The 55,338-nt window shown below is 42.1% G+C and carries 65 protein-coding genes and 1 tRNA gene (2 of these 66 cut by a window edge); 35 read left to right on the top strand and 31 right to left on the bottom strand.

The features are described 5' to 3' along the window. Both PAP_RS06485 and PAP_RS06480 read left to right on the top strand, forming a co-directional pair. Positions 1-331, top strand: partial view of a molybdopterin molybdotransferase MoeA gene (locus tag PAP_RS06485; protein WP_048165239.1) — the end only. Its footprint begins 860 nt before the window's first position; the window shows 331 of its 1,191 coding nt (coding positions 861-1,191); the start codon falls outside the window, past its left edge; it ends in the stop codon at positions 329-331. Between the two features lie 117 nt (positions 332-448). Continuing rightward, positions 449-1,594, top strand: a complete 1,146-nt coding sequence (locus PAP_RS06480; protein ID WP_048165238.1) for a hypothetical protein — start codon at positions 449-451, stop codon at positions 1,592-1,594. Between the two features lie 68 nt (positions 1,595-1,662). Here the strand turns inward: PAP_RS06480 and PAP_RS06475 are convergent, their stop codons facing one another. Then, positions 1,663-1,989 (bottom strand): hypothetical protein, encoded by a 327-nt coding sequence (locus tag PAP_RS06475; protein WP_048165237.1) that lies wholly within the window; start codon positions 1,987-1,989, stop codon positions 1,663-1,665. Between the two features lie 102 nt (positions 1,990-2,091). On the opposite strand from PAP_RS06475, the gene PAP_RS06470 reads away from it, so the two are divergent. The 4 genes from PAP_RS06470 to PAP_RS06455 all read left to right on the top strand — a co-directional run bounded on the left by PAP_RS06470 (position 2,092) and on the right by PAP_RS06455 (position 5,385). Beyond that, positions 2,092-2,541 (top strand): hypothetical protein, encoded by a 450-nt coding sequence (locus PAP_RS06470; protein WP_048165236.1) that lies wholly within the window; start codon positions 2,092-2,094, stop codon positions 2,539-2,541. A gap of 176 nt (positions 2,542-2,717) precedes the next feature. Beyond that, complete coding sequence (locus PAP_RS06465; RefSeq protein ID WP_048165235.1) at positions 2,718-3,518, top strand: hypothetical protein; 801 nt, start codon at positions 2,718-2,720, stop codon at positions 3,516-3,518. 107 nt (positions 3,519-3,625) lie between these two features. Beyond that, positions 3,626-4,708: a radical SAM protein gene (locus PAP_RS06460; protein WP_048165234.1), complete on the top strand. Its 1,083-nt coding sequence runs from the start codon at positions 3,626-3,628 to the stop codon at positions 4,706-4,708. 53 nt (positions 4,709-4,761) lie between these two features. Beyond that, a complete protein-coding gene (locus tag PAP_RS06455; RefSeq protein ID WP_048165233.1) occupies positions 4,762-5,385 on the top strand; it encodes a TIGR00296 family protein in 624 nt (207 codons plus the stop codon). On the opposite strand, the gene PAP_RS06450 is transcribed toward PAP_RS06455, so the two are convergent. Both PAP_RS06450 and PAP_RS06445 read right to left on the bottom strand, forming a co-directional pair. Further along, positions 5,382-7,676, bottom strand: coding sequence for a DEAD/DEAH box helicase (locus tag PAP_RS06450; protein ID WP_048165232.1), 2,295 nt, complete (start codon positions 7,674-7,676; stop codon positions 5,382-5,384). The genes PAP_RS06455 and PAP_RS06450 overlap by 4 nt on opposite strands. Positions 7,677-7,717: 41 nt before the next feature. Then, a complete protein-coding gene (locus PAP_RS06445; RefSeq protein WP_048165231.1) occupies positions 7,718-8,431 on the bottom strand; it encodes an RAD55 family ATPase in 714 nt (237 codons plus the stop codon). Positions 8,432-8,558: 127 nt separating this feature from the next. Here PAP_RS06445 and PAP_RS06440 point away from each other — a divergent pair, with 127 nt between their 5' ends. From PAP_RS06440 to PAP_RS06425, 4 genes are all read left to right on the top strand, one after another. Then, positions 8,559-9,167, top strand: a complete 609-nt coding sequence (locus PAP_RS06440) for a NifB/NifX family molybdenum-iron cluster-binding protein (RefSeq protein WP_048165230.1) — start codon at positions 8,559-8,561, stop codon at positions 9,165-9,167. Between the two features lie 68 nt (positions 9,168-9,235). After that, complete coding sequence (locus PAP_RS06435; RefSeq protein ID WP_048165978.1) at positions 9,236-9,571, top strand: NifB/NifX family molybdenum-iron cluster-binding protein; 336 nt, start codon at positions 9,236-9,238, stop codon at positions 9,569-9,571. A 109-nt stretch (positions 9,572-9,680) separates the two neighbouring features. After that, entirely contained in the window at positions 9,681-10,583 is a 903-nt protein-coding gene (locus PAP_RS06430) for a hypothetical protein (protein WP_048165229.1), read from the top strand. 54 nt (positions 10,584-10,637) lie between these two features. Further along, positions 10,638-11,375: a class I SAM-dependent methyltransferase gene (locus tag PAP_RS06425; RefSeq protein WP_048165228.1), complete on the top strand. Its 738-nt coding sequence runs from the start codon at positions 10,638-10,640 to the stop codon at positions 11,373-11,375. A 6-nt stretch (positions 11,376-11,381) separates the two neighbouring features. Here the strand turns inward: PAP_RS06425 and PAP_RS06420 are convergent, their stop codons facing one another. From PAP_RS06420 to PAP_RS06410, 3 genes are all read right to left on the bottom strand, one after another. Then, complete coding sequence (locus tag PAP_RS06420; RefSeq protein ID WP_048165227.1) at positions 11,382-11,585, bottom strand: helix-turn-helix transcriptional regulator; 204 nt, start codon at positions 11,583-11,585, stop codon at positions 11,382-11,384. A 5-nt stretch (positions 11,586-11,590) separates the two neighbouring features. Then, a complete protein-coding gene (locus PAP_RS06415; protein WP_144368000.1) occupies positions 11,591-12,013 on the bottom strand; it encodes a hypothetical protein in 423 nt (140 codons plus the stop codon). 99 nt (positions 12,014-12,112) lie between these two features. After that, complete coding sequence (locus PAP_RS06410; RefSeq protein WP_158442500.1) at positions 12,113-12,754, bottom strand: Yip1 family protein; 642 nt, start codon at positions 12,752-12,754, stop codon at positions 12,113-12,115. A gap of 146 nt (positions 12,755-12,900) precedes the next feature. Between PAP_RS06410 and PAP_RS06405 the strand changes: the two genes are divergently transcribed. Both PAP_RS06405 and PAP_RS06400 read left to right on the top strand, forming a co-directional pair. Then, positions 12,901-13,200 (top strand): antibiotic biosynthesis monooxygenase, encoded by a 300-nt coding sequence (locus PAP_RS06405; RefSeq protein ID WP_236627017.1) that lies wholly within the window; start codon positions 12,901-12,903, stop codon positions 13,198-13,200. A 44-nt stretch (positions 13,201-13,244) separates the two neighbouring features. After that, entirely contained in the window at positions 13,245-13,805 is a 561-nt protein-coding gene (locus PAP_RS06400; RefSeq protein ID WP_048165223.1) for a DUF998 domain-containing protein, read from the top strand. On the opposite strand, the gene PAP_RS06395 is transcribed toward PAP_RS06400, so the two are convergent. From PAP_RS06395 to PAP_RS06380, 5 genes are all read right to left on the bottom strand, one after another. After that, positions 13,802-14,224, bottom strand: coding sequence for a PPC domain-containing DNA-binding protein (locus tag PAP_RS06395; RefSeq protein ID WP_048165222.1), 423 nt, complete (start codon positions 14,222-14,224; stop codon positions 13,802-13,804). The genes PAP_RS06400 and PAP_RS06395 overlap by 4 nt on opposite strands. 116 nt (positions 14,225-14,340) lie before the next feature. Continuing rightward, on the bottom strand, positions 14,341-14,772 hold the full coding sequence (locus PAP_RS06390; RefSeq protein ID WP_144367999.1) for a chromate resistance protein ChrB domain-containing protein: 432 nt from the start codon (positions 14,770-14,772) through the stop codon (positions 14,341-14,343). A 151-nt stretch (positions 14,773-14,923) separates the two neighbouring features. Further along, positions 14,924-15,379 carry a 6-pyruvoyl trahydropterin synthase family protein gene (locus PAP_RS06385; RefSeq protein WP_048165220.1) on the bottom strand — a complete coding sequence of 152 codons (456 nt, stop codon included), beginning with the start codon at positions 15,377-15,379 and terminating at the stop codon, positions 14,924-14,926. 58 nt (positions 15,380-15,437) lie between these two features. Continuing rightward, the gene (locus PAP_RS10330) at positions 15,438-15,587 is read right to left on the bottom strand and encodes a hypothetical protein (protein WP_169738671.1); all 150 of its coding nucleotides are present in this window, start codon (positions 15,585-15,587) and stop codon (positions 15,438-15,440) included. Further along, the gene (locus PAP_RS06380; RefSeq protein ID WP_052649096.1) at positions 15,550-15,897 is read right to left on the bottom strand and encodes a hypothetical protein; all 348 of its coding nucleotides are present in this window, start codon (positions 15,895-15,897) and stop codon (positions 15,550-15,552) included. The genes PAP_RS10330 and PAP_RS06380 overlap by 38 nt, the downstream gene beginning before the upstream one ends. A gap of 119 nt (positions 15,898-16,016) precedes the next feature. Between PAP_RS06380 and PAP_RS06375 the strand changes: the two genes are divergently transcribed. Continuing rightward, on the top strand, positions 16,017-16,562 hold the full coding sequence (locus tag PAP_RS06375) for a histidine phosphatase family protein (RefSeq protein ID WP_048165219.1): 546 nt from the start codon (positions 16,017-16,019) through the stop codon (positions 16,560-16,562). A 119-nt stretch (positions 16,563-16,681) separates the two neighbouring features. Beyond that, the gene (locus tag PAP_RS06370) at positions 16,682-17,029 is read left to right on the top strand and encodes a DUF134 domain-containing protein (protein ID WP_048165218.1); all 348 of its coding nucleotides are present in this window, start codon (positions 16,682-16,684) and stop codon (positions 17,027-17,029) included. On the opposite strand, the gene PAP_RS06365 is transcribed toward PAP_RS06370, so the two are convergent. The 7 genes from PAP_RS06365 to purB form a co-directional block, all read right to left on the bottom strand. After that, complete coding sequence (locus PAP_RS06365) at positions 17,018-18,118, bottom strand: radical SAM protein (protein WP_048165976.1); 1,101 nt, start codon at positions 18,116-18,118, stop codon at positions 17,018-17,020. The two genes, PAP_RS06370 and PAP_RS06365, sit on opposite strands and share 12 nt — an antisense overlap. A gap of 35 nt (positions 18,119-18,153) precedes the next feature. Then, a complete protein-coding gene (locus PAP_RS06360; RefSeq protein WP_048165217.1) occupies positions 18,154-18,951 on the bottom strand; it encodes a hypothetical protein in 798 nt (265 codons plus the stop codon). A 57-nt stretch (positions 18,952-19,008) separates the two neighbouring features. Continuing rightward, positions 19,009-19,896 (bottom strand): nucleotide-binding protein, encoded by an 888-nt coding sequence (locus PAP_RS06355; RefSeq protein WP_048165216.1) that lies wholly within the window; start codon positions 19,894-19,896, stop codon positions 19,009-19,011. Between the two features lie 4 nt (positions 19,897-19,900). Beyond that, the gene (locus PAP_RS06350; RefSeq protein WP_048165975.1) at positions 19,901-20,764 is read right to left on the bottom strand and encodes a nucleotide-binding protein; all 864 of its coding nucleotides are present in this window, start codon (positions 20,762-20,764) and stop codon (positions 19,901-19,903) included. Positions 20,765-20,798: 34 nt separating this feature from the next. Continuing rightward, complete coding sequence (locus PAP_RS06345; RefSeq protein WP_048165215.1) at positions 20,799-21,827, bottom strand: toprim domain-containing protein; 1,029 nt, start codon at positions 21,825-21,827, stop codon at positions 20,799-20,801. A 1,531-nt stretch (positions 21,828-23,358) separates the two neighbouring features. Then, entirely contained in the window at positions 23,359-24,660 is a 1,302-nt protein-coding gene (locus PAP_RS06340; RefSeq protein WP_236626973.1) for a sodium-dependent transporter, read from the bottom strand. A gap of 259 nt (positions 24,661-24,919) precedes the next feature. After that, the gene (gene purB / locus PAP_RS06335; RefSeq protein WP_048165213.1) at positions 24,920-26,275 is read right to left on the bottom strand and encodes an adenylosuccinate lyase; all 1,356 of its coding nucleotides are present in this window, start codon (positions 26,273-26,275) and stop codon (positions 24,920-24,922) included. 205 nt (positions 26,276-26,480) lie between these two features. On the opposite strand from purB, the gene albA reads away from it, so the two are divergent. The 6 genes from albA to PAP_RS06305 all read left to right on the top strand — a co-directional run bounded on the left by albA (position 26,481) and on the right by PAP_RS06305 (position 30,654). After that, positions 26,481-26,756, top strand: coding sequence for a DNA-binding protein Alba (gene albA / locus PAP_RS06330; RefSeq protein WP_048165212.1), 276 nt, complete (start codon positions 26,481-26,483; stop codon positions 26,754-26,756). A gap of 140 nt (positions 26,757-26,896) precedes the next feature. Beyond that, the gene (locus PAP_RS06325; protein ID WP_048165211.1) at positions 26,897-27,565 is read left to right on the top strand and encodes an ArsR/SmtB family transcription factor; all 669 of its coding nucleotides are present in this window, start codon (positions 26,897-26,899) and stop codon (positions 27,563-27,565) included. A gap of 62 nt (positions 27,566-27,627) precedes the next feature. After that, positions 27,628-28,170, top strand: a complete 543-nt coding sequence (locus tag PAP_RS06320) for a CBS domain-containing protein (protein WP_048165210.1) — start codon at positions 27,628-27,630, stop codon at positions 28,168-28,170. 111 nt (positions 28,171-28,281) lie between these two features. Then, positions 28,282-28,884, top strand: coding sequence for an archaeal proteasome endopeptidase complex subunit beta (psmB, locus tag PAP_RS06315; RefSeq protein WP_048165209.1), 603 nt, complete (start codon positions 28,282-28,284; stop codon positions 28,882-28,884). 170 nt (positions 28,885-29,054) lie between these two features. Continuing rightward, positions 29,055-30,209 (top strand): eCIS core domain-containing protein, encoded by a 1,155-nt coding sequence (locus PAP_RS06310; protein WP_052649094.1) that lies wholly within the window; start codon positions 29,055-29,057, stop codon positions 30,207-30,209. Further along, entirely contained in the window at positions 30,187-30,654 is a 468-nt protein-coding gene (locus PAP_RS06305) for a protein-tyrosine phosphatase family protein (protein WP_048165208.1), read from the top strand. The genes PAP_RS06310 and PAP_RS06305 overlap by 23 nt, the downstream gene beginning before the upstream one ends. A gap of 5 nt (positions 30,655-30,659) precedes the next feature. Here PAP_RS06305 and PAP_RS06300 read toward each other — a convergent pair whose 3' ends face one another. Together PAP_RS06300 and PAP_RS06295 are read right to left on the bottom strand one after the other, a co-directional pair. Beyond that, on the bottom strand, positions 30,660-31,232 hold the full coding sequence (locus tag PAP_RS06300; protein ID WP_048165207.1) for a nitroreductase family protein: 573 nt from the start codon (positions 31,230-31,232) through the stop codon (positions 30,660-30,662). A gap of 10 nt (positions 31,233-31,242) precedes the next feature. Then, positions 31,243-31,989 carry an MBL fold metallo-hydrolase gene (locus tag PAP_RS06295; RefSeq protein ID WP_048165206.1) on the bottom strand — a complete coding sequence of 249 codons (747 nt, stop codon included), beginning with the start codon at positions 31,987-31,989 and terminating at the stop codon, positions 31,243-31,245. 126 nt (positions 31,990-32,115) lie between these two features. Here PAP_RS06295 and PAP_RS06290 point away from each other — a divergent pair, with 126 nt between their 5' ends. Continuing rightward, positions 32,116-32,589, top strand: a complete 474-nt coding sequence (locus PAP_RS06290; protein ID WP_394296779.1) for a Mut7-C RNAse domain-containing protein — start codon at positions 32,116-32,118, stop codon at positions 32,587-32,589. A gap of 3 nt (positions 32,590-32,592) precedes the next feature. Here the strand turns inward: PAP_RS06290 and PAP_RS06285 are convergent, their stop codons facing one another. Genes PAP_RS06285 through PAP_RS06265 form a run of 5 tightly spaced genes read right to left on the bottom strand, consistent with a single transcriptional unit; the run spans position 32,593 to position 38,047 of the window. Further along, positions 32,593-33,588, bottom strand: coding sequence for an ABC transporter ATP-binding protein (locus tag PAP_RS06285; protein ID WP_048165204.1), 996 nt, complete (start codon positions 33,586-33,588; stop codon positions 32,593-32,595). Beyond that, entirely contained in the window at positions 33,581-34,537 is a 957-nt protein-coding gene (locus tag PAP_RS06280; RefSeq protein ID WP_236627016.1) for an ABC transporter ATP-binding protein, read from the bottom strand. The genes PAP_RS06285 and PAP_RS06280 overlap by 8 nt, the downstream gene beginning before the upstream one ends. Positions 34,538-34,542: 5 nt before the next feature. Continuing rightward, positions 34,543-35,391: an ABC transporter permease gene (locus tag PAP_RS06275; protein WP_048165202.1), complete on the bottom strand. Its 849-nt coding sequence runs from the start codon at positions 35,389-35,391 to the stop codon at positions 34,543-34,545. Between the two features lie 10 nt (positions 35,392-35,401). Next, a complete protein-coding gene (locus tag PAP_RS06270; RefSeq protein ID WP_048165201.1) occupies positions 35,402-36,421 on the bottom strand; it encodes an ABC transporter permease in 1,020 nt (339 codons plus the stop codon). A 39-nt stretch (positions 36,422-36,460) separates the two neighbouring features. Then, positions 36,461-38,047 (bottom strand): ABC transporter substrate-binding protein, encoded by a 1,587-nt coding sequence (locus tag PAP_RS06265; RefSeq protein WP_048165200.1) that lies wholly within the window; start codon positions 38,045-38,047, stop codon positions 36,461-36,463. Positions 38,048-38,297: 250 nt separating this feature from the next. Here PAP_RS06265 and PAP_RS06260 point away from each other — a divergent pair, with 250 nt between their 5' ends. Both PAP_RS06260 and PAP_RS06255 read left to right on the top strand, forming a co-directional pair. Next, complete coding sequence (locus PAP_RS06260) at positions 38,298-38,993, top strand: 6-hydroxymethylpterin diphosphokinase MptE-like protein (protein ID WP_048165199.1); 696 nt, start codon at positions 38,298-38,300, stop codon at positions 38,991-38,993. A gap of 376 nt (positions 38,994-39,369) precedes the next feature. After that, positions 39,370-39,702 (top strand): hypothetical protein, encoded by a 333-nt coding sequence (locus PAP_RS06255; protein WP_048165198.1) that lies wholly within the window; start codon positions 39,370-39,372, stop codon positions 39,700-39,702. Here PAP_RS06255 and PAP_RS06250 read toward each other — a convergent pair. Beyond that, positions 39,680-40,513, bottom strand: a complete 834-nt coding sequence (locus PAP_RS06250) for a hypothetical protein (protein WP_048165197.1) — start codon at positions 40,511-40,513, stop codon at positions 39,680-39,682. The genes PAP_RS06255 and PAP_RS06250 overlap by 23 nt on opposite strands. A 70-nt stretch (positions 40,514-40,583) precedes the next feature. Between PAP_RS06250 and PAP_RS06245 the strand changes: the two genes are divergently transcribed. Beyond that, positions 40,584-40,805 (top strand): LSm family protein, encoded by a 222-nt coding sequence (locus PAP_RS06245; protein ID WP_048165196.1) that lies wholly within the window; start codon positions 40,584-40,586, stop codon positions 40,803-40,805. Between the two features lie 66 nt (positions 40,806-40,871). Here PAP_RS06245 and PAP_RS06240 read toward each other — a convergent pair. Next, positions 40,872-40,958 (bottom strand) — tRNA-Ser (locus tag PAP_RS06240). A gap of 235 nt (positions 40,959-41,193) precedes the next feature. Here PAP_RS06240 and PAP_RS06235 point away from each other — a divergent pair. The 5 genes from PAP_RS06235 (at position 41,194) to hypD (ending at position 45,363) form a co-directional block, all read left to right on the top strand. Beyond that, positions 41,194-42,000 (top strand): hypothetical protein, encoded by an 807-nt coding sequence (locus PAP_RS06235; protein WP_048165195.1) that lies wholly within the window; start codon positions 41,194-41,196, stop codon positions 41,998-42,000. Positions 42,001-42,273: 273 nt separating this feature from the next. After that, positions 42,274-42,585: a hypothetical protein gene (locus PAP_RS06230; RefSeq protein ID WP_048165194.1), complete on the top strand. Its 312-nt coding sequence runs from the start codon at positions 42,274-42,276 to the stop codon at positions 42,583-42,585. Between the two features lie 139 nt (positions 42,586-42,724). Next, on the top strand, positions 42,725-43,903 hold the full coding sequence (locus PAP_RS06225) for a CBS domain-containing protein (RefSeq protein ID WP_048165193.1): 1,179 nt from the start codon (positions 42,725-42,727) through the stop codon (positions 43,901-43,903). A gap of 120 nt (positions 43,904-44,023) precedes the next feature. Next, a complete protein-coding gene (locus PAP_RS06220) occupies positions 44,024-44,248 on the top strand; it encodes a HypC/HybG/HupF family hydrogenase formation chaperone (protein ID WP_048165192.1) in 225 nt (74 codons plus the stop codon). 2 nt (positions 44,249-44,250) lie between these two features. Further along, on the top strand, positions 44,251-45,363 hold the full coding sequence (hypD, locus tag PAP_RS06215; protein WP_048165191.1) for a hydrogenase formation protein HypD: 1,113 nt from the start codon (positions 44,251-44,253) through the stop codon (positions 45,361-45,363). A gap of 7 nt (positions 45,364-45,370) precedes the next feature. Here hypD and PAP_RS06210 read toward each other — a convergent pair whose 3' ends face one another. The 4 genes from PAP_RS06210 to PAP_RS06195 are packed head-to-tail and all read right to left on the bottom strand — an operon-like array spanning position 45,371 to position 49,092. After that, positions 45,371-46,474 (bottom strand): DUF835 domain-containing protein, encoded by a 1,104-nt coding sequence (locus PAP_RS06210; protein ID WP_048165190.1) that lies wholly within the window; start codon positions 46,472-46,474, stop codon positions 45,371-45,373. Positions 46,475-46,476: 2 nt separating this feature from the next. Next, the gene (glmU, locus tag PAP_RS06205) at positions 46,477-47,733 is read right to left on the bottom strand and encodes a bifunctional sugar-1-phosphate nucleotidylyltransferase/acetyltransferase (RefSeq protein WP_048165189.1); all 1,257 of its coding nucleotides are present in this window, start codon (positions 47,731-47,733) and stop codon (positions 46,477-46,479) included. Beyond that, the gene (locus PAP_RS06200; RefSeq protein WP_048165188.1) at positions 47,730-48,542 is read right to left on the bottom strand and encodes an undecaprenyl-diphosphate phosphatase; all 813 of its coding nucleotides are present in this window, start codon (positions 48,540-48,542) and stop codon (positions 47,730-47,732) included. Before PAP_RS06200 ends, glmU begins: the two co-directional genes overlap by 4 nt. Before the next feature lie 49 nt (positions 48,543-48,591). Then, positions 48,592-49,092 carry a hypothetical protein gene (locus PAP_RS06195; protein ID WP_048165187.1) on the bottom strand — a complete coding sequence of 167 codons (501 nt, stop codon included), beginning with the start codon at positions 49,090-49,092 and terminating at the stop codon, positions 48,592-48,594. A gap of 190 nt (positions 49,093-49,282) precedes the next feature. On the opposite strand from PAP_RS06195, the gene PAP_RS06190 reads away from it, so the two are divergent. The 6 genes from PAP_RS06190 to PAP_RS06165 form a co-directional block, all read left to right on the top strand. Continuing rightward, positions 49,283-52,027, top strand: coding sequence for a DEAD/DEAH box helicase (locus PAP_RS06190; RefSeq protein WP_048165186.1), 2,745 nt, complete (start codon positions 49,283-49,285; stop codon positions 52,025-52,027). Positions 52,028-52,080: 53 nt separating this feature from the next. Then, positions 52,081-52,599 (top strand): NTPase, encoded by a 519-nt coding sequence (locus PAP_RS06185; RefSeq protein ID WP_048165973.1) that lies wholly within the window; start codon positions 52,081-52,083, stop codon positions 52,597-52,599. A gap of 52 nt (positions 52,600-52,651) precedes the next feature. After that, positions 52,652-52,957, top strand: a complete 306-nt coding sequence (locus PAP_RS06180) for an MTH1187 family thiamine-binding protein (RefSeq protein WP_048165185.1) — start codon at positions 52,652-52,654, stop codon at positions 52,955-52,957. Between the two features lie 14 nt (positions 52,958-52,971). Next, positions 52,972-54,123 carry a DUF373 family protein gene (locus PAP_RS06175; protein ID WP_084177541.1) on the top strand — a complete coding sequence of 384 codons (1,152 nt, stop codon included), beginning with the start codon at positions 52,972-52,974 and terminating at the stop codon, positions 54,121-54,123. Further along, entirely contained in the window at positions 54,092-55,165 is a 1,074-nt protein-coding gene (locus tag PAP_RS06170) for a coiled-coil domain-containing protein (RefSeq protein WP_048165183.1), read from the top strand. Before PAP_RS06175 ends, PAP_RS06170 begins: the two co-directional genes overlap by 32 nt. 109 nt (positions 55,166-55,274) lie before the next feature. Then, positions 55,275-55,338: the 5' end (the start) of a TIM barrel protein gene (locus PAP_RS06165; protein ID WP_201769551.1), read on the top strand. Its footprint extends 785 nt past the window's final position; only the first 64 of its 849 coding nucleotides appear in the window; it begins with the start codon at positions 55,275-55,277; the stop codon falls past the right edge of the window.

The raw sequence follows: 55,338 nt of genomic DNA, 5'->3' as shown, positions 1-55,338 counted from the left end.
AGGCTACGGAGAGAGAGTTTTTGTTATGAGTGGCTATCCCTCAGCTGTCTTTGCCCAGTTCCACCTCTTCGTCAAGTATGCACTCGCAAAGCTTGTGGGAGCGAACTACAAGCCCGTAACGATAAAGGCCAAGCTTAAGAATAAGGTCGCCTCTTCCTTAGGCCGCCATGAATTCGTTAAAGTATACTATGAGAACGGTGAGGTGCTCCCAATAAAGAAGAAGGGAAGTGGAATAATAAGCGCACTTGTGGAGAGCAATGCTTATCTGATAATTCCGGAAGACAGCGAAGGGCACAGGGAGGGAGAGGAGGTAGAGGTGGTGTTTTATTAACTTTATTTTTAGTTATTTACTTTCATCATATATTTATATAGTAGTGTTTAGTGTATAATATTTTTTCGAAAGTAAATCTTTTAAGATACTTCATATTAATTATAGAGGGAATAATCAATGGATATCATAGAGATACTCCTGTCAAATACCACAGTTTTAGAGAGCTTACTTAATAAAAGCCCACTGTTTAGGATATTCCAAGAATCCCTTAATACTCATCCCACCCTAGTGGATGTGCTGATATTCTTATTTATACTGGTATTATTAAAGCCCGCATTTGAAGCTATTCTCTACTTCATTTTGTGGTCTAAAGAAGCAGTCAGGATTTTACGTTCCATCTTTTCTGTCATATTCTTAAAATTTCCTAAAGAATTACCAATGGGGAATGTAAACGTCCGGATTGCACAGATTATTCAAAAAAATATAGCAGTTCAAAAGGTGCTTAAGTATCTAGATTACAAAATAAGTGCCACGTTCTTTTTAAGAAACACATCACAGGATAATATTTGCAACCTTCTCCTATTTTTTGTTGGTATTACCCTTCCAATATGGATCACAAAAGTCTTACAATATCCTATTAATGTTTTAGCCTCTTTCATTATTTGGATCATATCTTTCATGCTATTCAAATTTAGCTTTAAAGGTAAAGGATACCTTCCTAGTTTCACATTTGCATATTCTGTCTTTGGTATGTATACATTTCTTCCCATCTATATTTTTTCTTACATCTGGCCGGATAAAAAGTACCCCCTATGGCTATTCATATTCTTTTTAGTCATAAGTGTTATAACAACACGATTTATAGACAGATTGTATGTTGAATCTTGGATTAATATGCGCATGAAATTATGGGAGGAGTATCCAAGTTCACTGGTTTTTAAAAAACATCAAAAAACAAAATTTAAACAGGAGGATGAACCTCTGTTAAGTAGTACCAGATTATCCAGATATGTATACAAGCTTCACATGAATATCATAAACATTAATATAATTTTAGCTAAACGATTTAATAATATGGCCTTGTTATTTCTCAAAACCCCCATTTCGTTACATGTTTCTGACATAGAATATTTCCGCAAAGATTTCCCATATCTCCGTATCCACACGAACAATAGCAAAGAATTCTATGGTAAACTTTGGGATTTATTTGATCCAGTATTTTTACATTTAAAATGTAAAGAACAAGATGAGGATGGTGTTATACGAACTAGGCATATCTATATTCCCTGGGAAGACATTAAGTACATAGAAATTTATGAATGATACAGAGAATATTCCCGTAGAAATGGTACTAGCTACTCACTTATTTTGCTGTTGATTAACAAAATAATTTAGCTTTTCAACCGATTCAACGCCTTCACAAATCGCTCCACAACCTCACTAGGTGCAAAAACCTTTGGACTTCTCTTCAAACGTGGCGGCTTTCCATCCATATACTCCTCAAGGATTTCCACGGCTTCCTCAAAAGCCTCTCTAAAGTTTCTTACAGGTTCAAAAGGCTCATCGATGTAGTACCACTCCTCGCTTTTTGAATCATAAACGAGGATAGATGGATAGAGCTCATCGTCTTTACAGGGACACTCAGAGTCAACGCTCACTTCAATCAAAAATTCTCCCGTGGTTAAGACGCCCGTCTCTTTAAGGCGTTTCTTCCACATGGATCTCACATAATCATGAAAAAATTTTCATGGATTTAAATTTAATCCCCAATCCAAAAGCTTAAAGGGTACTGTAAGTGGAATAATAAACGAGGGATGTAAATGCTAAACTTATATGGTATAGCACAGAGAGAGCTGGCAAAAGATTTAATATTTGAGATAGATGGCGAAAGCGTTGTTTTATCCATTAAAGGGGCTATGATAGCAGTCTCAAACTCAAAAAACTACAATTTCTCATTCATTGAAATAAGTGAAAATGAGTTTGTTATGGTCGTTCAAATGGGAGGTTATGTGCTCTACATAGGCATGGAGAGCGATGAGGAAATAGATGAAGATGCGTATCCAGAGCTTTTTAAGGCCTTAATGGTTCAGCTGTTGCCAGTTTTAGAAATTTTAATTCAAGAAGCCAATAAAATGGAATACAAAACAAAGAGGAGGGCAGATATACTCCTTGATGACGACATGAGCAGCGATATGAAGGAGTTCTTTTATCAAACACTGATCAAACATATTAAAAATATTCCAATTTATGAACAAACTGAAGTAGCATAATTGTAAAATTTACAATCTCTACTGGATTTTTTCCAATTGTTTAAGTGTTTTGTTGTAAAATTTCTCTAATATTGCCAATCTATTTAAAATTTACTTAAAATTTTGGGCAAAATTTATATACAGATTGGAATCTATACAATGGTGAGAGGGCGAGGTCATTCTATGGAGGTGAGATTATGACTGAAGACGTCATGATCATCGTTAATCCTGAGTATCATAATATACTACGTTTCGAATTTGTTGATAGGATAATTCAGGGATTGGAGCCCCTTGGAATAGAGCCCGTTAGGATCTTTGTAAAAGCCGAAGAACATTTCTTAAGAGACGGGAGAAAGGTTTTAGTGCCTTTAACATACCTCGCAGTTGATGATTCAAAAAGCTACCTTATTTACGATCAGGATATTATTGTTGAATCAATAGTTCACAAAGCTCTTGAGAATTTAAATGATGCCCTCAAAAAGAGGGGGATCTTAGCGTACATCCCTGAGGAGGGTCTAAAAATAGATTTCACAACCTCCGAAGAATATATCAACGAAAACAAAGCCAGCATAATTGTTGATGGCCCAGACGAATATGTTAAAGAGCTCGAAAGATTCGGGAAAGGAATTGTGATTCAGTTTAAGGACAAAGGAGTAAAGATTGAAAGCTTTGTTATATCTGCACAAGAATTTTACACTGGGCTTGGGCAAAGGAAAGGATTAAAATTGGATTTTGCCTTAACACTAAAGAGGGAAGGCCTGCAATACTCAAAAGAGACAATAGAGGAATTTTTGCTGGGAGCAGCTGACAGGTATGCATCATTTTTGCTTAATTCCCTAAATCTAGCAAAAATCACATATGGGAGCATACACATAATTATGCCCGGAGAAAAAAAGGCTCCATCAATTGTGCTGAACCAGATAGATAAAATTTTAGAAGAAGTCGAAGAGATAACAAATGATGAAAGGATTCAAGAGCTTGTAACAATATTAAAATAATCAACAGGAGATTTGAATCGAGCTTGCTAAACTCAACTTAAATCCGTTTACAATCATGTCCAGTCAGGTTTATAAAAGAGTTCCCCTTCTTTTCTTTTGGTGAGCTAATGAGAGAGAGCGAGTATTACTCATATTTCGTGGGCGAGCTTCCAAAAGGGTGCCAGCTCTGTGTAAAAGGGGCTAAGTTAGTGCTCTTTACCACTGGTATATGCCCAAGAGACTGTTTTTACTGCCCTCTAAGCCCATGGCGTAGAGAAGATGTTATTTATGCTAACGAAAGGCCTGTAAAAGACGAGCTCGATATTTTGGAAGAGGCTAAAATCCAAGAAGCCTTAGGAGCGGGAGTTACAGGGGGAGACCCACTCGCGAGGCTTGAACGGACGGTTAGGTATATCCAGCTTTTAAAAGAGAACTTTGGAGAGAACTTTCACATTCATCTCTACACTACGGGGGCATTAGCAACTAGAGAAGCCTTGGAAAAACTATACGATGCTGGTCTTGATGAGATTCGCTTTCACCCGGACATATTCAGTCCTAACTCAAAGCTCTTCCAAAAGGAGATAGAAAACATAAAAAATGCTAAGGACTTTGATTGGGATTTTGGAGGAGAAGTTCCCGTAATCCCCGGAGGGGAGGAAAGGATAAGGTGGTACGCCGAGTTCTTGGATAATCTTGGAGCGAAGTTTTTAAATCTAAATGAGCTTGAGTTCAGCGAGACGAACTTAAGAGCGCTGATTGATAAAGGATTCAAACCGGTGAGCGATGAAAGCTCCGCTATAAAAGGAAGCTTAGATTTGGGACTCGAGCTTTTAAGGTGGGGTGAGGAGAGCACTTCGTTGAGCTACCACTTATGCACGGCTAAGCTTAAGGATGCTGTCCAATTAAGGAACAGGTTAAAGAGGATGGCAAAAAACGTTGCTAAACCTTATCACGAGATTACAGAAGACGGAACGCTTCGCTTTGGGATAGCAGAGTATGAAGATTTGGAAGAGCTTTATAGTCTGCTCGTGGAAGAGGCAAGCGTTCCAAAGGAGTGGCTCTATATCAATGAGAAGAAAAAGCGCATAGAGATGCCCGAAGAGGTAGCGATTGAGCTTGCCGATGCAGTAGAGGGAGATGTGAAGTTCTACATCATTGAGGAGTACCCCACATGGGATAGAATCGAAGTGGGAAGGATTCCTCTACCCTAGAGGGTAACGGTGATGTTAAATATTTTGAGCGCATACGTATCGTGGGTGGTGAGATGTACAAGATTAAAGATGAGCACGGTGAATTTTTAGTTAAGCTAGCTAGAAAAACGATTGAGGAGTATTTAAAAAGTGGAAAAGAGCCCGAACCGCCCGAAGACACTCCAGAAGAGCTTTGGGAGAAGATGGGAGTATTTGTCACGCTCAACCGCTACAAGTCCCCACCCCAAAGTGCTCTTAGAGGATGCATAGGGTTTCCTCTCCCAATATATCCCCTTGTCAAAGCGACGATAAAAGCAGCTATCTATGCGGCCGTTGACGACCCAAGATTCCCGCCTGTAAAGCCTGAGGAGCTCGATTCGCTGACGATAGAGGTGAGTGTTTTAACACCCCCCGAAATAATAGAGGGCAAGCCTTCGGAAAGGCCAAAGAAGATTAAAGTAGGAAGAGACGGACTAATTGTAGAAAGAGGCATTTATAGCGGTCTTTTACTCCCCCAAGTTCCAATAGAATGGGGATGGGACGAGGAAGAGTTTTTAGCCGAGACATGCTGGAAGGCTGGCCTTCCTCCGGACTGCTGGCTCGATGAGGAGACCAAAGTTTACCGCTTCACAGCAGAGATCTTTGGAGAGGAGCATCCAAAGGGGCCTATTAAAAGAAAGCCTCTAACCAAAGCTTAGCTTTCTTCATTCTCCTCATCCACATAGGGCACGGTTATAACCTTTCTTATTTCTCTCGCCTTCTTTTCACCAATGCCTTCCACTTCCATGAGCTCTTCTTCGGTGGCGGTAAACACGCGCTCTACGCTTCCAAAGTGCTTTAGAAGGCGCTTCGCCAGCGTAGCAGAAACGTTTGGTAAACCTTCCACAATCAGCCTTTGCCTCTCCGCTAAAGTTAGAGCTTTCTTCTCGCCCCTAAGAGAAACCTCTTTCTTCCTTTCCTCCTGCTCTCTCCTAGCTATGAGGTAGATAAACTGGGCCGTCTCCTTAGCATCGTTTGAAAAGAGTATTGGAACACCCCAATCGAGCGCAACTGCCGCCAAAGCCCCCCTAATAGCGTTTGGATGAACGTTTCTAATCCCGTAAAGCTGGCCTTCGACGATAACTATCGGCCTCAGATAAGCATCCTTCAAACGCCCCATCTGCTCAAATAGGCGCCCATCGATAAGTGATTGAATAAAATCGTTTGCCGATTTCCTCTCCACCGCAACGTCTTCACTCACAACGTAATCTCCAACATCGAGGGTTTTAACCTGAATCTCCGCTCCGAGCTCCTTGAGATATTTTGGTACTTGGCTCTTAAGCTCACGCGAATCAACGTAAACAACTATTCCCTTAGGCTTCTTAACAAAAATGGGCTTAACAGGAAGTGCCTCTTCTTTAGGAGGCTCTTTCTCATGTTTTGCCTCCTCCTTTGCTTTTGTTCCCATAAATCCTAAAAGCGAGGCTTGCTTCTCCCTCTTAACCATCTCACTCACCTTTTTAAGCGTAACAAACATAGCCTTCTCCTTTCTCCGAGAGCTCCAATAATAAGCCTCATCTCTCGTCCCACGAGCCATTAGAACTACCACGCGCCCGGGTCTGTGCCTTCCTGTTCTTCCTCTCCTTTGGATGCTCCTAATTGCAGATGGAACTGGCTCATAAAAGACGACCAAATCAACTTCGGGGACGTCTAACCCCTCTTCACCGACGCTCGTCGCTACGAGCACGTTAAAGACTCCCTGCGAAAAGAGCTCAAGGACCTCTTTTTGCTTCTTTTGACTCATTCCTTTATCCTTTTCCCTGCTTGCCTGTCCAACAAAGCGAACCGCTTTAATGCCGAGCTTGTTTATCTCGCTTGCAAGCTTCTTTGAAGTCTCACGATAGTTTGTGAAGACAATTATCTTTGAGTTGGGCTTTTTCTCCACCTGCTTCTTAATGAGCTCAAAAAGCTTGTCCATCTTTGGGTGGTCTAAGCCAAGCTCATTCGCCTGCATTAAAAGGGAAATGGCCTTTCTCATCCTTGGATCCTGTATCAATTCTTTAGCTGATTTTGTCTTTCCTCTCTTGCCTTCATTATAGAGCTTTCCTAAGTAGCTCCTCAATGCAGATAAGCCCTGCGTTTCAAGGAGCTCTATTGCGTGGTGGAGCTTCATAGCCTTAGCTTGATACAGCATGAGACGTCCAAGGGCATAGTTTCCCCTTGCCACTTCAGCGTTTATTATCCTTCCAGCGTTTAGAACGTCCTTCTTCGGCAAATCAGGGGAATAGCTATCAATTATCCCCGCTTCCTTTAGGGGCTTAAGCGAATCTTTAAGCATCTCTCTCAACAGCTTCCTAACCTCTTTGTAAAGCTCGGGGAGCTCTACCTTAATCCATTCGAGCTTTACTCCCTGGACATAGGGCTTAACATCGGGCGAACTTTCGGTTCTAATCTCTACATGCTCTATGTGGAGATTCCGTATAATCTCTCTAATTTTCTCCTCATTGCTTCCTGGAGATGCCGTTAGACCCAAAATTAGAGGATGCTTTGCCTGTCTCGCATACTCTTTTGCTATGTAAACATAAGCATAGCTTCCCACAGCCCTATGGGCTTCATCAAAGACGAGAAGAACAACATCTTCCAAGCTAATTCTCCCCACAACTAAATCGTTCTCTATCGTTTGGGGCGTTGCTGTAATAATAATACTCTTTTTCCAAACTTCCGCCCTTTTTTCCGGGGAGAGCTCCCCCGTGAGCGTATTTATCTTTTCCTCAGGAATGTCAAAAAGCCTAGCAAAGCTCTCTCTATGCTGAAGAGCTAGGGGTTTCGTAGGAGCAAGCATTAGTATCTTCCCGCCATACTTAGAGAGGCGATAGTCGGCTATAAGCATGGCTATGAATGTCTTTCCCAAACCTGTCGGCAGAACAACTAAACAGTTCTTCTCTTTGCATCTCGCAAATATGACCTCTTGATAAACGCGTGGTGTGATTAAATCTCTCCTTAAATACATAGGCATCTTCAGGTATTCTCTACCTCTTCATTTATAAACGTTTAATACATCTCCTTGTCATAATAAATCATAATACCCCCATCGGCGATTTCATAAGGCATCTTCTTTCTCAAATGGGCCGTACCTCTCATTTTATGCACTAAAATGTAACGTCTCAGTCCAATACTCCTTTCGGCCATTTCAAGTTCTATTGTACCATCACAGCAGTTATCCTCGCAGAACATCGTTAGTCTCGATCTGTCCCAATATCGCATTGTGGTGATTATTGTGGTAATTTCTTTAGATTTGAGGAACAGATAAAGTCTAAACATCTCCTTTTGTATAGATGTCTTTTCAATTAACGGGAATAGGAAGTAAATGTCATCAATAACAAGGCGGTCAGGCTTGAACTTAGAAAATACCTCATTCAAGAGGATTATCAAGCCCTCAATAGGTGAGGATAACATGTCGTTCTTCAGTAAAAACTCGTTAATCTTATCTGTTCCAATTATTTGAAGACTTTTAGACTCGCTTATTCGCCTATTATAAAAACTGGATAAATATTCAATTATCTCCTTCTTCCTGCCTTCCAAACTAACAAAGAGGCTTTTCTCCCTGAATTTTTTAACTCCATTATAGACAAACTGCCAAGATAATATAGTTTTCCCTGCGGTCTCTTGCCCAACAATTAAAACTATATTACCCTTCGGAATTCCACCATTGAGCAATACATCATCAAGCGGTTCTATTCCAAACTTGGCCCTCATGCTCTTCATACATAGTTCTAATCTCCGAGACCCATATTTAATGATTTTTCTTGACTCTCACTCTAGAGTTAGGTCAGCCGAAAACTTTATAAATTTTTGTGCATATGCTCATAATAGAAATGAGGAGGTGGTGAATGTGAGGATTGCAATTCCAAGTTCAAACAGAGGAGGTTTGGAGGATGCTGTTGCACCTGTCTTTGCAAGGGCACCAACATTCACAATCGTCGATGTAGAAAACGACGAGATAACAAACGTTAAAACACTCCAAAACCAAGCGGTATATGCTGGAGGAGGAGCCGGTCCAATGGCTGTGCAAATGCTCATAAACGAAGGCGTTGATACAGTAATAGTACCACAAATTGGCCCAAATGCAGTGGGGGCACTCCAAGCAGCTGGAATTAAATACTACACTTTTGCACCCGGAACACCAATAAAAGAGGCTGTTGAGCACATTATTAAAGGAGAAGCCCCACAAGCTTCCGTTACTCCCGCATATCCAATGCCACCAGCTCCAATATATGCACCACAACAGCAAACAGCCCAATCTTCCCCCTATTATCCCCCAGCCCCGGCATATGGATTTGGTCCGAGATGGGGTTACGGAAGAGGCCTTGGTAGGGGTATAGGCTTTGGCCGTGGTGGCGGTAGAGGAGGAAGAGGTTGGGGGGCTCGCTTAGGCTATTGCCCCGCAACAGGAATGCCCAATAGGAGAAACTGGCTTGCGAGATTTTTTGGCTGGTGGTGAGTTTTCTTTTTTGTGCATATGCAAAACTTTTTAAATTAGATCCCTCCAATTTTTTAGGAGGTGAAAAGATGCACATAGTGGTCGCTACTACAAGGGGCGGTTTGGATGACTTTGTAAGTCAGCACTTTGGGAGGGCTCAGACTTTTACAGTAGTTGACGTTGACGAAAGTGGAAACATCACAGACGTTAGAGTAGTTCCAAATCCTGCTCACAGTGCTCCAAGGGCTGCAGGGATTCAAGCTGCACAGTTCTGCATAGATAACGGTGCAAACGCTGTAATAGCTGGAACTTTCGGCCCTAATGCATCTCAAGTGCTTCAAACAGCGGGAATAAAGTTTATCTCTGTTCCTCCAATGATGACAGTTGAACAAGCAATTAAAACGTTCCTTCATGAAGAGCTTTAACCAGTTGATTCTAAGTAGCCGATAAACTCGCTCTTTGTCCTCTTTGATTTTCTGCTTAAGGGAAAACTGTTTATACTTCATATGTCGTATGAAAATTTGGTGAAACTTTATGAAGTACAGCAAGCTTGCTGTAAAAATTCTGGAGTATGAAGAAAAGGAGATATACTATGATCCTGCCTATCACGGTAGAACACTGAAGATTTTTGGCATTGATGATGACCCCACCAAAATCATAGACTATATTGGAGACAAGTTCTTGGAGAAGGGTTATGGTCTGATCTTCTTTGATACAAGGGGAAAACACCCCAAAGAGAAGTTTGATACTGTAATAAAGATAGAGGACAATAAAGAAACAGGTTTGGACCCTATAAAGATGGTAGCTAAAGGGCTGATAAAGGATTTCTACACTGCGGCAACAATAATTCAAACAATTTATGGACTGGATCGGTCGCTCACGAATAAGCTTTACTCAGATATACTGGAGGGTAAGATTAAAAGCACCCCAGAGGTTGCCGCATCCAAGGCGCATTATGGAGAGGTAATACGGGAGAGCTACACTCTTCTGGATGAGGTCTTCTTTAAAGGTGAACCTCCGGAGCTTGGAAAGAGCATTTTGGTGGACTTTGGCAGTGCTCACAGCATAACACTGGTAGGAATGGCATTTTTGATTCTCGCAGCGGCGGTGAGAGATAGAAGAAACACCCTAATTGCAATTGACGATGCTGCAGTTCTGTTCTATACAACTCCTGGAAGCGCCGCTATTCCACTGTTGACCCAGCCGATGAGGGGAAGAGTTACCCTTCTAGGAACTAGGTACGTTGTGGAGAACCTTCTCAACACTCCCGGTCCAACACTTGTACTTTACAACGACCCGGACATGCAGAGCATGATTTATGAAGCAAACGGTGTTCCACAGGGGGATATGAGAAAGCACGTTCTTAAGGGAGAGGGAGCGTTTATATGGAGAACTACACAAACCTTGGAGGTTGAGTTTGGCAGATTACCGATTTGAAGATATTAAAATGAATTTGCAACAATGATAGAACGTTATTTTTGAGGTGTTTTCATGAACGAATATCACGAGGCTAACAAAAGAGGATGGGATGCCACAGCTGAGAAGTGGCAAAAGAGAGTAGAAAAACTATGGAGAAAAGCCTATGAAGACCCAAAGACTGTTTTAAGTGAGCTCGAACTTAAGTATCTGGGAGACGTCAAAGGAAAGAAAGCCTGCGTTTTGGGAAGCGGCGATAACTTGGTGGTCTTTGCTCTCGCGGGAATGGGGGCTAAAGTTACATCTGTGGATATTTCACAAAAGCAGCTCGAGATTGCTGCAAAGAGGGCTAAAGAAATTGGCGTCAATATTGAGTTTGTGCAGGCCGATGTTGTAGACTTGCCATTTAAAGATGAAAGCTTTGACATTGTCTATACCGGTGGCCATGTGGCTGTTTGGGTCTCTAATTTAGAAAAATACTACAGCGAGGCATGTAGGATTTTAAAGCGCGGCGGTCTCTTCATCGTGAACGAGTACCACCCATTCAGGAGGATTTGGAAGGAAAGCGATAAGCTAGAGATGGAGTTTCCCTACTTCGATAGAGGGCCACACAAATACCAATTTAACACTTCTAAGGAGGTTCTCCCAAGCTACGAGTTCCACTGGACGGTTGAGGACTTTGTTATGGCGATGCTAAAAGGTGGCTGTGAGCTAATAGCGCTCCATGAGTTTGGCGATGAGCGGGAGTGGTGGGAGGTTGCGAATTTGGAAGGTCTCCCAAGGTGCCTGCTGCTCGTGGGAAGAAAAAAGTAGAGTGCTCTACAGCTTCTCCTCATCGAATATAAAGAGCTCCTCTATCGTCGTGTTTAGGACTTTTGCTATTTTATAAGCCAGTTTGAGCGATGGGTTGTACTTCCCCTTCTCAAGGAAAACTATTGTTTCCCTCCTCACACCCACCATCTTTGCAAGCTCCGCCTGCGTGAGGTTATAGCGCGCGCGGAACTCTTTAATCCTCGTTTTCATCGCGCTCACCTTATGTTCCCGGTCCTACCAAAGTTCCACTTAAGCCCAAGGAAGAGCAGTGACATGAAGAGTGTAGACATTATGAGGGCTTCAAATGTGTTGGGCTCTGGCAGTGATAGGTTAAAGACATGAATAAACCACGTATACCAAAGTAACGCCAGCATGAACCAAAGTCCACTCCTCAAGGCGTAGTAAGCGGCTCTACCTTCGATGTACAGCGTCATCTCATCCTTAGGTGGAAAGCCCTCTTCCTTCTCCTTCTTGGTCTCCCAAGCCTTCCATCCGACAAAAAAGAGATTTGCAACAATTATTGCAAATATAACCGCAAGCAAAGCGCCATCTCGACTCCATTCAGCTCTCCACCATAATATGAAGAAGGCTATCAAGCTCGCCGTGATTGTCGATGCCCATTTCTTATCCCACTTCACTTCCATACCTCCTGATGTTAAATATTTCTAACACAATGTTAGGTATAGTTAACATGTATATAAAGCTTTTGCTTTGGAACAACTTTACGGGAGAACTCTTCACCGGATGAAAATAAGCATTATGAACCCGACAGTTAGCACGGTTAATACGGCCACAACCGCCGCTTGTCGCAAGCGCAGCTTCTGAACCACACCTACGGCGACGGTTGTTAGGATGAGATACCACACCAGTGCCACGAGCTGGTAAGTACTGGCAAAAACCCGCAGGGCACCTGGTTTTGAGGTCATCTCCAATAATTCCCGCTGGGTTATCGCACCTGCGAGAAATAGGAGTGTCATCACAGTCTCGGGAATCCAAGTGACAAACATTGGAACCGTCAGGACAAACCCCAGAACTGCAAGAGTATCCTCAAATGTGCCTTCTCCATTGAACACTCTTCCACATAACTGCACTAGTCCTGCCGCCAAAATCCATGCCATCACAAACACGGGCAGGGTGAAAAATATCTCCCAGAAATAATAATCCTCCGCAGGGATTGCTACCCATGGAGGAACCACAGGCACAGCATGGGTGATGGCCAAGCCCACAACTGTCAGCGTGTAGAGAGCGCTGATTAACAAAACGGCTTTGAAGCCATGGACAAGCCGTCGGGGGTCTTTAAGTAGACGATCAAATGTGCTACGCGGTTTGAAGGCTGCACCATAGAGATAACCCCAAAATCCGGACATGCTTTTCTCCACCTGTCGTTTATTATAAGTTCGGATGTTAAAACATTTGCTCTTCACGTGTGCATGATAAAAAAGTTTTAGTCCCGAAAAGCGCTGCATGCACAACCCTCTTATATATGAGAAGCATAATATAAAGTAGAGGTGGTATTTTGGCAATTATGAGACTGTGGCACGGGAAAGTTCCCGTTGAAAAAGCTGATGAATACGAGAGGTTCTTGATTAAAAGGGCGGTACCAGATTATAGCTCCGTTGATGGTTTACTAAAACTATATTTCACGCGAAAAGATGAGAACAAAGTGGCCCACTTCCTTCTCATAACCATCTGGGACTCAATAGAGTCGATTAAAAAGTTTGCAGGCGATGAGCCCGAACTTGCAAAGTATTATCCAGAAGACGATGAATTTCTGCTGGAAAAGGAGAAATATGTCTCCATGTACCAGATATTTTATGAGAAGTGAGCATTTATGCGTTAAGGCTAGATAATGGGGAAAGGGTGATACTATTGAGAAGAAGCCAGCGATTGGCTGGTATTTGTGCACCCCTTATTGGATTAGGGGGAATTTTCGTTGCAATCATCATAAATCGCTCCTGGTGGAGCATAACCGATAATGCCATAAGCGATCTTGGAAGGGTCAGTTTGCCTTATAACTGGATTATGAACATATCCCTGATTATAGCAGCACTTCTGGGGATTTACTATGCAACAGCCCTATTTGAAGAGACAAATAACATCGGAAAGCTCGGTATAGGAATTTTCATCATGGGACTAGTCTTTTTGGCGCTCATAGGAATTTTTCCCGAGGGGACGGGCCCTCATTATCATGTTAGTGTGGGATTCTTTGTAAGCTGCAGCGTTGGGATGCTAATAGCAGGAATTGGATTCTACATAGAGGGAGACAAGTCCTTCGGATCCTTCACGACTTTGCTCTTCATTATAGGATGGCTCCTTGCGTTCTTGGCAATGAGAAGATTTAGAGGTGTGGCAATCCCAGAGTTAATCATCTCGGCCGCAGTCGCGATTTGGGTTTATGTGTTAATTTTCAAGAGAAGAAGGAGAAATTAAAGACTGACCTCATCCCATAAAGCTAGTCCATTTTCCTGCGGCTTTCTTTCGAGGGGCTCGCCGAGCAACTCCTGGATGAACACCTCAACCACAAAGACCTCCCCTTCTATGAGATGGCCGCCGAGTACTTTCCCTTCACTATCGCCAAGTGAGACGTGGATGTGTGCGAAAGGCGCTCTATCTTTTAGAGTAATGTTGCCCAGAGCAGATATTAGCTCGTAGGTGCCTTCAAGAGATATAACCTTGTAGTTCCCTTTGTCCTCCTCAAAGTAGCCGATTTTAGGATTTTTAAGCGTTCCAATCGCACTCACAGTCCCAATTATAACGTTATTCTTTTTTGCAAAAGTATTAACAAAGCTCAAAAATTCCTCTCCCTCAGGCACCCTAAAAAGAAATGCTCTTCCTTTTGAAAATCTCATGATATCACCTCAAGATTAGTTAAGCAAAAGAAGAATTTAACCCTTTAGGTGTGTTATTTTAACTTAGATATTAGAAACCTGACATAAAGCATAAAGCCAAAAAAATGGTAAAAGAATTAACCTTTGCTCTCTTCAACCTGCTTCTTGAAGTATGCATACATAGCATCGTATAAGTAGAACTCCTTCTCAAGCGTTTCATAGTCGTCCTTACAGATCATGCGGTAACCCCGCGCGAGAATATCAAGGGCAACCGCTAGAGGCGATGGGTTCTCCACATGTGTGTCAGCTTCCCTTACAATCTCGGCAATCTTCAAAACCGCGGGATCGGTGATGTTGTACTTCTCCACGAATGCATCAAAGGAGCACTTTCCATCATGGTGGCCGAGCTCCACGCCTTTAAAATCAAAGGGTATTCCTTCCATTATCGTGGCGGGGTCAGTATCACGGGGCACAAAAATAAACTCCGCATCCGGGTCAATGAATCTCTTTATAAGCCACGGACAGGCAACCCTATCAACGTGGACATGCTCTCGCGTTATCCACTTCACAATGTTCGCCTCCAAATTTTTATAAGTCTAACTCAAACCTTGTAATATTTAATGTTTTTCTTTACAAAATTTTAACTTTATTACACAAAAAACTGCATAAGATAAGCAAAATTTGTTAAATACCAACACTAAAATAAAGCTGAAAGAAGTGCTAACGCTCCAAAGTTATCTCTGCATAGCTCCTCGGGTCTTCCCACACCTTAACTCTTATGCGCTTCACATTTTCTCCTGCTTTCTCCGCTACCCTCTTAGCAAACCACTCAGCTATAAGCTCAGCTGTAACATTTGAAGCATCGATAAGAACAACTTCACCCTTTGGAATTCTGAGCTCCTTTTCATTCTGCTGGATTATAAGGTAATCTCCCTCTTCTCTGACCCATTCAGCGCTCGTTATAATCCTGTGGTCAAGCTTTTTGATGAGCTGGCTCAAATGATTGAAGTCAAAAATCATACCGTTCTCGTTGAGCTCACCCCAGATTTCCACATCCACATTGTAGGTGTGCCCATGGATTCTCAAACATTTGCTATCATAAGGAAGAGCTAAAAAGTGGGAACTGTCAAAGTCCTTATGCCACCCTATCTTTCTCTCCACGACTTTAAACTTCATTCTCCTCACCATTAAAGACTCTATCTGCTGGCCTTTATTAATCTTCTTGAGCGGGTGGCTAAAACCTCACCCCTCTAACATCTTCCCTATTTAAGGTATGCTTCTCTACAACATGCCTCTTCAAATCTTCCAAATCCTTGGCCTTATAGCCGCAGAAAGGACAAATTAGTTCAAAGCTCTGAGGCTTCGTAAATTTTTCTTTCTCCATCTTCCTCCACCAGCCTGGCCTCATACACCTCAGCACGCCCGTTGGTGCTTACCTCCATGAGGACTCTGCTTGGACTTCCCTTGATTCTCTCAGTGACCTCTTTTTGGGTTATTACTTGGATAAAGACATCACCTTTGCGCTCGAATTTGAATATCAGCGTATCTCCACGCATTTCATAACCTTTATAGCTCACACCGCCCATCCTAAAGGTGGCCCTCAACGTAATCACTTCTTTATCCCCTACATAGTTCCAAGCGAGCACTGCTCCCACTATAAGTAATACCGAGATAACAGCTAATAATTTTTTCATGCTTTCACCAAAACAATTTAGTGCCTTATACTAAAAAAGCCCTTTGATGGATTAAAACGAAGTTGAAGCGGTAGATTTATACCTAAATAAATCAAAGTTTGAAACATGGAGGGAAACATATGGTTGTTAAAATCACATATTTTGTACATGGAACAACGATAGATAACGAACAAGATTTAGCCACTGGATGGCTTCCAGGGGAATTATCCAAACTGGGCATTAAGCAAGCTAAGGAACTTGGAAAATTAGTTTCTAATAGATGCTATGATGCTGTTTTCTGTTCTGATTTAAAGAGGGCTGTTGATTCTGCTAAGCTTATCTTTGGTGATAAATACAAAATTATTCAAGATGAAAGATTAAGAGAAATTGATTATGGTGATTTTACCAGAAAACCAGCAAGAGACTTCAAGGACAGGATGATTGATTATGTTAACAGTCCATTCCCAAATGGAGAAAGCTATAAAGACGTCGAAAGAAGAATTGCCGATTTTCTCAAATTCCTGAAGAAAAATTATGATGGAAGAGAGATTGCTATTGTTGCTCATCAAGCGCCTCAATTGGCTTTGGAGGTTTTATTAAACAACAAAACCTGGAAACAAGCTATTGATGAGGATTGGAGAAAAAAGAAAGCTTGGCAGCCTGGATGGGAGTATATTCTCAAGTAAAAGTTTTGCCCTTAAGTTGTTTAATTAATGGAACTTCTTTCTTAAGGCATGTCCATTTTCTCGAGATATTAAGGGAAACCTCTATAAATCCTAAATGAGAGTTCTTGTTTGGTGTTAAAATGCCTTGGGGAATGGGAAGAGGTAAAGGGAGAGGCAGAAGGAGAAAGATGCGTTTCATTGGGGTTATTCCGGAAATTAAGCACTTCTATCCAGCCCGTCCACCTATTGGGCCTCCTCAACCACCGATTTTTATGACCTATGAGGAGTTTGAGGCTTTGAGATTGGTGGATTATGAGGGCTTAACGCAAGAAGAGGCTGGAAAAAGAATGGGCGTTTCGAGAGGAACAATTTGGAGAGCTTTAAGCTCAGCAAGGAAGAAAGTTGCTCAAATGCTTGTTGAAGGAAGGGAGCTGATAATTTTAGCTCAGGGAAACGAAGTTCCAAAAGGAGAGGAATTATCTGAGTAGCCAGATATTTCCAATGTAAACTCTCCCCAATCCAGCATCTAAAGCGGCTTTGTAAACACTTTCCATCTGCTTTCTGCTTGTGGTTGGAACATCGTGCATTAAATGCTGTGGAGCAAAAGCCAGCAGAACATAAGGCGTCTCTGGATTTAGCTCAGCTATGTATTTAGCTATATTATACACTTCAAATTCATCAATGTAATGCGGAACAACCAAAGTGCTAACGACTAAAAGCGGAAGTTCTCTTTCCTTACCCATCTCTATAAGCAGCTTAACATTCTCTTTAACTCTTCTTAGAGCTTTTTCTCCGTTTATGCCTGTTAAAGCTTGGTAAATGCTTGATGTGTAAGCTTTCCAGTCAATCTTAACAATCCCCCCACTTTCAAGGCTAAGCTTTGCCATCTCCTTCATTATCTTTGGATTCTCTAAGCCATTTGTCTCCCAGCAAATCCTTTTAGTTACATTGCCTTCTTTTGAACGCTTTTGAACTTCTCTCGAAACTTTAAGTGCATAGATGCTGTGCGGCGTTGGATCTCCTCCAAAATAGCAGATGCAGGAAACTTTACTCCTCATCGCCACATTTGAAAGCTCACTAAAACTTAAAACAATGCCCTCCTGAAGATCTACTTTCCCATCCTTTATCATGTATTTGTGCTGAACGTTCTGGCAAAAAAGGCAATCTAAGTTACAGCCTGCAAAGAAAACGGCCAAATTGTAAAAGCCATAATGTTTTCTCTCCGGGCAAACGGGCTCAGCGACGCAGTTGGTTGGATGAGGATCGAGATACCAATGCAAGTAAGCCTTGTTAAAGCTTCCAGTTATCGTTGTTAGCCTTCCCCCTTTGTTCCATATTATACCACAGTAACCAGAGCTATCTCTTGGAATTTTGCACTCATTAACGCAGATTTTGCAGGAAAGTTCTCCCTCTTGAGGAGGAAGAGAAGGTAAGTTTATTAGCTCGCGCCATTTGAAATGAGACTTCATAACTTTTGTTAAAGCTTTTTGAGGGTTTCCCCTAAGGCAGTTAACACATACTCCAATTGATTCGCTAATTTCTTCAGACTCATAACCACATAGTTCACACTTCGCCATCTTGAAAAATACTAACAAGTTGCTTAGCTTTATGCTTATCGGTAAAGTCTCTCAAATATTAATATCAGCGATATAGCACATATCAAGGCTCTAAAAATAAGAAAAACCATGAATGCTATTCTGATATTTGCTCCAAATATTGCCGCTATTACCCACCACAAGGGATTTTCATTCAAAAGATATGCTATCACAATCCCTATGCTGTTTCTTGTTTTGTGATAAACCCAAGTGAACAGGAAGCCAAAGAAGAAAATGTCAGCGGGATCAAGCTTTCCAGTCAGTAGGGGCGTATTATATAGCCCGGACCATAAAATCGCTATTAAAAATATTGCAAATTTAGGAGAAATGCCATGCATGAGCTCATAGGGAAAAGCCTGCCAAAAAGCAAAAGCAACGGTGCCAACTAAAACCCAAAATAGAACTGCAAAGATTAAAATTCCTAACGAAATTGGGAAATTCACCCAAGAGGGTTTGGCAGCAACTAATAATGTATCAATACCCACAATTTTTATGCCTATGAGCCAAAGCAGCGGAATGGGCGTTGAAAGGGCTGCAGCTAACAGAAAGCTTTCTTTTATCCCCTCTCCCCTAATTCCAAAAATGGAGGGAGTTAATTTTTTGTTATTTAACTTTAATATGAGAAGAGCAGCTAAAAACATCCCTACTAATATAGTTCCAATCGTTGTTGTGAGATATAAAAGAACGTGAGAGGTTTTCAAATAGGAGTTTATAACAAACGTTGAGCCGTAGACAATTAGATAGACGAGCAAGTAAAATAGTATGATGCTCCTTATTTTTCTGCTCGCTAAATTATTTGAGCTCTGCATAATCATGGTTATATAATCACGATTATGTTATTTAAAAATTGGTAAGCGAGAGAAATAGAAAAGTCATCTTAAAATCTCTTCCTCAACAGTCTTTGCAATTTCTTTTAGAGCTTTGCTTGCCTTCGAATCTGGAAAAGCTTCAACAACTGGCTTCATTTGAACCATTGAGTCTGGAATAGCCCTATCATAAGGAATTTCACCTAAAATTGGCATTCCTTCTCGTTCTGCGAACTCATGAATGCCTTTAAATCCGAGATTAATGTCAGCTTTGTTGATTATTAAATACGCTGGTATTCTAAAGTGCTGCACAACTTTGTAGACTCTCTTTAAGTCGCTCAGTGAAGCCGGAGTTGGTTCCGCTATTAATATGGCAACATCTGCTCCACCAACACTCGCTATAACTTGACAGCCAATTCCAGCAGCAGAGTCAACTATCATGTGCTCTAAATTTTGCTTTTCCACAATCTTCTTAGCCCACCCTTTTTCTTCCGTAACAAGCTTGCCGGAGTTAGGCCTTCCCACATCCAATTGAGCTGAAATCAGCGGAAATCCATAATTGGTTATCGTTTTCCTTACAATTCCTGAGCGAACCTCTTCAAGCGTTATTGTATTCTGGACAGGACATACAAGCTTACAAACGCCACACCCTTCACAAGTGAGCACATTCACAACATAGCTACCATTTACAAACTTTATGCTGTCATAAGGACATCTTTCAGCACAGATGCCACAGCGAATGCAGGTCTCTTGGTTTATCCTCGCAACTTTTGCTCCAACTAACTCTTTTTGTTCCTCCCACTTCTCAACACCAAAGAGTAGATGAAGGTTGGGAGCATCAGCGTCGGCGTCAACCACTATGAGCTTATACTTATCCTTGAGCAAATAAATCAGCGAAGCCGTAATAGTTGATTTTCCAACGCCACCTTTTCCACTCGCGATAACAACTTGCATGCTCTCACCTCCTTAAGTGCTCAGCAACTTTTTCAGCAAGTTCTTTGAATATTCCAGCCTCTGGAGAATCGCTCAATACAATAGGCTCCCCTTTAACGTAGCTCTTAATTATAGCCTCACTATAAGGGATTTCAGCAACAATTTTAGCGCCGTATTCTTCCGCAACTCCCTCAATATTCTCAACATCTCCAAGGTCGCTCCTATTCACAACAACCCAAGCTTCCACATTCATTATCCTCGCAAGCTTAAGGATTAAACTCAAGTCATGCAGGCCAAGAGGAGTTGGCTCTGTTACGGCGATTATAAGCTCTGAGTCTTCTAGTGCTTTTGAAACTGTATTGCTCGTTCCTGCAGCAGTATCAACTACCAAAAGCTCTTTGTTTAAGCTTTGAGCCCTTTTCTTTGCTGTGGCAACAATAGGCATTGCCCTTTCTTCCCCTTCCAAAAGCCGACCTGTGATAAGTATGAAGTTGTAGGGCGTTTCGCTCGCATAGGTGTGACCCATAAGCTTTTGCCCTTCAATGATGGCACCATCAACGGGGCAGACTATTTGACAAGCAGCACAACCAGAGCAGAGAGTTGGCATTAAAAAAGGAGTCCCATCCTTCATTGTTATTATTGCGTGCTCTTCACATACTTCAGCACATTTACGACACTTAATACATTTAGAATAATCAAAACGGGGCATGAATGAATTTACCGGCTCTTCGTTCTGGAGCTCAACACCTAAAAGAATGTGATCGTTTGGAGCCTCAACATCTAAATCAGCTAAGACCAAATCAAAGTAATCTCTTAAAGCAATTGCTAGATTTGTAGCAACCGTTGATTTCCCGGTTCCACCTTTTCCACCACTAATTGCTATCTGCATCTCAACACCTCCAGAATTAGGCAAACCTAAAAGTTTAAAAATTTTGTGCATATGCAAATTTTATAACTTCCACAATCTCCTCATCAATATCTTTTTTTGAAATATATTCCGCTAAACGCGGCCCATCACGCACTTTTAGATAGTTCAAACCATATTTTTTAAATATCCCCTTTAAAACTGCCGAACCCTTTGCCCCGCTTAATCGTTGCAACTCTTTTTCAATTTCATCCCTATCAACATCTATCCCTTTCTTGTTCAGGAGCTTGGATATAGCATCAGGCACTAGAAGGTAATCCTCAATTTCGCCTCTTTTCCATTTGTGTATGTTGAGACTTTCTTGGGGGTAGTCATTATCAACAATAGCCAATACATTAGGAGGTAAAGGGGCTCGCTTAAGGATCTCCGTAAGGTTGTCTTTGCCGTCTAACCACAAAAATACGACGTCTTCTTTAATGCCAAGCTTTTCCATGAATACTCTTAAAATTGCCTCATCCGATTCGCCTTCTACTAAAAATACTCTTTTAAAAAGCTTTGAAAGGTAGAGAAGCTTTGTAACGAGAGGTGGGGCATCTGGGCGTGGAGGTTTGACTAAGATAAACCGGTCATCCTTGAATATGTATGTGTTTACGGAAAAATCCACTTGGTTTATATCCCTCACCTCAATAAACTCCTGAGATTTTCCACGATGTTCTATTCTCAAAGAACTGCCATCATACTTTAGATTAATGGCTCCAAAGAATGTGATTAATTTTGAAAGATCTGTGATTACAAGATTACCCTTTTTAGTCAACAGTGTGAACTTGACACCTTTTTCAGCTAATTTAACGTGTAAAATGCCCGGAATTTTCTTTCTAATAAAAAATTGCGTCTCTCCAGGGCTTAGTTCAAATTTAAGGGAAGCATTTAGACCGTTTTTTCTTTGCCTGTTGAGGAGGACGCTAAATGTATCATATATCATACCCAATACATCTGTATCAGAGTAGTTAACTATGATATTTCTCGTTTTTACAGAGGTTAGGTGCAAACATGTCGTTTTTTTAGTCAAATGTGTCCCTGTATCCATTTTATCCCCTATTTATTTTTGTTTTCATGATATATATCACTTTTGACTTCAATTTTTTACTAGTTTGTATATTAAAAAATTAAATATTATAATTGCGTTTTATTTAATAATGATTGAAAATTGCAGATTTAAAAATATTATTATATATTATTTTTTTGATTTGATATTTTAGTAAATTTTAAGCAGATTTTACTAATTATAATGTTAAAAAATTTGGATTTAATACTCTTGTTAATTGTAAATAATAGTTTGCACAGATATACTCGACAAAATTTGACAAAATTCCTCAAGATACCACATACCAAGAAATCACCAAATTCCCGCCTACCTCTCCATGACTTCATTACCAACAAAGCTTTTTATAGTGTAATGGTTGCATTTCCTTCATGATAATGGACATGTTTATGCATAAACTTTAGATATAATGTTGATTATATCCAAAACTCTTGAACAAATATGCACATTTAAAGGGGGCATATACAGGATGCCAATGAAATCAATTAACCCCCAAACTACGAGCTCCCCTAAGGCGGAACATCTTAAGCATCTCTCATATGCAGACCCAATAACTCCAAAGTCTACATTTAGAGAACGAAAAATGCACAATCTAAGGTTAATAGGATCCCACTACTTTGAGCGCAATAGCTAAAGGTGCAACCTAAAAACCGCTCACTCATGGCAAAGACGTCATAGTCGCTTGCACTATAGCTTAAACTTTCGACTCATACCATCTTTTGGATAAGTTTAAGTGAGAATCCAAAATGATAGGAATTTAATATACCATCTAACTAAACTAGAGTTTAGCTTTTGAATATAAAAGCAATGCATGCTTCAATCAATAGAGAGTCTTTGTAGCTTCCACGCATTATTCTCGCGGCATGTAGTGCGTTAGTGTGAGGTTGTTGATAAAGATCATCGAACTAAATGATAATAGCAAATGAGCTAACTTTACTGCAATCACAATATCATTGTGTTAGCTTCATGTAATGCTGCTGGCAGATCATACTACTATTAATTGTAACCATGAATTGATGCCACATACTCTGAGTTTTTCAAGAATCTTAGGCACTTTTTAACAGGCCATATCATACACTTTCTCCTGCTTTCATCTCCAGTTACCCTCACTCAAATCATAAATGTTACTCTTGTGTGTAAAGTTAATACAATTTTATAGAGTATATTTTTTGCATTTTATACCTTTATTTATGGTATCATATTGACTAATTAATTGAGTATAAAAAGAATAATAAATATAATGATTAAAATGACAATTTAGAATAATTCAAAAAATAATACATAAAATGCGTAAAATTTTCAGGTCTCACTCAGAGATTAACTGCAAACACAAATAATTACAAAAAGTTATTAAATAACACAAAACCCTAAAAACCCATTTAATCCAAGAAATAAGGCAAAAAGAAAAATTAAAGAGCAGGCGATTCTTCACTCATCAGCTTTTTCAAAGCCCATATCAATGGCCCGTAAACTGCTAAAATCACCACTAGTGCGGCTGCGTAAACTGCATCCATTTTCATCCCCCCAGCACAAACTGTGAAATATATATCACCACTATTACTATTGGATACACATACTTAATCCACGGTTTCCAAAGGGAGGGCATCTCTATTAGAGCGCCTTTCTTGATCTCTTCGTATGCCCTTTCAACTCCAAACTTTATTAGTGCTAGAGCAGCGATTAAAGCTCCAATTGGGCCCACATAGATTGTGGAGATGTTTATGAGAACCTTCTCAAAATAATAGGGGCTTAAAGCTGCTGGAGCACCTATCGCGAAAGTAAGTAATCCCAAAAGTATTGCCGCTTTTTTCCTCTCCATTTTTAGGTTGGTTATTGCTGAGTCCACGTATACTTCAAGCATTGAAACTGTTGATGAAAGTCCCGCGAAGAGCAACAGCAAGAAGAACAAAAATCCGAAGAACGCTCCTCCACTCATCTTTTGAAAGACCATTGGTAGAGTTACAAAGACTAATCCCGGACCTGCTCCAGGTTCAAGACCAAATGCAAAAACCGCTGGGAAGATTAAAAATCCTGCTGTTACTGCTACCGCAGTATCTCCAAATGCAGTGGCAATTGCTGATAGAGGTATGTCATCGTTCTCTTTCAAATAGCTGCCATAGACTACCATTGTATTCCCTAGCACACTCAAAGAGAAGAACATTTGAGAGAGTGCAATCATCCATGTTTCAGCATTTAGAGCTTTGCTGATGTCTGGGAGCAGGTAGAACTTCAATCCCTCGTATGAGTTGGGCAGCGTAACACTTCTTATCGCCAATATGATTAAGAGCACAAATAAAGCGGGCATCATGATTTTGTTGGCCTTTTCTATTCCTTTTTGAACTCCTAGTGCGACTATTGCGACTGTCAACATTATAACTACGAACTGCCATATCATTGCTTCTTTGCTAAATGCTAGTCCGTCAAAGAATGCTCCTGGGTTAATCCGTAATAGCTCACCTGTTAAAGAGGCTATGAAGTACCTCAATATCCACCCTAAAACGAGGGAATAGAATGCAAATATCATGAATATTGTAATGTTGGCAAGTAGACCTAAATATTTGCCTCCTGGAAGACCGGCTTTTTGGAACGCTACTATTGGCCCACCTTTAGTACCTCTTCCTAATGTCCACTCGACGGTTAGGGCAATAACACCCACTGCAAACAGCAGGATCAAGTAGGGGATTAAAAACGCCGCTCCACCGTATTTTCCAGCCCTCCATGGGAACATCCAAATGTTTCCTAAACCTACTGCACTTCCTATGGCTGCTGCCACAAAACCTACCCTACTTCCCCAGGTTTCTCTAGCCAAAAACAACACCTCCGCTAGTTGTTAGTGTAAAACACCCCAAAACAGATTTTAGATCAAGAATCACAAAAGCTTCGCTCAATAATCCTGAGAATAGACTAAACGGCTTCTTTGAAATTAAACCTCTTTTAGGCGATTCTCCAAAAACCCTCACTCCTGTTCACTATAGAGCACCAAGGCAATTAAATGGACATTAACTATAAAAGCTTTTTGGGAAGTTTTTTGGCATTTTGATAATAAAAGGAGTAAAAATCGACAAAAATATAAAAACCTAAGCTTTCTCTGCTCTCTCCTTCTCATCTATGTAAGCTATAATATTGTCCACTATCTGAGGTGCTAGGCCTATGTAGTTTTCAGGCTTTAGACTTTCCACATCTTCGTCACTTAAGTACTTCCTAACTTCTTCATCTTCTCTGATAACATCTATGAGGTCTCTCTTCTCGTGAAATGCTTTCATAGCCAATTGTCTAACTAATTCATGAGCCTCCTGCCTTCCCATACCTCTCTCGGTGAGCTTGAGCATTAGAGGCTCTGCCATAATCAGGTTGTTGGTCATGTAGAGGTTGCGCTTAATATTCTCAGGGAAGAAGTCTAGACCACTCAAGACTTTTTTCATGTTTTTGAGCATTTCATCCAAGAGGACAAAGCTCTCAGGAAGGATAACCCTCTCCACAGATGAGTTTGTTAAATCGCGCTCGTGCCACAGGGGATTGTTTAATAAAGCAGGCATTACATTTGAGTAGATAACCCTAGCGAGGCCGCAGATCTTCTCGGTTCTTATAGGATTCCTCTTGTGAGGCATTGTTGATGAACCCACCTGCTTCTTTCCAAAGGGTTCGCCAATTTCTAAAATCTCTGTTCTTTGAAGGTTTCTTATTTCAAGGCCAATTTTATCGAGCGTTGATGCTATTAGAGCTAAGATAGCCATTAACTCCGCATAAACATCTCTTTGAATAAGCTGGTTGCTAATTCTTGCAGGCTTTAGGCCAAGGTCTTCCATAACCAAGCGCTGTATTTCAAGGCCTTTTTCACCGAAAGACGCCATTGTCCCAACGGCACCGCTCATCTGGCCGACGAGGATTCTCTTCTTAGCTTCTTCGATTCTCTCTATGTGCCTTTGAATCTCATCGAGCCATATAGCAAACTTCATCCCATAAGTTGTGGGTACAGCATGCTGTCCATGGGTTCTCCCAATGCAGACGGTGTATTTGTGCTCTTTTGCGAGGTCTTTTAGGATTGAGCGAAGCTCTCTTAAATCTTTAAGTATGATTTCAAGAGATTCCTTTATGAGCAGGGCATTTGCGGTGTCAATTATATCGTTGGAAGTTGCTCCAAGGTGAATGTATTTTCCGTGTTCGCCGCAGACCTCAGTTAGCGCTTTAACAACAGCCATTATATCATGATGAATTTCGTCTTCTATCTCCTTAACGCGCTCAACTTTTACATACTTGGTGTTAGCTTTTTCGCTTATTATCTTTGCACTCTCTTCGGGAACGTTGCCCAGTTTTGCGTGAGCTCTAGCTAAAGCCGCTTCAACATCGAGAAGCTTTTGAAGTTTATTCTCCTCATCCCAGATTCTTCTCATTTCTTCACTACCGTAGCGATAATCGATAGGATGAACTGCCATGATATCACCACACAAATGTAAGTATTAGACTTAAAAATAGTTTGGTTTTAACATTCTTACGGCAATTTATGGAGAGGCATTGCAGTTCTTTTGAGAACCATATGGAAACACAAAAGTGCCTAATTGCTCTTAACTAAAACAACCGAAAAGTATTTAATACGAGAACACTCATTGAGCTATGACAAAACTTTCGGAGGGTCAAAAGATGGCAGAGGAGCATGTTGTATACATTGGAAAGAAGCCTGTTATGAACTATGTATTGGCCGTTATAACACAATTCAACGAGGGCGCTAAGGAAGTTAGCGTCAAGGCCAGAGGAAGGGCCATTAGCAGAGCTGTTGACGTTGCAGAGATCGTCAGGAACAGGTTCCTTCCAGAGGTTAGAGTCAAGGAGATCAAGATCGGTACAGAGGAACTCCCAACAGCAGATGGCAGAACAGCCAACACATCAACAATTGAGATTGTTATGGAAAAGCCATGAATTTAGTTTAGCTTTTCTCTTCCTTTTCACTATCATCTTTAAATGGTTTATCTTTTGTTTTGTGGGTTTTGCTTTAACTTGAGTTGAAGTGAAAAGCAAACTTTAATAGTTCTTTGATCTTAATCCTCACAGGTGTAGGCATGGTTGAATTTGAGACTATCAGCGTTGACGATGAAAAAGCAAAAGAGCTTGCTCAAATATTAATAAATGATAAAGCTCTATCTATCCTAAGGCTTCTTCAAGAGGAGAGCTTATCCGCTTCCGATATTTCAGCACGCTTAAATTTGCCTCTCTCTACTGTTGTCTACCATTTAGACAAGATGTCCCGTGTTGGCTTAATAGAGATTGCTGGAAAGAGATATGGGAAGAGGCTGCAGGAGGTTAAACTCTACCGTGCATCACCTAAACCAATTCTTTTAATGCCTGCTAAAACTTCGTTTAAGAGGCGCGTTTTGAGAACAATTGAAAAGATACAGGTAATAAGCTTGAGCATAGCTGGCATAGTCTCTTATGCAGTTTACAAGCTCTCAAATGCATTCTTTATCAAGAGTGGTGCTCCTCAAACAGTAGCTGAAGAGAATTTAACAGTAACTCAAACAATGCCAACTACTACCGAGATATCCAAAATGGTAGTAGAGACCACATCCAATGCAACACAAACTGCTACCGAAACCATTACTTCGTGGTCTGTCCAAGAGGGTGGACGTTTAGCAGGCCAACCAAACAATATGGGTGCTTTTTTGGCAGTTTTATCCTTTGTTATTGTGGCTTTAATCCTAAACTATTACCTTTCAAAGCGTAACTTGTAAACTCGAAACGTTTTTAAGAGTTGCTTTCCTAGAAGCAATTGTAAAATAGAGGAGGGGTAACAATGCCAACAGGAATTACCGTAGAACAAGTGATTAAGAGAAAACCTATTCTTGTTAAGCCAAGCGACACAGTTGATAATGTGGCTAAAAAGCTCTCACGGGCCAAGGTAGGCAGTGCAATTGTTGTGAAAAAGGATGAAATTGTCGGCATCATAACCGACAGGGATATCTTAGATAAAGTAGTCGCGCAGGGCAAAAATCCAAAGGAAGTCAAGGTTGAGGAGGTAATGACCCCCAAACCAATCACAATTGAGTATGATGAGGATATTGAAGATGCAACCCAATTGATGATTGACAAGGGGATTAGAAGGGTCGTCGTCACAAAATTGGGAAGACCAATAGGATTTTTGATGGCCGTTGACTTGTTGGCAGCATTATCTACACTTAGCTCTGAAGAAGAAACGGAAGAAGAAAGTATAGAGCCTGAATTCTATGGATACTGCGAAGTTTGTGGCCAATACAAGTCATTGGAGAGAGTAATCCACGAAGGCAGGGAAATGTGGGTATGCGAGAGTTGTAAAGACATGATTGGAGAAGGACAATGAGTCTCTATTAGAATCTCGCTTATCTTCCTTTTGGTTAGTTTTCTTCTTGTCCTAAACTTTAAAAGCTTGGAGAGATAATTTTCATTTGATCATGATCACGGGGTGATGATAATGGAAACGAAGAAAACCGGGACAACAACCGTTGGAATTAAAGTTAAAGATGGGGTTATTTTAGCGGCTGACACTCAGGCTTCTCTCGATCATATGGTAGAAACTTTAAACATCAAAAAAATCCTTCCAATAACAGATAGAATAGCCATAACAACCGCAGGAAGCGTTGGGGATGTTCAAATGCTCGCGAGGCTTCTTGAGGCAGAGGCAAGGTACTATCAGTTTACATGGCACAAACCAATGAGTGCCAAAGCTATGGCAAATCTTTTGAGCAACATCCTGAATGAGAACAAGTTCTTCCCATATCTTGTGCAGATTATCATAGGTGGCTACGTCGAGGAGCCAACCTTAGCAAACTTAGATCCATTGGGTGGCTTAATATTCGACAACTACACAGCAACTGGCTCAGGCTCACCCTTTGCAATAGCCCTCCTTGAGGATGGTTACAAAGAGGACATGAGCATTGAAGAAGCTAGAGAGCTAGCAATTAGGGCTGTAAGAACTGCTGGAAAGAGAGATGTCTACACAGGTGAAAGAAAAATCCAAGTAGTAGTAATCACAAAAGACGGCATGAAAGAGGAGTTCGTCGAGTTTAAGGCATGATTTTTATTCTTTGCTTTTCTCTTTAAATCTAGTTATATTTGGATTTTGGAAGATATGCGATACTAAGCATTGAAGAGTTAAACGACAACTTATATATTCCATTTAAACACCTAATTTAGAGAATTAGCCCACAGATATATTCAAAGACTTTATGATGAGGTGAAGATTAAATGAGAACCCGCAGCGCTTTATTGGTTGCTGTTATTTTGATAGCGATTTTAACATCCGCAGCTTATTATTACACTTATCCACGGAATATTTCCAAGAGCATGCCCCAACACGAGCTTTACAATATAACAATGGCGGTTTCTCAGGAGGTCGAGGAGATAAGGAACTTGACATTTAAGGAACAGCCCCAAATTATCATCGTCAACAGAAGCTGGGCCGTTCAGGAGTGGCGTTCCTCGCCCGCTAACCTTGAAGAGGCTAAAATGTGGGAAGAGATTTATAAGCTCACGCTCTTTGCCCCTCCAACCTACAACTACACAAAAACTCAAGAGGCTGTTAAGGCTTCTTGGATAGCCGCAACGTCTGGAAATAAGATGTATATAATTGAGGAGAACTTTAAAGAGACGGGAGACACTGCCTACAGAGTAATTGCCCATGAATTAACACACATCCTCCAAAAGCACTATTTTGACCCATCATACCCAAGCACGCTCGATGGGCGCTTAGCCATAACCGCTTTAATTGAAGGGGACGCAGATTTGACGGCGGATATTTACTGCATAAAGCACAATATTACTATACACAAAATTAGAAGCCTTCCCTTAGACGATCCTCCAATGGCCTTGGGTTATTTCCCATATGTATATGGCGATAAGTTTGTGGAGTTCCTCTACAACACTGGCGGTTGGGAGCTCGTTAATGAGGCCTACAATAAGCCACCTCTTTCAACAGAACAAATAATGCATCCAAAAAAGTACCTAATCTACGAAAAGCCCAAAAAAGTGAGCATCACCATAGCGAAAGGATATCAGATTATACACAGAGACACTATGGGAGAGTTCTACGTTTACCTCCTTATTGGAACTCATCTTGGCGCGGATGAGGCATCTTCCGTGGCAGAAGGCTGGGAAGGGGATACCTTAGTATTCTTGAAAAACTCCACTCATGAAGCTGTTATTTGGAAAACCCTTTGGGAGAGCGAGAAAGATGCAAGAGAGTTCTATGGTGCAATGAGAGCGATAATAGAAAAAACAAAAAGGAATATCCCACATTCAATATTACCACCAAGCTGCAGATTAATGGAAGTGAGGTTTTGTTTGCAAGCACTAAAAAGATCTAATTGGGGGTTAAATTATGATTCCGAAATTTATAACTGAAAGGGTTGCATTCTCACCCATGCCCTATCCAGAGGATGTTCCCCAAGTTGTGAAGGAATTCCAGGCCGTTGTTGTTCTAACTTATGAGTATGAGCTCTACTACGAGCTAAGTGAGCTCCTTGAAAACGGTGTTGAAGTCCTTTACGCTCCAATCGAAGATTTCACTGCTCCAACTTTAGACGAGCTAAGTGGAATAGTGAAGTGGATTGATGCAATGGTAAAGAAGGACAAAAAAGTATTAATCCACTGTCTTGGAGGGAGTGGGAGGAGCGGCACTGTTGCGGTTGCTTATCTAATGTACTCCCAAGGACTGAGCCTTAGAGAAGCTTTGGTTAAAGTTAGGATGCTTAAACCCTCCGCTGTGGAAACAGAGGAGCAGATGGAAGTTTTGAAGGAGTTTGAGAAATACTTACAGGAGCAGGGAAAAGGAAAAGCCAAAGTTTAGTTTTTCTAACTTTTCAGCTCGAATTTGTCTAAGCTGTAAACTTCTTCAAGCCTTTTCCTCTCATATTTGGGCTTGTCATCGTTTGAATAGCCCACTGGGAGTATTACTTCGAGACGGTAGTCCTTTGGCGCATTCACGAGCTTTGCTATTGCCTTAAAATTTGGCGGCGTGTATGTGACCGTTGCAAGGCCTTCTTCCTCGAGCGCCAATAAGAGATATCCGATTGAGAGCCACGTAGATTCTTTTGAAAATGGTGCTTTAACGTTGGAGAAGACCAAGACCAAGTAAGGAGCCTCAGTTAAAAAAGGCTTCTCCCAGGTAAAACCTTTTTTGCTCAGCCAGTCGCCGAGTTTTCCCTTAACCCGTTCATAGAACTCTTTCTCGCCCTCTTCACAGGTTTCTCTGATTCTCCTCTTCAGTTCCATATCTTTAACCACTACAAAGTGCCAAGGTTGAGCATTCATACCTGACGGGGCTTCTTTGGCAGCTTCAATACACTTCAAGAGCTTTTCAAGTGGAAAACTTTCGTGCTTAAACTTTCTAACAGTTTTTCTCCTCTTAGCGAGCTCAAGAATCATAGAGACCACCTCAAACGTAGAATATCATGCCATCATAGGCCACCAAAACCTTCCCATCGTATTTTTGGCGTACATATTCGGCGAGCTGAAGGAATGGGAGGTTCTTGTGAGAGATGTGCGACAAGAGAACCCTCTCTGCTATTTTTATTCCCATTTGGGCACTCTCATCCACGTTGTTGTGGTAGGGGTCATTTACACCCGGAGCATAGGTAGCGTCCATAATTGCTAAGCGGAGCTTTTTCTCCTTAAGCATTTTCAATGTTTTCTGAGAAAGGTTCTTAGTATCATAGAGGAGAGCTATTGCCTTATCATCCTCCTCAATCAAATAACCGAGCGTTTCTATTTGGTGATTTAACCTCAAAGCAGTTACTCTAAGTGAGTCTAGGATTAACTCATCTCCAGCACGGATAAAGTGGACTTCAATGTTCTTTGGGTCGGTAATGATTAGTTGGTCGGCGTGTTCTCTCGGTGCGTAGAGTTTAGTTTTTCTAGCGGTCCAGCGGAGCTTGTAGAGACCGTATATGTGGTCGTGGTGCCAGTGGGTTAGGAGTATGGCCTCGAGGGGAACGTGGAGCAGATCCCTTATATCCGTCCCAACATCTATTAGAACGGCTTTGTTGTTCTTCGTTATTATTGCGAGGGTTGAAGGTTTTCTCTGGGCAAAACCAAACTTTCTCGCCTCCTCGCACGTTGGGCAAGTGCAAAGGTGAGCAGGGATGCCCTCTGAACCGCCTGTTCCAAGGAAGTAAACTATCATTAAATCACCTTATTTCATGAACATGAAATAGCGTTTATAAGAGTTGCTAAATTTTTCTCTAACTTGCATCAAAATATGCATCCCCCCACCAAAAGAACTTTATCTTGAACGCGCTAATAACTTTTGATGCCCATGGAGGAAAAACCCAAGCTCATAGCTGACCTAATGCTAGGACGCCTCGCAAGGTGGCTTCGCTTGTATGGATACGATACCATTTACGGTGTAAAAGATGATGACGAGATTTTAAAAATTGCCGAGAGTGAGGGGAGGATTGTTTTAACGCGCGATGAAGACCTTGCCAAAAGAGCGGAGAATGTTATTCTCATACATTCAAATACGTTCGAAGAACAGATAAAGCAGCTGAGAGAGGAAGGTTTTAAGTTCGAGGAGCTTTTCCCTCCAAACGCCCGCTGCCCAAAGTGCAACGGCTTGATAAGAGAAGTTGAGAAAGAAGAAATCATTGAGAAAGTACCTCAAAGAGTCTACGAAAAGTACGATGAGTTCTACGTGTGTACCCAGTGTGGTCAAATCTACTGGCCGGGGAGACAGTGGAGGGAGGTTGTGAAAATTGATAAGAAATTGAGAGAAGCGAACGAGTAAAGTTCACCCCCTAATTGGGTGGTGGCATGCTACGAAGTGTCCTTTCTCGTACTCTATGTATGCTGGCTCCATCTTCCTACACCTCTCATCTGCAAACGGACACCTCGGATGAAAACGACAACCCCCCGGAGGGCTGACCGCGTTTGGAACTTCTCCCGTTATTTCTATCCTCTTTCTGTGCTCCTTCCTCTTCACCACCGAAGGCACAGCTTGAATGAGGGCGAGGGTGTACGGGTGCCCGGGGTTTTTGAGAACTTCATCCGTTGGGCCAATTTCAACTATCTTCCCAAGGTACATTACCGCTATCCTGTCTGCGATGAGCTTTGCAACAGCTATGTCATGTGTGATAAAGAGCATGCTGAGGTTGTACTCCTCTTTGAAGCTCTCGAGAAGTTGAAGTATCGAAGCTCTCATGGAAACGTCTATCATCGACACTGCCTCATCGGCCACAACGAACTCGGGCTTGAGTATCATCGCCCTTGCTATGACTACCCTCTGACGCTGTCCGCCACTGAGGTGATGGGGATAGCGATCATAAAACTCATCTTCGGGAGTGAGCCCAACACGCTTGAGCATCTTAAGGACCAGCTCCTTTGCCTCTTCCTTACTAGCCAAACCATGAATCAGAAGAGGATGTGCTATCGCTTCACCTATCTTCATCCTTGGACTCAAGCTCGCATAAGGGTCTTGAAAGACCATCTGCATCCTCCGCCTGTAGGGTCTAAGCTCCTCATCATTTAGCATCGTTATGTCAGTGCCGTCGAAGATTATCTTCCCATCAGTGGGTTCTATAAGCCTTAAAACTACCCTTCCTGTCGTGGTTTTTCCGCAACCGCTTTCTCCTATTAGCGCGAGCGTTTCTCCTTTCCTCACCTCAAAGCTTATCCCATCAATGGCCTTAACGAACTTCTGAGGCTCTCCTCTTAGGGTCTCGATGATTCCCCTTTTGACCGGAAAGTATTTCTTAAGGTTCTCAACCTTTAAGATTGCTTTATTCACTTCCCACACCTCCCCGGAGATGACATGCTACGAAGTGTCCTTTCTCGTACTCTATGTATGCTGGCTCCATCTTCCTACACCTCTCATCTGCAAACGGACACCTCGGATGAAAACGACAACCCCCCGGAGGATTTCTAAGATCTGGTGGGTAGCCGGGTATTGACTTTATCTCCTTGCTCTCGCTCCAGAGGTCAGGTACGCTCTCAAGAAGGGCCTTCGTGTAGGGATGAAGCGGATTCTCAAGTATACTCTCTACGTTCCCAAATTCGACTAGTTTACCTGCGTACATAACCGCTATTTTGTCACTCCTCTCGATGGCAAGTGAGATGTCATGGGTGACGAAGAATATGCTTGTCCCCTCAGCCTTAAGCTCGTCTATCAGATCCATAATCGAGTCCTGCACTATAACGTCAAGGGCTGTCGTTGGCTCGTCTGCTATGAGGAGCTTGGGATTGAAGGCCATTGCCATTGCTATGCTTATCCTTTGTCTCTGACCGCCGCTGAGCTGGTGAGGATATGAGTTTATCCTGTCCGCTGGGAGGTTGACTTTTTCGAGGAGCTCTCTCGCTCTTTCGTAAGCTTCATCGTTTCCAACGCCATGCTCCATCAAAACCTCCGCTATTTGATCTCCAACCTTCCTGAGGGGATCGAGGCTTGTCATTGGATCCTGAAAGACCATACTTATCTCCCTGCCTCGTATCTCCTTGAGAGCCTCTTTTTCGAGCGTCAGCAGGTTCTTGCCCTCGAAGATTATCTCTCCAGATACTATCCTCCCTGGAGAGGGAACAACGTTAAGTATCGCATGGGCCACCGTGGACTTCCCACTTCCGCTTTCACCCACGAATGTAACCCACTCCTTCTTGTCAATAGAGAAGGAAACCCCTTCAACAGCCCTAACAACACCGTTAAGCGTGAAGTAATGTATGCCAAGATTTTTAACTTCCAACATTTCCATCACCTCGTTCCAAGGGATATCCTTTCACTGAGTGCTTCTCCAATTAGGGCAAAACCCATGGCAAAGAGCATTATCATGATTCCTGGGAAGAACACGAGCCACCAGTAGCCGTCGAGTATAAATGGCTGTCCAACCCTGAGGTCATAGCCCCAATCAGGCGTTGGAGGAGTCACCGAGAGTCCAAGAAAGCTTAGACCGGCTTCCGTTAGTATAGCATCGGCGACACTCAATGTGAAGACAACGAGTATCGTCGGAGCGAGATTTGGAAGAATGTACTTGAACATTATCTCCTTGTTTTTGGTACCTAAAGCCCTTGCAGCCTCAACGAAGAGCTGACCCTTGAGACTTAAAGTCTGACCGCGCACCATTCTAAAGTACGTTGGAACGTAAACGAAAGATATGGCTATGGCCGTATTTATAGGGCTTGGACCGAGGACAACGGCGATGACTATGGCAAGTATAAGTGCTGGGAAGGCGTAGATACTATCCATAATCACACTCAACATCCTATCTATCTTTCCACCATAGTATCCGGATACTAAGCCAAGAGGAATCCCTATGCTCATAGATAAGAGAGTAGCCACTATGACGACGTAGATAACCACCCGCGAACCCCATACTATCCTTGAGAATACATCTTGTCCAAGCCTGTTGGTACCCATGAGGTGCTTCCCACTCGGTGAGGCGAAAGAATCGTCACTCGACTTTGTTGGATCGTAGGGGGCTATAAGCGGCGCAAAAATTGCCATGATAAGGACAATGAACACTATGAGTAGGCCAGCTATTAGCATTCCTCTCCCTGGCTTCTTCTCAAAGAGAGGGCGTGAAATTTTCCGTATCAGCTCCATTTTAACCACCTCAGTACTTTACCCTTGGATCGAGCAGTGCGTAGACAACATCTACTATGAGGCTTATCAATCCTACAAAAAAGGCGAAGAACACTACAGCTCCTTGTATGGCGTTGTAGTCTCTGTAGTCTATCCTATCGACGATGAATGTTCCCATACCGGGCCAATTGAAGGTTGTCTCCGTCAAAACTGCTCCACCAAGGAGTATGGCAAACTGGAGGCCCATAAGCGTAACTATAGGGATGAAAGCGTTTTTGAGTGCGTACCATGTTATCTTCCAATCCCTAACACCTCTTGCTTTGTAGGCCCTTATGAAGTCCTGACTGAGAACATCGACCATGTTGTTCCTCACAAGACGGGTATACGCCCCACTTAAAACAAGTCCAAGCGTGAAGCTTGGGAGGATTATGTGTTTAAGCGCATCTATGAATGCCTCTCCGTTGCCTGTGAGTATGCTGTCAAAGATATAAAGACCTGTTATTGTGTGGAGATCAAGTCCGGGGCTTATTCTTCCCGATGTTGGGAGAAGGTGAAAGTGTACTCCAAAGATGTATTGGAGCATCATACCGAACCATGGAATAAAGAGCGTATATGCTATGATGCTGTAAAGTCTCATCCCTGCATCAATCTTTGTGCCCTTCTTAACGGCACCAATTACTCCCGTTAGGAGGCCCAAGAGAACGCTTATTGAAAAGCCAAAGAGTGTGAGTTCGAGGGTAGCGGGGAATCGGAGTTTTAAGTATTCAACAACAGGCTTCCCCATTGGGAATGCCAAAGTTACACCAAAATCACCATGGAGCATTCTCCAAAGATAATCAAAATACTGGACGTAAAGAGGCTTATCCAGTCCAGCCATCGCCCTCAAGTGCTCCAGCTGCTCGGGGGCGATGTTTTTTGTTCCGACTACAGCCAAAATAGGGTCACCAGGGAGAATACGCAAAAAGATGAAGACGATTGTATAAAGGATTAAAACCGTCGGGATAATCATCAAACCTCTTATTAATATGTACTGACCGACGCCTCTAGCCATTCTACCACCTCACGAGATTTAAAAAGGAGAAAAGAAAAATCACTCCTCCTTATAGAGGGTGTAGTATTTGAATATCATATCCGGACCAATTTTAACGCCACCAACCCCTGGACTGGCTACCACGAAGAGCTTTCCTTGTATGAGTGGAATGTATGGAACATCCTCCGCGAGTATCTGCTGTGCCTGCTCGTAGAGAGTAGCTCTCTCGTTTTGATCCACAAGGGTTTGGGCTTTTGTTAGAACCTCATCCATCTGTGGGTTGGCGTAACCTGTTCCTGCCCAGCTGTTGGCAGTGCTCTTAAGGAATGGTGTGGTATAGTCATCTGGGTCGAGGTAGTCTGGATACCAGCCGAGAAGATACACCTGCATTTGGCCTTTCCTAGCGTAGTCGACATAAGTTCCCCACTCAGCGCTCTTTATGTCCACTTTTATAACGCCTGTCTTCTCCCATTGCTCCTTAAGGACTTGAGCAAGGTCAGCCTCTGTGTCACCGTAGTGTGTTGGAGTGTACCAAAGTTGTATCTGGAGAGGGTTGTTCTCGTCATAGCCAGCCTCTTTGAGAAGGTTCTTGGCAAGTTCAATGTTGGCGTCGCCGTACTTTTCCTTAAATGCATCGATATGAGACCACATCCCGTTTGGAATTAGGCTATAGAGTGGGTCAACTGTTCCCCTAAAGACCTTGTTTGAAAGATCTGCCCTATCAAGAGCCGCTGCTAGGGCTTGTCTCACCTTAACCTCTTTGGTCGGATCCTTTTGAGTGTTAAGGCACACGTACCTTATAAATGCTCCCGGTATCTCGATGACCTGGAACTTACCTTCTTTTTTGAGGCTCTCAATGTCAGTTGGTTTGAGGGTCCTCCAAGCTATGTCTATCTCGCCGTTCTGGAGAGCAAGTCTCATTGTTGAGGCATCACGATAGAACTTTATGATTATTTTTTCAGTCTTGGGCTTCTCGCCGTAGTAGTTCTCGTTAGCTTCGAGAACGAGCTCCTCATCACGAACCCATTTGGCTATCTTGTAGGGTCCAACTCCACCGGCTGTTTGGTCACTATCAATCTCATTTGGCTTGTAGCTTGGATGTACTGGGAAGTAGGGTGGTGTTGTAAGGAGTGATAGGAAGTAAGACACGGAATCTTTGAGGTAAAAGACAACAGTGTAGTCGTCCTTTGCTTCAACTTTATCAACGAAATCAGTGACAAGCCACGCGGGATCTCCATTGATGTTCATAACCCTCTCTATGCTCCTCACGACGTCTTGAGCTTTTAGAGGAGTCCCATCGGCGAACTTGGCATCCTTTCTTAAATAAAATGTCCAAACCTTGGAGTCATCGCTTACCTCCCATCTTTCTGCAAGCGCTGGTTTAATCTCAAGGGTCCCGGGTTCATATTTAACAAGACCCTCCATAACATTGTTTAAAACTTCCCAAGTGTAGAAGTCGTAGGCGTTGGCTGGGTCAAGATCCGTCACTTTGTCGGTGACCCCAATAACAAGTTGCTCTGCATACTGTGAACCACTTTGGGCTGAGGTAGCTGTTGAGGTTTCTTCACTTCCACCGATACAGCCGCTGGCTAAAACTGCAAAAACAAAAAGTCCAATCAAGAACAAAGATATACCACGTTTACTCATAGCGTTCACCAAAGAATGATTAAGTACATCAATGCATTTAAACCTTTTGTGGTCATTAAACTGTCAGAATACCCGATTTAGCGACATGATTTACCGCTTAGTAAAACTTAAAAAAATACGAAAAATCCAAAAATAAAACGAAAAATTTTGAATAAAATCGCCTAAATATGAGTATAGTACAATAAAAAATTGATAAAGTTCAAGCAATCTCTGAGCAACTGTTTTATACTCATGTGCCAAAGGCTAATACATGGAATGGGAAGAATGGAAGCCCTTTTACGATGAAATTGTCAGAGAAATGGGATTCGATGAAAAAGCCGATAGGAAAGCATCGCTTATTTTGAGAGATATTTTGCTAAAAAGCGAGAACTACACGACAATCAGTGAATTAAGGAAACTCATCAGAGAAAGGGCCTACGTTTTTGGAGCTGGACCAAGTTTAGAAGAAAGCCTAAAAACGCATACTTTTGATGATGGGATCCTTATAGCAGCCGATGGTGCAACTTCCGCTCTCTTAGAGCATAACATACTCCCCCACATAATTGTGACAGACTTGGATGGGCGCTTTGAGGACATAAAGAAAGCCAATGAGCTCGGCTCATTCGTGGTGGTTCACGCCCACGGCGACAATATTGAAAAGCTCAAAGCTTATGCCTCTAAACTCAAAAACGTTTTAGGGACATGCCAGACCGAACCTTTGGACATAATCTACAACTTTGGCGGCTTCACGGATGGGGACAGAGGTGCTTTTTTAGCCGAAGCTTTGGGGACGAGGGAGGCCTGTCTGGTTGGCTTTGATTTTGGAGAGATTGTGGGAAAATGGAGCAAGCCCCATCTAAAGGAGCACTCCCCCATTTGGGAGTCAAAGAGGAAGAAGTTTTACTTCGCCCAGAAGCTCTTAAAGTGGCTCGAAGAGAATGGAAAGGCCAGGATAACCTACCTTTAAGCATATTAAGATGCCAAAGATCACGCATCCTTTTAATGTGGCTTTCTTAGGACGCTTTCACTTTAAGCCTACTATCTTTTGAGAGGGCTTTCTTTTTTGCGCGTAGCGTGGTTGGAGTGAAAGCACACCAAAAAAGAGGACAAAAATAAAGGAACTCACTTCCTAAACTGCAAGCGAAGTTTGCTCGGCCACTCCCGCACTCATCATCATTCAGGTGGTCAAAGTATCGTCATCGCTGCGTTAAGTAGGCTCAAGAACTTTTAAAGAATCTCTCATGATCAGTTACGTACTCAAATCATAAAAGCCTTTCAAAATCCCATCTAACTGAAGATAAAACTTTTTAAAGTTTGCTTGAGATATTAGCATAGGTGGTTCAATGGCTGATATTGAGACAGCTAAACTGCTGATAAAGATTGGAGGAATTTTGAGCATAATAATGCCCCTCGTTATAGGGCTCTTCCTGTTCATAACCGTTGTGGGGATTGTAATAGCAATACCCCTCATGATCCTCGGCTACTGGATATACCGGCGGACAGAGGAGGTTGTGGAGCTCATAGAGAGAGGGGAATACAAAAAAGCAAAGGACACACTAATCATACCCATGGTGATTGCGCTGATTTTGACGAGCAGGATCGGCGGCATTTTAATGCTCATTGGACTTGTGCTGCTCCCTTCACAAAGTGAACCTAAAGGGATTTCAACTTTTTGACCTTATTTGCTTTTATGTCTATATATCCTTCCTTCTCCAGCTCTCTTAAAATGGCTTCCATAGCCTTTTGATTTGCGAGATTAATGACGAGCAGACCCTTCTCACTCGCTATCTCTACTGGAGAGGACTCCAAAAAGCTTCTAATCAGGATGTCTTTTGGAATCTTGTCATGCTGGCCCAAGGCACTCACAATCTCTTTTGAGAGCAAAGCCTTTGAAAGTAGAGCAAAGTAAGCGCTGAGCACCTGACGCTCACTGAAATACCTAGCAGCTATGTTTAAAGCAAGATTTATCTTTTCAAGCTCCACCTCTTTAATCTCAACTATGTACTGCGGAAGCAAATCTACGAGGGCATACTGTTTGGCTATCTCCTCAATGCTCTCAGGAATTTCAATCAGCTCATAGGGAATCTTAAATTGGAGCTTGAGCTTAGTAACATCCACATCCTCTTTCAGCTTTATGTTTCCTTCTCTATCTATATCCACTGCTCCATTCCTCATGAGCTGGTCAATAACATCCCCAACCCAATAGCCTTCTCTCAGCAAAGCTTCTATGTGTTCGCCTTCCTTCAAGTGCTCCAGCACGTGCAAAAACTGCTCTTTGAAGGTTTGAAATCCTTGGAGAATAACATCTTTTTCCTCGTCTCCCAAGGTTTCGATGATAGCTCTAATCTCCTCAAAAGTTCCCTCAATGACGTATCCTATGAAGGTTTCATAGCCTAACTCCTCCCTAATCTCATACTTTATGCCCTTCTCCCTGAGTTCACCCAAAAATGCTCGTTTAATTGCTTCATCTTTCATAACGAACCTCATGCTCAAACCTCCATGATGAGTGAACAAAAAGCATTTATATCTTTTGGGATTAGCTGGAGAGGGTGAGGGCATGAGCGAGGAGAAGCCGTACTTAGCAGATGAAACGCTCAAAAGGTGGCGGAACAAGAAAGTTGTGGTTTCCATAGGGGGAGAGCATCTTTTCACTGGCATTTTAAAGGACTTTGATGAGGAAGTTGTAGTGTTAGAGGATGTAGCAGATTTTACTGGAAACAAAGGGAGAGAGCTCCTCGTTAAAATTGATGGAATAAGCTGGGTAATGTTAATTGAATGACCCCTCTTCTCCAATTCTTGTAGCTGTACAAGAAGTAAAAGAGTAGTGTCGAACACTCGGCATTAATGGCGCCGGGGCAGGGATTTGAACCCTGGCGGGCGAACGCCCAGTGGATCTCGAGTCCACCGCCTTCCCGAGCTAGGCTACCCCGGCGCCTGCTCAAGGACATATACGTATCACCAACATGCACTTATAAGCCTTACCTTAAAAATAGGCAACGTATCTAGAAAAAGAAAAAAGCCGATTTAAACAAGCACACTGCAGAAGATCAATTACTACAATACAAAAACATCTTAAGGAGTTTATTACTCCTCCTATTACGTAAATAAAATGGTCAAAAAGACGTAAATTATATAAATATTAATTTCATACTGTTCTAGGTGATCCTATGAAGAGCACCAAAAAGACATCGATATTTTTGGTAATGTTCTTATTAGTAGTTTTTGTAGCAGGATGCACACAAACATCAGAAGACACTGCCGAACAAATAAACAAAAATGCAGGTACAACCGAAACGCAAACTCCACAAATCTGGACGTTATTTGACAAAGAATATACCTTCGATTCCAGAACATATATCCCATTTGAGCTCGATTCAACATATAAACTCACTATAACACTAAACATTCCATCCGGTAAAAAGCTTGAGTATCTAGGAATAATACCCGAAAGCGAACTGGAACAATGGAAAAACGATGATACTGCTTCAGAGTATCTCTACCTAAAGAAAAATGTTGAAAGTGGTACATACACCACAACACTTAACAAAGGAAACTATGTTTTTGTAATAGGAACACCAACACCAGAGTCTACAATTCTTAATGAAGATACTGTAGTAGTAAAACATGGCGATTATGAAGCAATACCGATTTATTTAACCAATATCCTCTATGCTCAAAACGTCAAACTAAAAATAGACATCAGAGAAGATCTAGACATAAACATTTATTTAATGGACGAAAAAGAGTATAACATCTGGAAACAAGGTGGGACACCAAAAATATATTTTGCAGAGAAAAAAGCCACAAGCGGGTACTACACACTAAGAAACTATCTACCAGCAGATACCTACTATTTAATTCTCGATAACGAATACTCACTACTCACCGACAAAACCATAGACTATAGAATAGAAGCCGAAATTGCAAAACCCTTCACAGGCCATATAAAAATAATAGCTGAAGAACAAAACTAAACCTATCTCTTTTTCTTCTTTCTAGTTTTAAAATTATATTCAAGATTTCACCGGTTAATTGGTATGACATATATCAAAAATTATGGGCAAAATTTGGAATGTATGTCAAGAAAATCTTTATATACAATAATACCCAACTGCCAATTAAAGTCTCAGCAGGAAGGGGATGTACGCTGTGGCTGGGGCACCATCGGCCTAATCTCCCCCTTCTCCCGGTGCTCCATCTGGTACTTCGAGAGAGCGCAAACTGGCATGATTTTGGGAGGTGTTGGGATGCCAATGTACCTTATAACTCACAGATGGCCCGAGGAAAAGACTCTGGACGCCATGAAAGAAGCTGCTGAATTCTTCAGTAACTTAACCAAGCTTCCTGAGGGCATTGAGTTTTTGGCCAGCTACAACACCAATTTTGGAGCATACACCATGTGGAAGGCACCAAATAAAGAAGCGCTTGAAAAGATAATGGAAAACTTCCCGATATTTAAGAAGGAAGCTGAGATAACGGAGATTGTGCAAAGCTATCCGCCTACGGTTGAGTACACTGTGAGGATGTGGAAAATGATGCTTTCACTGGCTGAAAAGTGAAGAGTTGATTTTTCTTCCCTTTTTATTTTCCAAACCCACTCAGGAATTTCCATTACATCTTTTTTGCATTTATAAATTTCCCTCAGCAAGGTTTAAATGCCATGAGAAACATAGAATATATTGAACGGAGGTGACAGCAATGGTCGGTATTCTTGTTGAGGAGGTAATGACCGACAAGTTTTCTAGAATTGACATCGACGCACCGCTTTCTGAAGCAATTGGTATTTTTGAAAAGGAAGACCCAGACCTAATACTAGTTTTTGACAAAAAGATGTATAAGGGTATATTGACCCAAGACTTAATTATAAGGTCCCACCTCAAGTGGGATCCAACGAAGGCTAAGGTTAGGGATGTCTATAAGACCGCCGTAATATTAAAGCCTAAGGATGATTTAAGCTTAGCTGCTAAGCTCATGCTTGAGATAGATTCTAGATCCTTACCTGTAGGAAAAGATAAATTAAATGTGTTCGGTGTAATAAGCGATATTGCTATTTTGGAAAGACTCTCAAAAGAGGAGTTCGGTACGAAGCCTATCAAAGAGTTTATGACAATGGATGTTATTACACTAAAACCAGATGATACTGTTGCAAAGGCTTTAGCTACGATGAGAGACCACGCAATCTCAAGGATACCCATAGTAAACGATGCTGGTAAACTGGAAGGATTGGTTACCCTTCATGACCTTATTATAAGGTTTATGAAGCCGAGATTTAAAGCCCACTTCGGTGAAGTGGCCGGAGAGAAAATACCCCCCTTCTCAACGCAGTTAAGAGAAGTTATGATCAGAGGAGTCATAACAACCACCCCAGAAAAGAGCATCAAAGAAGCTATCCAAATAATGCTAGAACACAACATTGATGGATTGGTTGTACTAGATGAGGAAAACAAAGTGGCAGGTATTTTGACCATCAAGGATCTACTGCTGCCAATATCCAAAATGACAGAAAAAGAAGTTAAGTTCTACCTCCAATTGGGTGGCGATGCATACTTGCTAAGCGATTTCACAAGAGAGAGGATAATAAGCGATGTCAGGAGCTTCGTAGATGGCTATGAGGAGCTTTTAGGCAACGAGGGAATAATATACTTGGTGATTAGAAGATTCAACGAAAAGTTCAGAGGGGTACACCTATACCAAGCGAGGATGAGAGTGGTAACGGATAAAGGCACGTATATAGCCACAGGAGAGACATGGGGAGCAATACAAGCGGTTCACGATGCATTGAGAGCTATTGAGAGGCAGATTCTCCAAAAAATCGAGCTCCACAGAGACGTAAAGTATTCAAAGAGATTTATTGAACAGTTGGGATTCTGGCGCTGAATCCTTCTTTTATTACCTCTTAAATATTCTTTAAGCTATTTTTCGATTTTCGGTTATCAACTTTTGGTTTCGAAAACTTCTAAAAACCCCTGCTGTCTATTTAGCATTAGGTGAGAAGACATGTGTTTGGCTGTTCCAGCAAAAGTTATTGAGATTAATGGTAATGTTGCAATAGTGGATTTTGGAGGAGTTAAAAGGGAGGCGCGGTTGGACTTTGTCAAAGACGTTAAAATTGGCGATTATGTCATAGTTCATACAGGATTTGCGATAGAAAAGCTCGACGAAAAGGCTGCATTGGAGAGTCTAAAAGCCTGGGAGGAGATTATGAGCGTCTTGGAGGAGTGAGCATGCTCGACTTATCAATTTTTGGAAATAAAGAGCTCGCTCAAAGGATTTTGAGAGCGATAAAAAGAGAAGCTGAAAAGATCGACCATGAAGTAAGGCTGATGCACGTTTGCGGAACTCATGAAGACACTGTGACAAGGAGTGGAATACGCTCACTATTGCCTGAAAACGTCAAGATATTCAGCGGGCCAGGATGTCCCGTTTGTATAACTCCAGCGGAAGACATAGCTAGAATGATGGAAATAGTAAAGAAGGCGAGAGAAGAAGGAGAAGACATCATCCTGACCACATTTGGAGATATGTATAAAATCCCAACAGCCATTGGAAGCTTTGCCGACTTGAGAAGTGAAGGCTATGATGTTAGAGTAGTTTACTCAATCTATGACTCATATAAAATGGCGCTTGAGAACAAAAATAAGCTCGTGGTGCATTTTTCTCCGGGCTTTGAAACGACAACAGCCCCAGCGGCTGGAATCTTAAAAGAGGCTATAGAAAAGGAGATTCCAAACTTTAAGATATACTCCGTTCACCGTTTAACTCCCCCCGCAGTCGAGGCTTTAATAAAAGCTGGAACAATCTTCCACGGACTAATAGACCCAGGCCACGTTTCGACAATAGTAGGTGTCAAAGGATGGGAGTACATAACAAAAGAATACGGTGTTCCTCAAGTGGTGGCGGGCTTTGAGCCTATCGACTTCCTCATGGGCGTCCTGATGCTCCTTAGGATAATTCGCAAGGGCGAGCCAAAGATAGAGAATGAGTACACAAGAGTCGTGAAGTACGAAGGCAATGTCGAGGCTCAAAAAACAATGGAGTACCTCTTTGATGTGGTTGATGCAAAGTGGAGGGCTTTGGGAGTTATTCCTAAGAGCGGACTGGAGCTCAAGAAGGAGTTTAAGGAGTACGATGTGAAGAACATCTACAATGTTGAGGCTCCAAAGCTTCCCGAGCTTGAAAAAGGCTGCATCTGCGGTGCCATCTTAAGAGGACTGGCTCTACCAACACAGTGCCCACTCTTTGGAAAGGAGTGCACACCACGAAAACCCGTTGGACCGTGTATGGTCTCATACGAAGGCACGTGCCAGATATTCTACAAGTATGGAGCTCTGCTCTAATCTTTTTTTATTCAATTATTTCAAATTCCCTTACAATTATGGCCTTCTGCTTTTGTGTAAGTGCATCTAGAGACATAACCACAATCAATGAAGCGTCGTTTCTCAAAACTCTATCTTTTAAGGAGAGCAGGAACTTTGCAGAGGCTTCAAAGCCATTCTCCACTACTAGATACTCAAAAGTATCCATGTAAACGAGGTTGTAGCCCTTTTGAAGCTCCTTATTGATCAAATCTACGAGAATGTCTATTTTTGCAGGACTTATAGCATATATCCTGGGTTCAGTTTCAATCCATCCTTCTTGAGCTCTCGTTATCCAGAAAACAATTTCATCTGCATCTACTTCCCCTCTAAGGACTCGAGGATCTCTCCTTGTTATCAAAATCGTGTTGTTTTCTTTGAATATGTTTGGATATGCACTCCTAACGCTCTCGTAGCTTCCAAAAATGTATGGCTTGCTCTCAATTTTGGATAATGCTGTTTCCTCAGGAAAGTGCAGGGGATACATCATGAATCTTAAAGCACCGATACTCATGATTACTCTAAACACCATTCCCATTGCAAAGCCATAAGGCAAAAACCACTTCAAAGTTGCTGTATATGGATAGGTCAGGTTAAGAAGCCCCAATGCAGCCATCCCAAATGGAAATAGAGCTTGAAGAGGTTCTCTCTTAATGATGTACTGGTAAAGAACATAAGCAACATACAAATGCCCAGTGCCATAAACCAACATTGGGAAGAGAGTTTTAAGTGTAAACATGGAAGCAAGCTTCGTGGTGCTAATTAAAAAGAGCCAGATATAGGCAGTGAATCCCAAGGTACTTAACATTATGGCATCTCTTATCGTGAACTCAGACTTTGAGAGATACACCCCTGCAGCTATTAGGAGAAGACCTACTGCAAAAGAGTTTATTGTACTTAAAATGGATGTTGCTTCCTCCATGAGCCGCAAGTTTAAAGGTTCCAAGAGTAGCTTATCCACATCAAGGGCATTAAGCAAAAACGCCAAAGTCAAGAATAGCCAGCCCTTGCTTTTCTCCTTGCGGAGTTTATATGCCGAGACTCCGAACAAAATCCAGCGGGAGAGGAGATTTAGAGAATTTACCCAGTCCATAATCATCTCCTCTCAGCTATTATTTTTTCCTGCTTTACAACTATCATTGAGTCCTCCGGAATGTTCTTATCCACTACCACGCCCGGCCCTACAAAGGAGTTGCTCCCTATCTTCCTTCCAGGATAGATAGTCACGTTTATGCCTACTTTGACGTTGTGACCTATTATCGCCCCAAGCTTTCTCCTTCCGCTGTCCTCAAGCTTACCTTTAATTTCCACCTTAACATGGCCGTTGTCATGTCTCAGGTTTGCGGTTATGGTTCCAGCCCCTAAATTGGAGTTTTCCCCTATTATCGAATCGCCTACGTAGTTTAAGTGCGGTGCATTTGAGTAGTCCATTATTATAGAGTTCTTTATCTCTACAGCGTTTCCTATATGGCAGTGATTCCCTATGCTCGTATAAGGCCTAATGAAGCAGTTGGGTCCGATTTTGGAGTCCTCACCTATAATAACAGGCCCCACAATGTAAGCTCCACTCCTTACAATTGTGCCGCGCCCTATATAGACTGGTGGAATGATTTTGGCACCTTCTTCTATCAGCCCTTCAATTCTATGTTCAAGCTTTGTCTTGAGAAGATACTCGTTCAGCTCGAGAAGGTTCCAAGGCCTTCCAACATCATTCCAGTAACCTTTGTAGGATGCCACGCCAATCTTTTTCCCCGCTTTTAAGTAGAGATTCAGCGTGTCGGTTATCTCATACTCACCGCGCTCGCTAAGCTCGGTCTTTTCGATGAACTCGAATATTTCAGGCTTAAAGATATAAATACCCAGGTTGGCATATCCCCTTACTTTTCCAGGTTTCTCTTTTACTTCTTTGACTAACCCCTTTTCAACCTCAATCATGCCAAAATGGCTCAAATCTTCGAACTCCTTAACAACCAGCGCGGCATCATTGTTCCTAAATGCGTGCATTAACCCCTTCAGAGCATCAAGCTCAAAGTAAATATCTCCGTTAACAGCCAAAAAAGGTTCGTCTTCGACAAAGTCCTTAGCTGAATAAATTGCTCTTGCACTTCCATCTCCTTCAACTTGATCGACGTATGTAATGGGCTTTCCTCTAAACTCATCGCCGAGCGCTCTCATGAGCTTCTCCTTTTTATAGCGAACAACAACTATAAACTCATCCACAAAGGGATAAAGGTTAGCAAGAACATACTCAATAATTGGTTTATTTGCCGCTTTGAGGAGAACTTTAGGTCTATCGTCTGTTAGAGGCCTCAACCGCTCTCCCTTACCAGCAGCTAAAACCACACCTTTCAAAGTAACACCCCCAATAATGATACTATCAAAGCTATGCTACCAAACAATATGCAGAACTTTGAGAAATTTAACCTTTTGGCCGCTTTAAGCATCACCTCAAGCATCACTAAGCTCACTGTGAATGAACTCAAAACTGCAACGACTGCAACGTTTATGGGCATCGGGTTTTTAGGGGCCTCTAGGAACAAAGCACCAAATATGGCTGGAATTGCCATCAAAAAGCTCAACCTAACAGCTTTTTCCTGTTTAACTCCAAATAAAAGCAAAGCCCCAATTGTCATTCCCGAGCGTGATATTCCCGGTAAAACAGCTATTCCCTGAGCAATGCCAGCGGTTATGGACTCAACGATACTAACCTCATCGTCACTCTTAAGCCCTTTTTCTTTTTCTGCTCGCTTTATTGGATTCTCCTGTGTCTTATATAGCACTAACCCTGTTACAATCAACGCCACGCCTATTAAGCCGTTTACGACTTCGATGTTGAGGCCTGCGACTCTCTCGCTAAACGTCTTATATAGGGGATACCCTATCAAGCCTGTGAAGAGAGTAGAATAGAATAAGAACTTCTCCTCCTCCCCCCATTTGAAGGCTATAAACTTAAGCAGGATCTTCCCCAAATCGTATCTAAACTTATAGGCTAAGGCCATAAGCGTTCCCAAATGGAGCATCAGCGCGTATGAGTATGCCTGTTCCGGAGGGACACCAAAGAAGTTCATCAACGCTAGCATTGTTTGACCAGAGCTACTTATAGGGAGCCACTCTGTGATTCCTTGAAGGACACCCATTACTACAGCTTCCATATAGTTCATTTCACTCACTCCCAAAGATATCTAAAATAACTAAAATTAAGATTTACGCTTAAAGGTATTCCATGAGCAGTTGGACAGCCTCTTCAAACACATCTCTATCTTCAGCATCTACCACATGATCCAAATAGTGGAGAGCTTTTATGTTTATTATCAAGTAGGCCTCCCCTCTACCCAAGCCGAGCTCATAAGCATCGTAAAAAACCCTCTCTTCACCCAAGGCCATATTTATCATTTTCACAAAGTGGGCTATCTCATCTGTAGTTATCTCGTCCCACTTGCTTTCCATCTCATCAAAATACTTCTCCAGAAGGCGCAGCTTTTCAATATCAATCTTGAGTGTTCCCTCGACATAAGGAAACTCTCCCAAACGGAATATTTTCATGCCCTCATCGTCCTGAATTCCAATATAATCCCAAAGGAGAAGACCTTCTATAACATTTCCACTTCCATAACGACCTGCTAAATAGGTAAACCTCCCCAAAATATCATCCATATCGCTCAAAAACTTCTCCTCATCGCTGTATCTAACTATTTTACTAACTGTGCTCATGCTCTACACCTAATCGCCATTTACATTTCACATTAAAATACATTGTCTTCAAAAGCCTTATTAATTTTGAGTTCCAACTTTCGTTGCCCGAGGAGTATTGGGTTGCGATGACCTCGGGACCCCCAGGGGGGCGACATCTCAAATGCCCCCCGACGATTAGTTTTTAAACACTCAAATTTTACTTCTCCACATGCATAAGCTTTTAGCCAGTGCTCTAAAAGAGCGTTTTCAGCTCAACGAACTTCAAATACGCGCTTTTAATGAGGTTATTTCTGGGAAGAGCACTCTAATCATTGCCCCAACAGGAAGTGGGAAGACAGAGAGCGCTTTTCTTCCAGTCCTAAACGAGATACTTGAGCAAAACCTTTCCCCCATATCTGCCCTTTATATCGCCCCTATAAAAGCTCTAAATCGTGATTTGCTTGAACGCTTAAAGTGGTGGGGAGAAAGAACCAATTTAAGCGTGGAAGTTAGGCATGGGGATACCTCACAGTACGCCAAAGCACGCCAAGTCAAAAAACCACCTCACGTTCTTATTATCACTCCCGAAACACTGGGAATTCTTTTAACTATGAAGTCAATGAGGAAACATTTAAGCAATGTCAGATTTGTAATAATTGATGAGATAGCTGAACTCATTGACAATAAGAGGGGAATTCAGCTAAGCTTAGCTCTTGAGCGCTTAGAAAAAATAGCAAACTTTCAAAGGATTGGATTGAGCGCAACCATAGGTAATGAGGAGGAGGTAAAGAATTGGCTGAAAGCGGACGTAATAGTAAAGCCCTCACTCCAAAAGAACTACAAGATAAACGTCCTATTTCCCCAGCCGGAGGAAGGAGATGAAGAACTTGTCCAAAAGCTCAGAGTCTCTCTCGATGTGGCAACGCGTTTAAGGACACTCTGGTCAATTGTGGAAAAGCACGAAAGAGCCCTCATATTTACGAATACGAGGCAGTTCGCCGAAATTTTGGCCCACCGCTTGAAGGCTTGGGGAAAGGAGGTTGAAGTTCACCACGGGAGCCTCTCCAAGGAGGCAAGGATTCAGGCGGAGAGGGCGCTTAAAGAGGGTAAAATAAAAGCTTTGATATGTACTTCTTCGATGGAACTCGGTATAGATATAGGTGATGTTGACGTTGTAATCCAATACATGAGCCCCAGACAAGTAAACCGACTAATTCAGAGGGTTGGACGCTCAAAGCATCGCCTTGGCGAAGTGAGCGAGGGATATATAATAACCACCAATGTTGAGGATTACTTGGAGAGTCTAATAATAGCAAAGCGGGCCGTTGAGAAGAAGCTTGAAGCAGTTAAGCCCTATGAGAATGCTTTAGATGTTTTAGCACACTTCATAGTCGGTTTGCTGATGGAATACAAACGCTTAAGCAAAGAGGAGATATATCATACGGCTAAAAGCGCTTACGCTTATCGAAACCTAAGGTGGGAAGATTTTCAAGGTGTTTTAGATGTTTTAGAGAGCGCTCGGCTTATAGGTTACGATGAAGCTAAAGATGTCCTCTATTTGAGGAGAGGCTCTTTTAAATACTACTATGAGAACCTCTCGACGATTCCCGACGAGATAAGCTACCGTGTGTTGAATATATCGAGCAACCACATAGTAGGCAGACTGGATGAGAACTTCGTTATGGACTTAGAAGAGAGCATGGAGTTCATTATGCATGGAAGGAGCTGGATTTTATTAGGAATCGACGAAGATGCGCGTTTACTTAAAGTCAGAGAGAGCAAGAGTTTAGAGAGTGCAATCCCATCTTGGGAGGGCGAGATGATACCTGTTCCGTTAGAGGTGGCTTTAGAAGTCGGAAGATTAAAGCGTGAACTCCTCTACAATTTTGACATGGCAAAACGGTTTTTAAAGAACGTTGAGTTTGATGAAAATGAGCTAAAGCTGGCAGAGAGCATTTTGAAGGAGCAAGAGCCCTTAAGTACTGATAGAGATAGTGGAATCGAAAGTTTGCCTAAAGCCTTAGTCATTCACGCAGACTTCGGAAATCAAGCAAATGAAGCCCTTGGACGCTTTATTTGGGCATTTTTAAGCGCTAAGTATGGAAAGGTATTCACAATGAAGGCTCAAGCTCACGCAATAGTTTTTAAAACGCCGTTCCAGCTCAATCCAAGCGAGGTAAAGAGCTACCTCCTCCAAGATGCCAGAGCCTTGGAGTACATCATCTCACGCGGGATTAGAGGGAGCAATATCTACAGGTGGCGCATGATCAATGTGGCTAAGAGAATCGGTGCTTTGAGGAGAGAAGCAAAGATTAGAAGAATAGAAAGGCTATTTGAAGGTACAGTTATAGAAAAGGAGACGCTGAACGAGATTTTCCACGACAAGCTCGATGTTGAAAAGGCCGCAGAAATTTTGGATAGAATTCAAAAAGGGATGATAAGGATTAAAACGAGGCTTAAAAGTGAGGCTTCCTACCTAGCGAAGCTTAACTTAAGTGTAGGCGGCGAGTTCTTAGTGAGCGGAGAGCTCGAGAAAGATGAGATTTTGGAGCTGTTTAAGGAAAGAATCCTAGACACCGAGGTCGCTTTAGTGTGCACTAACTGTGGATGGAAGAGCACAACAAGGGTTTCCCGCCTAAAGTCCCGCTTAAGTGTGTGGAAATGCCCCAAATGCGGCTCCTTCATGCTCGCGGTAGCTCATCCAATAGATGCCGAGCTTTTTGTTAAAGCTGTTAAAAAGATGAAGCTTGGAAAAGAGCTTGAAAAGGATGAAGAGAAAGCCTACAGGAAGCTGATAAAGGCGAGCGACCTAATCCAGAGCTATGGATGGGACGCTATACTCACACTGAGTGCTTATGGTGTGGGGCCAGATACAGCCGCGAGACTTTTGAGCCAATATCGTGGGGAGGCACTCCTGGTGGCACTTTTGGAAGCGGAGAGAACTTTTATCCGAACGAGGAAGTTTTGGACCTAATGTTTCTCGAGCGACAATTCTATAAGCATTTACCCTAAGTTTCTCTTATGAGCGTGAGGATTTTTGTCACGGGAAACCCAGGTGTTGGAAAAACCACCCTCGTGTTGAAGATTAGCGAAGCCCTACGAGACAAAGGAATAAAAGTTGGAGGATTCACCACGCGAGAAGTGCGTGAGAGGGGAAGAAGAGTGGGCTTCAAGATAAAAGCACTCGACACCGGTGAGGAAGGAACTCTAGCGTGGGCTGGCTTGGATGGGCCAAGAGTTGGAAAGTACGGCGTTAACCTTCAGGACTTAAATGAAATTGGTGTTGAAGCGGTTGAGAGGGCTTTAAGGGAAGCTGATGTTGTAATAATTGATGAAATCGGCGCAATGGAGTTCAAAAGCAAAAAATTTGCGGAGGCAGTTGAAAAAGCAATTGAAAGTGAAAAACCCCTCTTAGCGGCTCTCCACAGAAGATGGGTCGATAGGTTTAAGGATAGGGGAAAACTCTATGTTCTGACTGTGGAAAATAGAGAAAAAGTTAGGGAAGAGATTTTGCTGGAGCTGCTGAAAGAACTAAAGGGCATTTAGCCCACCGTTAAGCTTAAAAAATTGTCGAGCTAATTTTAGTCGGGTGTCGAAAGTGAGCGTAATTATAGAATTTGTGATAGTCCCTCTAGGAGAGATAAGCTTGAGCAGATACGTCGCTCAAGTAGTAAAGTTTTTAGATAAAAAGGGTGTAAAATATACATTGACACCTATGGCTACGATAATCGAAGTTCCAACCCTCTCTGAGGGACTTAAAATAATCGAGGAAGCCCACGAGCTTATGTTTGAGCTTGGGGCAAAAAGGGTCTCCACCACAATAAGAATCGATGACAGAAGAGATAAAGAGAGAAAAATGGAGGACAAAGTGAAATCGGTCTTGGAGAAGGTGAAGGAGGGTTAAACATTAAGGTTCTAATTTTGGCCATCGATAGAGATGATGACTTCGGTTTCAAAGCGGGGGTAAAGGCCCCGGTTATTGGGAGAGATGCTTGTATAGATGCTGCTGTAAAGCTGAGCTTAGCTGACCCTGAGGATAGCGATGCCAACGTTTTATATGCGGCGGTTAAGCTCTATGATGAGCTTAAAGAGAAGGGAGAATTTGAGGATGTGGAAGTGGCTTTGATTACAGGTCATCACGATGTTGGTGTTAAGAGCGATTTGGAGCTAAATAAACAGATGGATAAGGTTTTGGCGAAGTTTCCTGCCGATGGCGTCATACCCGTGACTGATGGAGCTGAAGATGAACAGATATTCCCCATTATTGCCTCAAAAGTTCCCATTATAAGTACGAGAAGGGTAGTTGTCAAGCAGAGTGAGAGCATAGAGACAACCTATTACATAATCTACCGCTATTTCAAGGAGGTTTTAAGTGATCCAGAAGTTGCAAAAATCGTACTTGGACTTCCCGGTTTAGTGCTGCTCCTCTACGGCATAGCGAGGCTCATATCTATAAAGTACCCCGAAAGCATTAACATAGTTTCCTCCACCGTAGCCGGAACCATCCTGCTCTTAATTGGGGGATACTTCTTCAACAAAGGATTCAACTTGGTTAGCTACTTCGTGACGTTCTTCAGACATATAAGGGAGAGCATGAGCAAGGGGCTTGTAAACTTTGTTTCAACGATTGCAGGACTTTTTGTAATAATGGCGGGAGCCATACATGTTTACTTCAACTTTGAATATTATATAAGAAACTCAAACATTCCGGGGATACCCACGGATCCCCTTTTAGCCGGAATAACATATATGTACTTCTTTAACAATCTGCTCATCACAGGGCTTACAATCATAGTTACAGGAAAAATCTTGCAGGCATATATGAAAAAGGACTACCACATCTGGCACTATCTTACAGCTCTGCTTTTAATACCCGGCATCTGGGTCACAATAGATATAACAACGTCCTACGTTCTAAACTTAACTTCCCCAGTGCTGATTGACTTCTATAAAAAAGTTTTAATTGCTGTCTTGGATATAATACTAGCGACCCTAATGGGCATGTACCTTAGGGAAAAAGTTAGGGGATGGAGAAGAGTTGAAGCTGGAGAAAGCACTTCACAAGCTTGAAAAGAAAAAAGAGGAGTCCTTAAAGGAAAGAAAAAAGCTCAAAGAAAAATACACCAAAAAATCTTCAAAGCTCATTGAAAAGATAAGCAAAGAAGTTGAGGGCTTAGAGAAGGCCAAACTCCCAAAAAACATCGATGATAGGGTATCAAAGATTGTGCAGAGTGAGAGGAGAGCATATGTTGAAACTTTGAGGAAGCTCCTTGAGAAGAGCAATGACATAGATGAGCTTGGCCGATTCCTTCCTGATCTCTCAAAGTTCCACGTAAGCCACGGGAAGTACGTAATGCTAATTTTTGAAAAGCGGATCTACAAAATAAACCGCCTCTTAAAGGAGCTTTCTGAGGTTTATAAGGAATACCACGGACAGTTGGCCAAAATTGAAGAGCCAGAGGCACCGGATATTATGGACATTCTCAATAGCATTGGAGATACAAAGAAAGCTGCTGAGGAGCTGGAGCACGAGATAAAAGTACTGAAAGAAAAGGAAGCAACTTTAAGTGAAAGGATTCACGAAAAGAGGGGAAATGTAGAGCTTCTGGAACTTGAGGAGAAAATAAAAGCGCTCAGAAAAGAAATATCCCACAGAGAGATTAAACTTACCTCCGAGCTCTCATCACTCAAAAAGCCTTTGAAAAAGGCCAGGATGAAGAGCGAAGTTGTGGAAAGCTTCCTGAACGATACAAAGTTTGCCCTAAGAGAGCCGCAGAAAGTCAAAGACCTAATATCAGATGCCCTAAGCAAGGGTTACTTTGATAAGAAGCACGAAAGGAAAGCTAAAGCATTGATAGCGGTGCTCGAAAATGAAGCAAAGGAGATACTGCAAAAGAAGGCCGAGCTTAAAACCCTTGAGGAGAGGAGAAAAGAGCAAACTAAAGAGATAGAAAGTTTTGAAAGTGAGCTAAAGAGAGTGAAAGAGAGCATAAGGAAGAAAGAAGAAGATCTCGAAAAACTGAAGAAAAAGGTAAAGGAGCTTGAAAAGGAGCTTAACGAGAGTTTAAAGAGGCTTGAGAAAATCCTGAACACTAAAATCGAAGTTGATTGAGGATTTTTCTCTTTTTATGCTTTTAATCCTTTAACATTCCCCAGCACATCTAACTTTGAGTTGCACAAGTTTTATATTTTAGGGCATCCTAATTTTTGTGGTGGTGAGAGTGAGGATAAAGCTCAAAAAGCTAAGGTTTGGAACGGCTGGAATACCTATATCCACGCCAAAGC

This window comes from Palaeococcus pacificus DY20341, assembly GCF_000725425.1.
In the GTDB taxonomy this organism is placed as follows: Archaea; Methanobacteriota_B; Thermococci; order Thermococcales; family Thermococcaceae; genus Palaeococcus; species Palaeococcus pacificus.
Note: the sequence above shows the minus strand (reverse complement) of the source record. Positions and strands in the feature narration are given on the sequence as shown.

What these genes read in the sequence shown, in the direction of transcription:
- PAP_RS06425 (WP_048165228.1), top strand. Translation starts at nt 10,638, where the DNA reads ATGAACGAATATCACGAGGCTAACAAAAGAGGATGGGATGCCACAGCT.
- PAP_RS06220 (WP_048165192.1), top strand. Translation starts at nt 44,024, where the DNA reads ATGTGTTTGGCTGTTCCAGCAAAAGTTATTGAGATTAATGGTAATGTT.
- PAP_RS06370 (WP_048165218.1), top strand. Translation starts at nt 16,682, where the DNA reads ATGCCTTGGGGAATGGGAAGAGGTAAAGGGAGAGGCAGAAGGAGAAAG.
- PAP_RS06260 (WP_048165199.1), top strand. Translation starts at nt 38,298, where the DNA reads ATGGAATGGGAAGAATGGAAGCCCTTTTACGATGAAATTGTCAGAGAA.
- PAP_RS06375 (WP_048165219.1), top strand. Translation starts at nt 16,017, where the DNA reads ATGGTTGTTAAAATCACATATTTTGTACATGGAACAACGATAGATAAC.
- PAP_RS06455 (WP_048165233.1), top strand. Translation starts at nt 4,762, where the DNA reads ATGTACAAGATTAAAGATGAGCACGGTGAATTTTTAGTTAAGCTAGCT.
- hypD (WP_048165191.1), top strand. Translation starts at nt 44,251, where the DNA reads ATGCTCGACTTATCAATTTTTGGAAATAAAGAGCTCGCTCAAAGGATT.
- PAP_RS06355 (WP_048165216.1), bottom strand. Translation starts at nt 19,896, where the DNA reads ATGCAAGTTGTTATCGCGAGTGGAAAAGGTGGCGTTGGAAAATCAACT.
- purB (WP_048165213.1), bottom strand. Translation starts at nt 26,275, where the DNA reads ATGGCAGTTCATCCTATCGATTATCGCTACGGTAGTGAAGAAATGAGA.
- PAP_RS06380 (WP_052649096.1), bottom strand. Translation starts at nt 15,897, where the DNA reads ATGAAAAAATTATTAGCTGTTATCTCGGTATTACTTATAGTGGGAGCA.
- PAP_RS06450 (WP_048165232.1), bottom strand. Translation starts at nt 7,676, where the DNA reads ATGTATTTAAGGAGAGATTTAATCACACCACGCGTTTATCAAGAGGTC.
- PAP_RS06420 (WP_048165227.1), bottom strand. Translation starts at nt 11,585, where the DNA reads ATGAAAACGAGGATTAAAGAGTTCCGCGCGCGCTATAACCTCACGCAG.
- PAP_RS06460 (WP_048165234.1), top strand. Translation starts at nt 3,626, where the DNA reads ATGAGAGAGAGCGAGTATTACTCATATTTCGTGGGCGAGCTTCCAAAA.
- PAP_RS06445 (WP_048165231.1), bottom strand. Translation starts at nt 8,431, where the DNA reads ATGAAGAGCATGAGGGCCAAGTTTGGAATAGAACCGCTTGATGATGTA.
- PAP_RS06320 (WP_048165210.1), top strand. Translation starts at nt 27,628, where the DNA reads ATGCCAACAGGAATTACCGTAGAACAAGTGATTAAGAGAAAACCTATT.
- PAP_RS06295 (WP_048165206.1), bottom strand. Translation starts at nt 31,989, where the DNA reads ATGATAGTTTACTTCCTTGGAACAGGCGGTTCAGAGGGCATCCCTGCT.
- PAP_RS06290 (WP_394296779.1), top strand. Translation starts at nt 32,116, where the DNA reads ATGCCCATGGAGGAAAAACCCAAGCTCATAGCTGACCTAATGCTAGGA.
- PAP_RS06225 (WP_048165193.1), top strand. Translation starts at nt 42,725, where the DNA reads ATGGTCGGTATTCTTGTTGAGGAGGTAATGACCGACAAGTTTTCTAGA.
- PAP_RS06280 (WP_236627016.1), bottom strand. Translation starts at nt 34,537, where the DNA reads ATGTTGGAAGTTAAAAATCTTGGCATACATTACTTCACGCTTAACGGT.
- PAP_RS06395 (WP_048165222.1), bottom strand. Translation starts at nt 14,224, where the DNA reads ATGAGATTTTCAAAAGGAAGAGCATTTCTTTTTAGGGTGCCTGAGGGA.
- PAP_RS06475 (WP_048165237.1), bottom strand. Translation starts at nt 1,989, where the DNA reads ATGTGGAAGAAACGCCTTAAAGAGACGGGCGTCTTAACCACGGGAGAA.
- PAP_RS06365 (WP_048165976.1), bottom strand. Translation starts at nt 18,118, where the DNA reads ATGGCGAAGTGTGAACTATGTGGTTATGAGTCTGAAGAAATTAGCGAA.
- PAP_RS06435 (WP_048165978.1), top strand. Translation starts at nt 9,236, where the DNA reads ATGCACATAGTGGTCGCTACTACAAGGGGCGGTTTGGATGACTTTGTA.
- PAP_RS06405 (WP_236627017.1), top strand. Translation starts at nt 12,901, where the DNA reads ATGAGACTGTGGCACGGGAAAGTTCCCGTTGAAAAAGCTGATGAATAC.
- PAP_RS06270 (WP_048165201.1), bottom strand. Translation starts at nt 36,421, where the DNA reads ATGGCTAGAGGCGTCGGTCAGTACATATTAATAAGAGGTTTGATGATT.
- PAP_RS06275 (WP_048165202.1), bottom strand. Translation starts at nt 35,391, where the DNA reads ATGGAGCTGATACGGAAAATTTCACGCCCTCTCTTTGAGAAGAAGCCA.
- PAP_RS06430 (WP_048165229.1), top strand. Translation starts at nt 9,681, where the DNA reads ATGAAGTACAGCAAGCTTGCTGTAAAAATTCTGGAGTATGAAGAAAAG.
- PAP_RS06235 (WP_048165195.1), top strand. Translation starts at nt 41,194, where the DNA reads ATGAAGAGCACCAAAAAGACATCGATATTTTTGGTAATGTTCTTATTA.
- albA (WP_048165212.1), top strand. Translation starts at nt 26,481, where the DNA reads ATGGCAGAGGAGCATGTTGTATACATTGGAAAGAAGCCTGTTATGAAC.
- PAP_RS06300 (WP_048165207.1), bottom strand. Translation starts at nt 31,232, where the DNA reads ATGATTCTTGAGCTCGCTAAGAGGAGAAAAACTGTTAGAAAGTTTAAG.
- PAP_RS06265 (WP_048165200.1), bottom strand. Translation starts at nt 38,047, where the DNA reads ATGAGTAAACGTGGTATATCTTTGTTCTTGATTGGACTTTTTGTTTTT.
- PAP_RS06480 (WP_048165238.1), top strand. Translation starts at nt 449, where the DNA reads ATGGATATCATAGAGATACTCCTGTCAAATACCACAGTTTTAGAGAGC.
- PAP_RS06250 (WP_048165197.1), bottom strand. Translation starts at nt 40,513, where the DNA reads ATGAGGTTCGTTATGAAAGATGAAGCAATTAAACGAGCATTTTTGGGT.
- PAP_RS06470 (WP_048165236.1), top strand. Translation starts at nt 2,092, where the DNA reads ATGCTAAACTTATATGGTATAGCACAGAGAGAGCTGGCAAAAGATTTA.
- PAP_RS06245 (WP_048165196.1), top strand. Translation starts at nt 40,584, where the DNA reads ATGAGCGAGGAGAAGCCGTACTTAGCAGATGAAACGCTCAAAAGGTGG.
- PAP_RS10330 (WP_169738671.1), bottom strand. Translation starts at nt 15,587, where the DNA reads ATGGAGAAAGAAAAATTTACGAAGCCTCAGAGCTTTGAACTAATTTGT.
- PAP_RS06360 (WP_048165217.1), bottom strand. Translation starts at nt 18,951, where the DNA reads ATGATTATGCAGAGCTCAAATAATTTAGCGAGCAGAAAAATAAGGAGC.
- PAP_RS06305 (WP_048165208.1), top strand. Translation starts at nt 30,187, where the DNA reads ATGATTCCGAAATTTATAACTGAAAGGGTTGCATTCTCACCCATGCCC.
- PAP_RS06465 (WP_048165235.1), top strand. Translation starts at nt 2,718, where the DNA reads ATGACTGAAGACGTCATGATCATCGTTAATCCTGAGTATCATAATATA.
- psmB (WP_048165209.1), top strand. Translation starts at nt 28,282, where the DNA reads ATGGAAACGAAGAAAACCGGGACAACAACCGTTGGAATTAAAGTTAAA.
- PAP_RS06310 (WP_052649094.1), top strand. Translation starts at nt 29,055, where the DNA reads ATGAGAACCCGCAGCGCTTTATTGGTTGCTGTTATTTTGATAGCGATT.
- PAP_RS06350 (WP_048165975.1), bottom strand. Translation starts at nt 20,764, where the DNA reads ATGCAGATAGCAATTAGTGGTGGAAAAGGTGGAACCGGGAAATCAACG.
- PAP_RS06325 (WP_048165211.1), top strand. Translation starts at nt 26,897, where the DNA reads ATGGTTGAATTTGAGACTATCAGCGTTGACGATGAAAAAGCAAAAGAG.
- PAP_RS06255 (WP_048165198.1), top strand. Translation starts at nt 39,370, where the DNA reads ATGGCTGATATTGAGACAGCTAAACTGCTGATAAAGATTGGAGGAATT.
- PAP_RS06230 (WP_048165194.1), top strand. Translation starts at nt 42,274, where the DNA reads ATGCCAATGTACCTTATAACTCACAGATGGCCCGAGGAAAAGACTCTG.
- PAP_RS06385 (WP_048165220.1), bottom strand. Translation starts at nt 15,379, where the DNA reads ATGAAGTTTAAAGTCGTGGAGAGAAAGATAGGGTGGCATAAGGACTTT.
- PAP_RS06210 (WP_048165190.1), bottom strand. Translation starts at nt 46,474, where the DNA reads ATGGACTGGGTAAATTCTCTAAATCTCCTCTCCCGCTGGATTTTGTTC.
- PAP_RS06200 (WP_048165188.1), bottom strand. Translation starts at nt 48,542, where the DNA reads ATGAACTATATGGAAGCTGTAGTAATGGGTGTCCTTCAAGGAATCACA.
- PAP_RS06195 (WP_048165187.1), bottom strand. Translation starts at nt 49,092, where the DNA reads ATGAGCACAGTTAGTAAAATAGTTAGATACAGCGATGAGGAGAAGTTT.
- PAP_RS06190 (WP_048165186.1), top strand. Translation starts at nt 49,283, where the DNA reads ATGCATAAGCTTTTAGCCAGTGCTCTAAAAGAGCGTTTTCAGCTCAAC.
- PAP_RS06345 (WP_048165215.1), bottom strand. Translation starts at nt 21,827, where the DNA reads ATGGATACAGGGACACATTTGACTAAAAAAACGACATGTTTGCACCTA.